This window comes from Leptolyngbya sp. Heron Island J (assembly GCF_000482245.1).
Classification (GTDB): Bacteria; Cyanobacteriota; Cyanobacteriia; order Phormidesmidales; family Phormidesmidaceae; genus Leptothoe.
The window spans coordinates 1-45041 of sequence record NZ_AWNH01000074.1 but is presented as its reverse complement, the minus strand read 5'-3'; the positions used below and the strand labels follow the sequence as shown (position 1 = coordinate 45041).

Here is a 45041-nt window from a genome sequence, read left to right as displayed (position 1 = left end):
TGTCCAGCTCACGAGTCTGACGTCGCTTTCCCTCAGCTCTAACCAGTTGAGTGAGTTGCCGCCGGAGATTGGCCAGCTCACGAGTCTGACGTCGCTTGACCTCCGCTCTAACCAGTTGAGTGAGTTGCCGCCAGAGATTGTCCAGCTCACGAGTCTGACGTCGCTTGACCTCTATCAAAACAAGATTTCTGACTTACCTTTAGAGTTGAAGCATTTACCTCTTACACAAATCGATCTCAGTGGGAATCCATTACCAATCCCCCCAGAGATTTTAGGAAGTCCTAATTCTTGGAGAAATCAGGAAGATTTAGAAGCTATATTTCAATTCTATGAAGCATCATCTGATGAAACTGGAGATTTCTTTCTTCAAGAGGCAAAATTGCTGATTGTTGGTGAGGGTGGTGCAGGTAAAACCTCTCTTGCCAAAAAGATTCAAGACCCTAATTACAAGTTAGATCCTAAGGAAGAATCTACCCATGGCATTAAGGTTATCCAGTGGAAGTTTTCTGTCGATGACGTTCAAGAATTTCGTGTCAACCTCTGGGACTTTGGTGGTCAGGAAATCTATCATCAAACCCATCAGTTTTTCCTGACTGAGCGTTCCCTCTATGCCCTGGTTGCCGATACCCGTAAGGAAAATACTGATTTCCCGTATTGGCTGAAATCTATTGAGCTATTTGGTGGTGATAGTCCCGTAATTCTAATCAAAAATGAAAAGGATGATAGACCTTGTAATGTTAATGAACGACAATTAAAGGGAGATTTTCAATATATTAAAGAATGCATCGCCACGAATTTAAGGGATGGCCGTGGGTTAGAAGATATCAAGGAAGCTATTCGTTACCACATTACCAAGTTGGATTTTGTGGGTACCCCACTGCCTAAAAAGTGGGCACGTGTCCGCTATGCTCTGGAAAACGATGCTCGAAATTACATTGATCAACGTGATTACTTTGCACTATGTGAACGTAGTGACATCATTGAGCGTACCGAAATGTTGCGCATTAGCAACTTTCTTCATAACCTAGGTATTTGCTTGCACTTTCAAAGAGATCGAGTACTAAAAAATATTGTCATCTTGCGGCCTGAATGGGCAACTAATGCTGTTTATGCTGTTACCACTCACAAAGAGGTAGCCAAGGCTAAAGGACGGTTCACTCGCGATCAGCTGGATGATATTTGGAGTGAAGATCAATATGTTAATATGGGGGATGAATTACTCCAGCTGATGGAGAATTTTAAGCTCTGTTACCCGATTCCTGGCTTAAAAGATAACTACATTTTCCCACAGCTTCTAGATTTCGATCCGCCTGACTACGATTGGGATGTCAGCAATAATCTGATGCTCCGTTATGAGTATGAGTTTATGCCCAAGGGTATTGCCACTCAGCTAATTGTTAGACTCTATCGCTGGATTGAGCAACAGCAGATTGTCTGGCGTAGTGGGGTAGTACTTAATAATGGTCGTGCTCGGACAGAAGTTATTGAGAACTATCGCCCCTACAAAGGGGAAATCAGTATTCGGGTTTCAGGTGTTCACAATAAAGAGCTACTGAGTATTGTGGCCAACGAAATTGATGAAATTAATGGCTCATTTGAAAAGATTAGAGTAGCGAAGATGGTTCCCTGTATTTGTGAGGAATGCCAGGCAGACAAACAACCCCACTTCTTTCGGATGCCAACGCTGGACCGCTATTTGGAGAAAAGACGTTATGAAATCACCTGTGATAAAAGCTGTATTGATGTGAATGTTCGCAGACTGACGGCAGTACTATCAGATTACGATCGCTTTGATGAGCTAGATAAGAAATCTGAACAAGATAAATATGAGCAGATGAAGCAGCAACACGTTGAGTATCACCCAGATGCTAATAAGCCACAAAAAGCAATAAGAGATAAGGTTTTTATCAGCTATAGCCACCAGAATAGTGAGTGGCTAACTAAGCTGCAAGAATTTCTGAAACCCTCGGTTCGTCAGGAATTAATTATTCCATGGGATGACACCCACATCCAACCCGGTGTTGAATGGCGCAAGGAAATAGATAATGCGTTAGCCTCTGCAAAAGTGGCTGTATTGTTAGTCAGTCAACCCTTCTTAGCGTCAGATTTTATCCATGAGAACGAACTACCACCGCTTTTAGAGGCTGCTGAGAATGAGGGACTAACAATTATCTGGGTGCCTGTGAGCTATAGCACCTATAAGGATAGCCCAATTGAAAAGTATCAGGCTGCCCACGAACCGCAGCATCCGCTTGACAGTCTTAGTTCTCCTGAACAAAACAAAGCCTTGGTTGCAATTTGTGAGGCGATTAAACAGGCCGTTGCTGGTGGTTAGAAACATTCGGGAAACCCACCCTGGAGCCCCCTCCCAACAGATTATGTTTATCCCTAAACATGCTCAATCAATTTTTCTTAAAGTAAAAAACTAAGCCAATAATCAAGCCAGGTAGTACAGCTAAAATCATACTGACTATCGTCACCCACATGACTACAGGCCCCATCACTGTACAGCCCCATCCCGCACAACCAAAAACGCTATGGGGAAACTGAGTATAAAAAACAATAGAGAACATCCCTTGAATGATGCTATTGAGTCCAGCGCATATCAGCTGAAGATACAATGGCCGATGGCGAATCAGCCAGCCGAAGATAATGCCGATGATCAGGGCCAGTAGCCAAGGGACAAATAAAAGGAAAGTCATATCGCTGCACCAGCTTAAATACAGTATAGGCGCAGTAAAATGCATACAGCATTATTTGAACATAAAGATGACTGAGGAGATGCTACATTCGTGAAAGCAAAATCGTCCTTTTCGCTTAAAGATCAGCTTTTTAACTCAGACAAAGTCAATTATCTGGTGACGTTGATTTCCCAGGCATTTCCTGATTTTGCCCAACAGTCATTTTATCAGGATGTGATTGCCGCCTTTCCCAAGCTTGAGCTCAAAGAACGTATTGCCCATATCACAGCCTGCTTACATCAACATTTGCCAGATGACTATCAGGAAGCCTTGACGATAATTCTACAATCGCTTCCTCCTGAACTGGACCCTCATAAAACAGATGATGATTTTGGAGACTTTATTTTTGCACCATTCTCTCTATTTGTTGCTCTCCATGGCTGTGAGCCAGAATATCTGAATATTTCTCTTGGTGCATTAAAGGAAATCACCAAACGATTTTCTGCTGAATATGCCATTCGTTATTTTATAAATACATTTCCTGACGAAACGTTTGTGTTTTTATTGGACTGTGCAAGTGATGATAACTATCATGTGCGTCGCTGGGCCAGTGAGGGAACAAGGTCAAAGCTGCCCTGGGCACAAAAGCTAAGCAGTGATTATAGAAAACCTCTGCCTATCTTAGAGATGCTTTATGCTGATAAGACTCGCTATGTGACACGCTCAGTTGCCAATCATCTTAACGATATCAGCAAAGTTGATCCGAGTTTGGTGCTTGAGATGCTACAAGAATGGAGCAAAAGCCAAAGACAAACGGAACAGGAGATGGCTTTTATTACCAAGCATGCTCTGCGAACGCTGATAAAACAAGGTAATCAAGACGCTCTGCAGTTAATCGGATTTGGCGTCAAACCAGATATTACTATTAAAGAATTCTCGACCAACACGCCTAAAGTCAGAGTCGGTGAAGCATTTGAATTTTCGTTGGATATTCGTTCAAATAAACCGCAAAAGCTTTTAGTGGACTATTTGATGCACTTTGCTAGCAATGGTACCAAGAAGACCCAAAAAGTTTTTAAGATCAAGCAGCTGGAACTTGCTGCAGGGGAGGTTGTTACCCTGAAAAAGAAACATCCTATGCGTCTCATGACGACAAGACGTCTGCTCCTTGGAGAGCACGAAATTGTTTTACAGATAAATGGCCAAGCGTTTGGCTCACTGAGTTTTGAGCTGATCGAAGAGTAGAGCCCAAGGTTTAGTAGCATTGCTGATCATCAGGATGGCTTTAGGCTCCCGCGCTTACATAATTTCCCGTTACCCTATCACTCATCCACCCCTACCGTTTACACATATCTCGGAAGTGAGCTCAAAATCCTGCATTACCCCCCTTGGTAAGCTACCGTGTATACATAAGTCGGAGAGTTGCCTCATTGTCGGAGGCCCTCATCCCCCAGCCCCTTCTCCCGCGGGGAGAAGGGGAGTCAGGTCAAAGTTCCTCTCCCTGCGGGAGAGGGATTTAGGGAGAGGGCCAATGCAGTACCTAGAGCGACTTTTCAGTCTAATCTTCTAGATATGTATACACGGTAGCCTTGGTAAGGGGGAGTTAGAGGGGGTGAGGCAACCGCAAACGCTAGGTTTCAGTACTTGTGTGTACACCGTAGCTCACCCACCCATCTCAGCCTCAACCTAGGACTTCATCTTTGGGCAATCCCCTGAGCTGTAAGAGACAGTCCAATAGAAAAAGATATCGATCAACTCATCCTCTAAATCAGCGATCGCAGTTTAGTTTGTAGTAAAGCAACAAAACTCCATTATCATAAACTTTTTTGTCGGTCAGCTCTAGGGCGGTTTGTTGAATCACGCCAGCAAAGAGTGGAATACCTGCACCCATTAAAAATGGATTGAGCTTCAAGATCAGTTGATCAATTAAACGATGGGTAAAAAGTGTTGTGGCTAAATTGGCACCACCGCAGAGCCAAATGCCCTTGCCTGGTTTTTGTTTGAGGTTATTAACCAACTCGATCACATTTTCTGAAACAAGTTCCACATTTTGGTCTGGGCTTTCCTTTATGCTGCGAGAAAAGAGATACTGTTTCAGATGGGAATAGGGACTGGTCACTCCTTCATTTAGGCCAATTTCATAGGTCTTACGCCCCATCAGCACGGTGTCAAACCATCTGTTTTCACCGTGAACACCCATGGCATCCCGCAGATGGGACGGCATAGTCTCAGGGAAAGTGGCAAATAAATCTGCAAAATAATCACCGTCCTGAGAAAACCCATCATGGGAGCCATCTGTATGGGCAATAAATCCATCAACGCTGCAGGCAACGTAATAAGTTAGTTCTCGCATATTATTTTGTGGGGGCGCTATGGTAGTTGTCGGTGGGGACCAATTTCACTTTAGCTATTTGTTCAAATAGTTCATGGTAATTGCGCTCTAGCCGTCTGCATCTATTGCCAGATCTTCATCTATTGTGATGAATTGATTCGGCTGGAAGCAGGATTTCATCGGTATAATCTACACCTTTGTTATATTGCCAGTTGCTTGTTGACTAAAAATGCAAAAGCTTACTATCACTCGACCCGACGATTGGCATCTGCATGTTCGTGACGGTGCAGTGCTAAAAGCGGTTTTGCCCCATACGGTGCGTCAGTTTGCCCGCGCTATCATTATGCCGAATTTGAAGCCTCCGGTACGGTCGGTGGCGGCGGCGGCGGCCTATCGCGATCGCATCCTGGCGGCTATTCCAGCGGGCCAGCAGTTTGAGCCACTGATGACGCTCTACCTCACTGACAACACTGACCCTGACGAAATTATCGCGGCCAAAGCCTCTCAATTTGTCAAAGCGGTCAAGTACTACCCAGCCGGGGCCACCACCAACTCAGACTCGGGGGTAACGGATATTCGTAAGTGCGATCGCGTCTTTGCCGCGATGCAGCAGGTGGACATGCCTCTGTTGCTCCATGGGGAAGTAACCGATCAAGCGATTGATGTCTTTGATCGCGAGAAAGAATTTATCGAGAAACATTTAATTCCCCTAAAACAGCGATTTCCCGCTCTACGCATAGTGCTTGAGCACATTACTACCGCAGACGCTGTCCAGTTTGTTCTAGCTAATAACAAGGTTGCGGCAACGATCACCCCACAACATCTACTGTTTAACCGCAACGCTCTATTTCAAGGAGGGATTCGACCCCATTTTTACTGCCTGCCAATTTTAAAACATGAGGAGCATCGTCGGGCAATTTTGCACGCCGCCACATCGGGGAGTCCTCAGTTTTTCCTAGGGACTGATAGTGCTCCCCATGCCCGCGATCGCAAAGAAACCTCCTGTGGCTGTGCGGGCTGTTATTCAGCCTTACACGCCCTGGAGCTGTATGCAGAAGCCTTTGAGAGCGTGGGTGCCCTCGACAAACTAGAAGCGTTTGCCAGCTTTTATGGACCCGACTTTTATCAGCTGCCCCGCAATACGGAGCAAATCACCCTGGTCAAAACAACCTGGCGGATTCCAGATGAAATGCCATTAATGGAATCTGGCCTGGTGCCGTTACGAGCCGGAGAGGAGATGACCTGGCAAATGGCCTGATGAGCGTTCCACGGGGTGTGTTCACCGACATTTAGTTAGTGTGACAGGACAGTTAGAGCCTTGAAATCCCAGGCCTCTTTCTCATACCTCTTTCTCATACCTCCGTCCTCATACCTCCGTCCTTCGCTATAGTGAGTTTGATCTGCTTGCTTGTTCCAACCATGACCACTGCTGCTCTTACCTGGCCTGAGTTAGAAGCCCTCGATACTATCCGAACCGACCGGGTAAATGGCCCCACCAATGCCCAGGCACGACTGCGGCTGTTCGGGAAAACCGAAGCCGATGTGCGGGTAACCCTATTTCGCGATAATCACGCCTGGTGTCCTTACTGCCAAAAGGTATGGCTGTGGTTAGAGGAAAAGCAAATTCCCTACCGCATCGAAAAGGTGACCATGTTTTGTTATGGCACCAAGGAAAAATGGTATAAGCAGCGAGTCCCTTCAGGCATGCTGCCTGCGGTGGAGCTAGATGGTCAGCTCATTACCGAAAGTGATGATATTCTGATTGCCCTAGAGCAGGCCTTTGGCCCATTAACGGTCAGCATGCTTGCTCCCACAGCAATTCCCCTACGACAGCTAGAACGGCTGCTATTCCGAGCCTGGTGTAGCTGGCTGTGTCAGCCGGTGCGCTCTGCTCGCCAGGAGCAGTTTAACCGCGAGCAGTTTGTTGAGGTGGTAGCCAAAGTGGAAGCTGCCCTGGCCGCCACCCCCGGTCCTTACTTCCTGGAAGAATTTAGTGTGGTGGACCTGGTGTTTACGCCCTATGTTGAGCGCATGAATGCCAGCCTCTTCTACTACAAGGGCTATTCCATGCGAGAGGAGAATCCTGGGTTTGCCGCCTGGTTTGATGGAATGGAAACTCGCCCCACCTATCGCGGTACCCAGAGTGATTTTCATACCCATGTGCACGATCTGCCGCCGCAGATGGGAGGCTGTTGGGAAAATGGTGAACCCCAGGCCAGAGCCAACCAACAACGAGTAGACCAGGGCCCCTGGCTAGGGTTACCGGATGTTGGCTATCCTGAACCTGAAACCTCTCGGGTGGAAGCCCTGCATCGGGTTTTAAAGCATCGCAACAACATTATTCGAGTCAATCCCACAGAAGATGCTGTCTTTGACCAAGCATTGCGCTGCGCGCTCACCCATTTGATCACTGGCGAAACCTGTTCCCCCCCGCAGGGTAGTGATAACGGTCTGCGCTATTTGCGAGACCGGGTTAATGTTCCTCGCGACATGTCGATCTATGCTGGTAAGCGATTGCGAGCCGCCCTGGAAGCAACGGCGGCTTTAGTCGATGATGCCCAGGGTCCAGCGATACCGACACGTAACCGCTATGATCAAAATCCGGTGGAGTTTTCGCCAGAGCGTGAGCCAGAAACGGAAAACCCACTACCCTTTGGGTTGAACTGGCTCAAGCGTTAAGGGATAGGGCTGTGCTCAGGCGGGCACCATCACGGGAAAAGCCTCCTGCACAGCGGGATGAACAATTTTGCCCCTGGCCACATTTAACCCCTGGGCCAAAGCGGCATCTTTGTTCAAGGCGTCCTCTCCCTGATCCGCCAGCTTTAGGACATAGGGTAGGGTGCTGTTGTTGAGTGCCTGGGTCGCTGTCCAGGGAGCGGCCCCCGGCATATTGGGCACACCAAAGTGAACAACCCCTGATTCCATATAGGTGGGCTGGGTGTGGGAGGTGGGACGTAAGGTTTCAATACAGCCACCCTGGTCTACGGCCACATCAATGATGACTGAACCGGGACGCATTTGGGCGACCAGGGCTTTGTTGACTAGCGTCGGTGCTTTGCGACCGGGGATGAGGACGGCCCCAATCAGTAAATCAGCCTCGGGAACAACCCGCTCGATTTGAGCGGATGTGCTGTAGAGCAGCTCAACGCGAGAGCCAAACAGAGTTTCTAAGTAGGAGAGACGATCGAGATTGATATCTAAGATTTGAACCTGAGCCCCCAGGCCGACGGCAATTCGTGCCGCTTCTGTCCCGACAATGCCGCCGCCTAAAATCACCACACGGCCTGGTTGTACACCCGGAACGCCGCCGAGAAGAACACCGCGTCCGCCTTGCTGCTTTTCTAGATAGCGAGCGCCAAACTGTACGGCTAAGCGACCGGCAATAATGCTCATGGGGGTGAGCAGTGGCAGTTTGCCATCGGCACTCATGACCGTCTCATAGGCGATCGCACTGACTCCACTGGCCATCAACGCCTCGGTCAATGCTGGTTCTGCGGCTAAGTGCAGGTAGGTAAACAGCAGTAAGTCATCGCGGAAATAGCCATACTCAGAGGACTGGGGTTCTTTTACCTTGACCACCATGTCCTGGGACCATGCGATCGCAGGATCTGACACCAGCGTTGCCCCGGCGGTGGCATAATCCCCATTGGTAAACCCAGCCCCGCGCCCTGCATTTTCCTCAACTACCACCTGATGCCCTCTTTGAGCAAGGGCTTGCACACTGGCAGGGGTTAAGCCCACTCGAAACTCTTGATCCTTAATCTCCTGAGGCAGTCCAATTCTCATAAAAAAATAATCTCCTATCAGTTAAGACAGTGTTCTGTTGTTGTTGTCGCCATGTTTTCTGAGGAACAAGATGGGTGTGTGGGGAAAGCCACCTGTTCTCATTCAATATTGATGAAATGAACGTTAGCACTAATTCTGATGATTAATCAATAGCTTTTGTAGGCTGTTGGTAACAAATGGTAAAAAACATCAAGTCAGTAGACTATGATACAAAAATCACAGTGACCCCTTGCTAGGGTTGCTACATTAAAGACTCGCTACATAGGCCCCAAAAGATGTCGGTGCTACCTATCTACTTTTCCTTTCTAAGTCCGAGTCATGAGCCCTCTAATTTGAACATCAAAGAGGGGCGGCTCCATAAGCATTTGCTCAAATGGAACGGCGTTGGTTCGCCCTATGCCGGGGTGCTTGTGTAAGCCGACATGACCTGAGATAGCCTTAGCGTCAAGGCCGCTGGTGGATAATGGGCCACCTGCAATTTTGAGCTAAGGGTATTCCTGACCAGAACTGCGAAAAGTTTGAGGTAGCTTTAGACAGTAAATTTTACCGAAGGAGAGCTGACTTAAAGTCAGTGCCTTAAAGGTTACCTGTTCTCATTGGTTGATAGTGTTCCTATGCCTGGATGATTTGTCTGGGGCTTAAGCTGATCAAGTCCGAACGTGTGGGGCGGATTAATCGGTTAAGTTCGGCTAATGCCAAGTATGCCTGGATGGGGAAATGCTTGGGGTTAGCCTGGGGAGCATTGCTTAGACCAGGCTATAGAACAATTTGAATCATCCCGGACAGGGTTTATTCCCAGGAGTGCCGGGCTGAGAGACTGTCTGCAAGGGATTGCATGTCGCTGGCCGTTGCTGATCCTCGGGATGATTTCATCTACAAGATGCAGGTGAATGGCCTTTCTGCCCGATCGGTGCATCCTCCAAATCAGCAACGGCGTTTCAGCTGCTTAAACCCACTGGCTAGAGCTGGTGGGTGCAGACCGATCCCAAGACCATCAGTTTTCTCGTCTTTTTGAGTCGACAATCCTCCATTTGATCAGACAAGGCTTGAAAGCCCGTCGTAGGTGTGAGATTAGGTGTGAAATTTAGTCCAACATTAGGAGTGTTTTTCTATGGCAACATCGTTAACCGATAAATGCATTCTCATTACTGGTGCTAGCAGTGGTATTGGTACCTCCTGTGCCCGATTTTTGGCCCAGGCTGGTGCTCGACTGATTCTGGCCGCCCGACGTAAAGAGAAGCTGCAAGCCCTAGCCGACGAATTGCAAACCAACTATCAGACCCGGACCTTGCTGCTGTGTGTAGATGTGCAAGATCGCCAGGCTGTGATGACCGCCATTGCAGGGCTACCTGCTGCCTGGAAAGCAATTGATGTGCTGATTAACAATGCTGGACTCAGTCGAGGGTTAGAAAAGCAGTATGAATCTTCTGTTCAAGATTGGGAGGAAATGATTGATACGAATATTAAAGGACTGTTGTATGTCACCCGTGCCGTGGTTCCCGGTATGGTAGCGCAAGGCCACGGCCATGTGGTGAATATTGGCTCAATTGCTGCCCGACAGACCTACGCCGGTGGCAGCGTCTACTGTGCCACTAAAGCGGCTGTCAAAGCATTGTCTGAAGGGTTAAAAATAGACCTCCTCGGCACCCCGGTGAGAGTCACGAATATCGAACCGGGTTTAGTGGAAACCGAGTTTAGTAATGTGCGATTTAGAGGGGATGACACCAAGGCCAAATCTGTCTACACAGGCATGACGCCGCTCACCCCTGATGACATTGCCGACACCATTTTGTTTGCGGTAACTCGACCCGCCCACGTCAATATTAGTGAAATTTTTGTCATGCCCACCGATCAGTCGTCTGTCGCCCATGTGCATCGGGGATCGGTATGATATTGATCATTGTTGTTACTACGTTTGCAGCCGCATTTGTCCAGGGGGCTACAGGGTTTGGATTTGCCCTGGTGGCAATGCCAATTTTGTCTGGGTTAACCAGTATTCAGACGGCAGCACCTCTGGTAGCGTTAACTACATTTACTAACAACCTGATCCTGTCTATTTACTACCGAAAGGCGTTTGACCGTAAAGTTGTCACTAGTTTGTTGCTAGGGGCAGTTTTAGGCATTCCCATCGGTTTTCTTGCCCTGGATTATTTGCCTACGGCCCTGATGCTGATTACCTTGGGGGCCATCATCGTTGCCTATGGCCTATATTCTTTAGTCAGTCCGGTGATACCTGTTTTGAAGTCCAGACGATGGATCTATGGTGCAGGCTTTCTCTCGGGTATTTTGCTGGGTAGCTTCAATCTTCCCGGTCCCCCTGTCATTCTATATGGTAGTAGTCAACGCTGGTCTCAGGAAACCTTTAAGGGTAACCTCACCAGTTTTTTTGGCATGAGTGTGGCCATTGTTGTTTTGGGACATGGTTTTCAGAATCGAATCTCGCCGGATATTATCCACCAATTCATGATGACAGTACCGGGGTTGCTCTTGGGCCTGTATGGGGGAGTTGTTTTAGCAAAGCGGTTTGATCCAAATATTTTTAGAAAAATCATCACTGTTTTATTGTCGATAATTGGAGTACGGCTGATTATTTCTGGAATTTATCTGTAAGTAGATAACTATTCTTACTCAAAGACAGCAAAGGTTTTGCCAAGAGGCTTTCAGTTTTGCTGTTCATTTTTGGTGTCATAAAATATTCATACTCCTGCATAATTTAGTCTGGGTTAGACTTGGCTTTTCTTAATAACTTTAATAACAAGATTTTATTGAATCGTGCGTAAATATACAGAAGAGAGCTTTTGATTGCTTTTATTGTGTTGGCAGCATTGGATAAATTCGCTTCACGATAAACAGATTAATTGGCCTCTTGCAAAATCCTCGTTCGCTTTAGGAATCATTGTTGATGTTTGCTAGTTTGAGTCCAGAAGAAACTAATTTAGGAAAGATGGATGCTGAATCACTGTGGCATCCGTTAGTCCAGCACAAACCATTTTCCCAAAAGCCCCCCAAGTGTATGACCCGAGGGGTGGGCTGTCATGTGACTGATGCCGACGGAGTCGAGTACTTTGATGGTATCTCGGGGTTATGGTGTGTCAATATTGGCTATGGTCGTCAGGAGCTGGCAGAAGTCGCCTATGAACAGATGGTTGATCTGGCCTACTTCCCGCTGACCATGAGTCATGAGCCGGGGATTCGTCTGGCCCATAAACTTTTAGAACTACTGGGCTATGAGGGGAAAGTGTTTTTCTCTACCAGTGGTTCAGAGGCGAATGAAACAGCCTTTAAGATTGCCCGTCAGTACCATGCTCAAACAGCACCAGCGGGCTCCGGTCCACGCTATAAAATTATCTCTCGCTATCGGGGGTATCATGGTCATACCATGGGGGCCTTAAGTGCCACGGCACAGGCTGAACGCAAACTTAAGTATGAGCCTTTGGTACCGGGATTTTTCCATGTGAGCCCGCCTTACTATTATCGGTTTGGCGATGGTCAGCCGGAGGATGTCTACAATGCCGCCTGTCTAAGAGAACTAGAACAGACCATTCTCTATGAAGGGGCTGAGTCTGTGGCTGCTGTAATTGTGGAGCCGATTATCTCAGGCGGTGGGGTGATTGTGCCACCGGAGGGGTATTTGCGCGGCGTTCGAGAGATTTGCGATCGCACTGGCATTCTCTTAATCTACGATGAAGTCGTCAATGGCTTTGGCCGCACCGGGCAGATGTTTGGCCATCAGCACTGGGGTGTGGAGCCCGACATTATCACCTTTGCCAAAGGGCTGACCAGTGGCTATATGCCCCTCTCCGCCACAGTTGTAAAACAGTCCATCTTCGAAGCCTTTTTAGATGAGCCTGGCAGCGACAGCCATTTTCGTCATATTACTACCTACGGCGGTAGCCCTGTCTGCACTGCTGTCGGTCTGAGAAGTATCGAAATTTTAGAACGAGAAAATCTGTGTGAGCGAGCCGCTGAGATGGGTGAGTATCTGCTGGGCAAGCTGCAGCGATTGCTGGACCATCCTAACGTGGGGGATGTCCGAGGCAAAGGTCTGTTGCTGGGTGTGGAGCTGGTAAAAGACAAGCTCAGCAAAGTTCCCCTGGAGAGCGATGCGGTTGCTTCAATCCCTCGCTACTGCATGGATAAGCAGGTGATCATTGGCCGCAACACCAATACGATTCCTGGGTTTACTAATGTGCTGATTCTGGCCCCACCGTTGGTGATGAGTCGTGAGGAGGCCGATGGCCTGGCCGACACACTCTGCGATGCCGTGTTGGCCTTACCGAGTTCCTGAAGTTGTCTAGAAAGTCTCTGAAGTCTCTATGGTCAGATTTTTGTCCCTAACCTTATCCATTTAGCTCGTAACTTATCCAAGGCGAGGTAGCACTATCTCGCCTTGGACTCAAATCACAAGACTAATCGAAACAAACCCACCTCAAGGTGGGTGAGAGATTTGCAAAAGTCCTATATTTAGGGCTTCATAGTTAAATTTTCGCTTTAGCAAATAGTTCTCGACAGCGCTGGGTGCCAAACCCAACGTCAGCTTGAGCTACCCAGTTGATTTTTAGGGCAAGATTTTACCCAAATAAATCGAACTCTCTTTTTTAAAAAGAGAAAAATCTGCAGCAATTCCATTATACCTGCAATCGGTCAAAGTTCTCACTGAACCTTTTTTAACCCAGGGGACATGACCATCAGTTTGCTCAACTATCTCTCTTATTAGGAGTCAATATCCATGAAAAAACCGCTGTTTCGATTGAAATATTATCTTTACGGTCTAGCCTTTTTGCTGGTTTTTCTACCCCAGGTTGCCTTTGCCCAGGACGCCGCCGCTCCTACAGGTTTCCTAGGGGCCATTGAAGCTGGTGTACAGAGCGTAGTAGATGTGCTCAATTTGATCTTCTACTTCAAAGTTGGCGGCGAAAATGGCATGCCGTTTATTGTGCTTTGGTTGGTAATTGGGGCGATCTTTTTTACCTTTCGTCTTAACTTTATCAACATTCGTGCCTTTAAACATGCCATTGATGTAGTGCAGGGCAAATATGACAGCGAAGAAGATGAGGGGGATGTGTCTCACTTTCAGGCACTGGCAGCAGCCCTGTCGGGCACGGTGGGAATTGGTAATATCGCCGGGGTTGCGATCGCAATCCGCTTAGGGGGGCCAGGGGCAGCCTTTTGGATGACCATGGCTGGCTTCTTAGGCATGTCCAGTAAATTTGCCGAATGTACCCTGGGACAAAAATATCGGGTGATCAAGCCGGATGGCACCGTGGGTGGTGGTCCCATGTATTATCTCTCGCGCGGTCTATCGGCCATGGGCATGGCCCCTGTGGGGAAAGCCTTGGCGGTCATTTTTGCGGTCTTTTGTGCCATCGGCAGCTTAGGGATTGGCAACATGTTCCAGGCCAATCAAGCATTTGCAGCGGTCTCCAATGTCTTGCCCGTCTTAAATGGCTTTAGCTGGCTGTTTGGTATTGTTCTCGCCTTGATTGTGGGCCTGGTGATTTTGGGTGGCATTGAGCGGATTGGGGCTGTTGCCGGTGTCCTGGTGCCCGCCATGGCTGTCATTTATGCCCTTGCCTGTTTCTGGGTGATGCTAGTAAAACTGCCGGAGGTGCCCAGTGCAATTGGCACCATCATTGTTACCGCTTTTAGTCCAGAAGCTGTCGCTGGAGGCGCGGTGGGGGCGCTAGTCATCGGCTTTCAGCGGGCCGCCTTCTCCAACGAAGCGGGTTTAGGGTCAGCCGCCATTGCCCATTCTGCTGCCAAAACAGATGAACCGATTCGAGAAGGGATTGTCGCCTTGTTAGAGCCCTTTATTGACACAATGTTCATTTGTAATCTCACGGCTCTGGTGATTGTTCTCACTGGGGTATATGCCGATCCCACCGCCGCCGACCTCAACGGAGCCCAGCTATCGGCAGCCTCCTTTGAAACTGTGATTAGCTGGTTTCCCTATGTAATTGCTGTTGCCGGATTTTTGTTTGCTCTATCGACTATGATTTCCTGGAGCTATTATGGACAACAATCCTGGGCCTTTTTGTTTGGCGATCGCACCGTTAACATCTATAAGGGTATTTTTCTGTTCTGTGTATTTGTAGGTGCGGTAGTGAACCTGGGGCCGATCCTGGATTTTAGCGATATCATGGCCCTGGCGATGTCCTTACCTAATCTCCTCGGGTGCTTTTTGATGTCTGGGCTGATTGCTAGAGAACTGACTAGCTATATGACTCGCCTGAAGTCAGGAGAGATGACGCCATCTCCTCAAGCGCTCCAAGAAACTGTCTTTAAGTAAGTGAAAAAAAGTGGAGGTAACTGCGATGAGCTGGCTTAAACGAAAATCTGTTCTTATCCCCATTGATTTTTCAGACCTTTCTTATCAGGCTTTGGAACCGGCTAAGGAACTAGTTGAAGACATTTCATCCCTAAAACTGATTCATGTGCTGGCCCCACTCCATCCGGCTGATCCAGCCGCTATGTGGGATACAGTCAGTGATGACGATCGCAAACAGAAGGTGCGACTTTTCACCCGCCATAAGCTTAACGAGCTAGGCTATGGCACCATTCACATTGAGGTCGTGATTGGGGATACCACATCAAAAATTGTGGACTATGCCCAGACAATTGATGCCGACTTAATTATTATGCCGTCCCATGGCCGCAAAGGTGTCAGCCGCTTTCTATTGGGGTCTGTCGCTGAGCAAGTAGTACGCTTGTCTCACTGCCCTGTGCTGATTCTTAAGTAAATGCAGCCATCGGGTTGACTAGGAGAATTTAGCACAATTAACTTAATGCATAGGGTCACTGTCCGGCTGGCCCTATGTATTTTTTTGAGGATTTAGGCTAAATAACCTCACTGACTCAAGAGCTATAGATTTTTGTGGGACTGATGGTCTCAACCTGGCCGCTTTTTTATCTGTCCACTGAACGAAGGGTGCCCTGGCCCAATTTTTTTAGTTTTACAGTTACGTTATATCGGCAAAAATGAAAGCACCTGGCTGGTTTCGGAATGTAGTACTGGGCTTAGGCAGTGCTATTCCCTTTGTACTCGGAACGTCTGTTCTAGCGGCAGACAGTGTCACTCTGTCTTATGGATTACTGGAGCTATCGGTTTCGGTGTCGTCTTTAGAAGACTACGCCTATGAGAATCAGATTGATGACGAGTTAGCGTTTTATCTTGATTTTCTCAATGATGATGAGCGTGATGATTTTCGAGAGATCTTGACCACTCCCCTAGATGTCAGTTCTGTGACCTTGTCTCAAATGCTATATGCTCCTTTGGGAGAACTCTGGCTGGAGAGATTGGGCGATGTCATCCAAACCCAGGCGCGACAAAATGGGGCGCGAGGGCTGCGGGGGGCGCTGATTTTGGCGGCAGCTGATGAGGAAGGTCTGACGTTGCTGAATGTGATGCGTCGCTTTCCAACGCCGACACTACGGATTAATTCAGTCAAAATCTTAGATGTGGTGGATACGGTGGTAGACCTGCTGGAGGAAACCGAGGCCGCGATCGCAACCCTACAAACCCAGGTACAGACTGAACTCGCTGCTGCTGAGCCGATTGATTTTAGCCAGCTGCCTAACCTCACCCAGCCCGGCACCCTATTCTGGCAGACCCAGGAGTTGGAGCTATACGACTCCGATCGCGATCGCCCATTGCCCGTAGATTTATATTTGCCCAAGAGTAGCGGCCCAAACCCTTTAGTCGTCATTTCCCACGGATTTGGCGGCAGCCGCACTAACTTTGTGGACATCGCCCAGCACCTGGCCAGCCATGGCATCGCCGTTGCCGCCATCGAACATCCCGGCAGCAATCTGCAGCAACTCAAAAATTTGGTAGCCGGTAATGCCTCCGCATCTATGGCCGCCAACGAATTTGTAGATCGTCCCCAGGATGTTTCCTATCTGCTTGACTACCTGGAAACCCATAATCAGGGTCAGCTGGCCAGCCGATTGGACCTCGACAAGATCGGCGTCATGGGGCATTCCTTTGGGGGATATACGGCCCTGGCCCTGACCGGGGCTCAACTCAACATCGAACAGTTAGAAACCCGCTGCGCCAATGAGCTCACCAATTCTGTAAACGTTTCAATCCCACTCCAGTGTCTGGCGCTACAAAGTCAGTTTGAACAGCCCCTGCAGGATGAGCGGATCAAAGCAGCCTTTGTATTTAATCCCTTTACTAGCCTGGTATTCGGTGAGACTGGGCTCAGTCAGGTGCGCACCCCGGTCTTTATGATTAGCGGTAGCGCCGACCCGATTGCCCCGGCCCTGACCGAACAAATCCAGCCCTTTGCCTGGCTCACCCCAGCGGAGACGTATCTAGGGCTGATCCAGGGAGGCAGCCACAATTACACAGCGTTTGCCGACTTAGCCAATGAACTATCGGGGCCAGATCCAACCCTGGCCCGCCAGTATCTAAAAGCTTTGGGCCTGGCGTTTATGCAAACCCATGTGGGACAACAGTCAGACTATGGCCAATTTTTGCAAGCTGGATACGCTCAACATCTCAGTCAAGCGTCATTACCGTTAAGCGTCATGCAAAACTTGACACCCCAGGGCCAAGCCGAGCCATAATCAATCTCCAGTTTTAAGTACTTATGCTGAAGCTGACTAGGGCCTCAAGCCAGCTTCAGCCTCATTTCCGCATTTTCTCTGATGGTAGTTTTTGTGAATCAACCTAGATTTTAAACAAATCAAACAAATTAGTTGTGTGTCTCACGTATCCCTATGTGTAAATCTCTCTGGCTACGTTCGTTGCTGATGGCTATCCTGGTGGGCGGGTTGTTCTCGATCCGCTCTGTCTATGGCACCGGGACCGGCTGTTTGCAGGCGGCCAGTTGTTCAATGTCTATCTTGAGGGCGGCTGCATCCTGTTCGGCAGACGATTTGGGGATGACCCTTGATAACTGTACTGATGATTTTGTTCTTCCAACTTCCTAAGAATGAGGATGCAATGAGGTTCTATCTTTTGCCCTACAGCCATTCCATGGAACGCCTCTGCAGACAACATTTTTGGAGCTTACATTTTGGGATCTGATAAAATTCTGAGCCCTAGCTTATGAGCAGACTGGGTACACCTCAGAGCAAGGATGGTTGATAATAGAAAGCGTTGTCAAAAACGTTAATCCATACTTATGCCTGTACCCACTAATCTAGCGACTCTGGATGGCAGCCCCCTGTCTCCTGATGCGATCGCAAATAAAGTTGTACTATTCGTTAACGTTGCCAGCGCCTGTGGTTTGACCCCTCAGTACGGCGGCTTGGTAGAGCTGGATAAGGCATATGGCGCTAAAGGGCTGGTCGTTGTCGGCGTGCCCTGCAACCAGTTTGGTTCCCAGGAGCCCGGCACCCCCGATGAAATTAAGGACTTCACCAAGACCAAGTACGATGTTGACTTTACCCTGCTAGAAAAGCAGGACGTCAACGGTCCCAGCCGGAGCCCCCTCTATCAGTTTCTAGTTGGCGACGGCGAAGACATTGCCTGGAACTTTGGTAAGTTTGTAGTCGGTCGTGATGGCGAAGTTGTGGCTCGCTTTGAGCCCCAGACCCCTCCTGATGACTCTGAACTCAAGGCTGCCATTGAGAAAGCCCTGGGCTAAGTTTGGGCATCAGACGCCCGTTGATCTCAACCTATCAAGGCTTGATGGCCCAGGTGTTTAAATCTTGAATTAGATTGTCAGCCCCTTTGTCCTGTAAAGGATAGAGGGGTTTTAAGTAGGTGTCGGCTGGCAAGCACTTGTCAGTAGGACGCACCTGGGGGTAAGAGCAAGCAGAAGGAGCCGGACTGTTTGGTATAAAATGTAGTCTCCATCACTGGGGACATTTATGATGAACAACAGTTTTCACTATGCATTTAAGGTGAAAGATCTCGATAGTACCAGAAGATTTTATGGAGATATTTTAGGCTGTCGAGAAGGTCGTTCAACCGATAGCTGGATTGATTTTGACTTTTTTGGTAATCAGCTGTCTGCCCACGTTGGCAAAGTGGATACCCACGTAGATTATTGTGGTGATGTAGACGGTATCTCAGTGCCTGTGCCTCACTTTGGCTGTTTGTTAAGTAAAGCCCAGTTTAAGTATGTACAACAGAAACTAGAAGCAGCCGGGATGGATTTTATTGTTAAGCCTCAAGACCGCTATACAGGCCAACCGGCTCAGCAGGCAACAATGTTTGTGCTCGACTTTAGCGGCAATCCCTTAGAATTTAAATCCTTCGAAGATAGTTCTAGGGTATACGACTCGTCGTCAGGGGTGGCCCTGAGTCGGTGAATACGACTGGTGCGGATAGTCTCAGCACTGCAATAGATGCATCGTCTCTATGATGGGTGGGTTTAGGCACAGCAGACTGTTGGTTTCTATCAAAACTGTCCCTTAGTTTTAACCTGCTCATAAAGGGTCTCCATGGCCTCAATAAATGAGTTATCTCTATCCCAGAAGGCTGGAAAGTCCCCTTGTGTCTTGACAGGGATGGCTGATACTGGATTATCTGGTGGGGCTTCAATGGTCTGAGGGAGCCGTTTTGCCCCCTGCCAAAACTCTCGTAGTTTGGTGGTTTTAGCAGATATCCTTTCTAGCTCCAGCGGTGCATAGTAAGACTCGACTGGTTGGGGAGGTTCTTGTTCTAACTGTAGTTCGGCTGACAGTGCTTGCCCTAATGGAGATTTGGCCAGCTCTTTTAACAGATCCTCCCGCGATAGTCCTCGTAGCTCAAATAACAAAAACGGGTCTTGATCCAGCTCTGCTGCTACTAGATAGTAGACCCCAGCAATATGCTTACAAGGATTGCTGTAGTCTGGGCAGGAGCAGCTAGTGATAAAGTCTTTCCGACTACCTGGCAACAAGTTGAGATTAAGTTGATGAAAGGTATCTTCAATGTTGTCGGGAATTTCATTGAGTAATAATCGAGAAATTAAACTTGCCTTTGATGAAATTAGGGCAATGGCTTCTGACCACTTCGCTTTACTCAGAGGCTTAAACTCAATCGTTGTCAAGTAGAGCGGTTCCTTATATACCCCAAAGTAAGGATTCACTGAACCCCGAACCTGGGCTGTGACCAGATTACCTTCGATGTCGAAGCTCTTGACTTTATTACCCCTGGCATAGGAGCGTCCTCGGCTGAGTCGCCCTGCATCGGTGAGCTTCTCGATGGCCTCAATAAATTTTTTGCCCCACCAGCTGCGGCTAAATTGACTCATAATGCTACCTCCTCACTCCATAATGGCGCTCTTATTCAATGAAATTAGCTGCTTAAATGCATTGTTATCTAACTCCGTTAACCACGATTCATCTGACCCAACAATCGACCCGGCTAGCTTTTTCTTATCCTCGATCATTTCGTCAATGCGTTCTTCCAGGGTGCCAATGGCTACAAACTTATGGACAAACACATTTTTCTTCTGGCCAATCCGGAAGGCACGATCGGTTGCTTGATCTTCTACGGATGGGTTCCACCAGCGGTCGAAGTGGAAAACATGGTTGGCTTTGGTCAGGGTAATGCCGACACCGCCAGCTTTGAGGGACAATATAAATACTGATGGCTCAGTTTCTGGGTCTTGAAACTCGGCGATCATGGTCTCGCGTTTTTTCCGCGATGTGCCGCCGTGGAGATAGTAGGTGTTGCAGTGAAATGTGTGACGGACATATTTTTCCAGGGCGGCTCCTAGTTCAGTAAATTGGGTAAACACTAGGAGACTGTCTCGTTCCGATCTGGCTTCTTCGATCATCTCTGTGAGCCGAGTCAGCTTGTGCGATCGCACCGCTGTAAAATCGCTATCATCCTGTAAAAATTGTCTGGGATGATTACACACCTGCTTGAGCTTGGTTAGGGTGGCCAAGATCAGGCCCTTACGCTGAATTCCTTCTGCTTCCTCCAGCTGATTTTCCACATCTTTGACCACGGCTTCATACAGTGATGCCTGCTCCTTGGTGAGATTACAAAACAGTTTTTGCTCCACCTTATCCGGCAGGTCTTTAATAATTGATTGGTCTGTTTTTACCCGGCGCAGAATGAACGGTTCCACCAGCTTTTTCAGCGTGGCCGACTGCCGCAGGCTGTTACTTTTCTGAATGGGTACCTCAAAACTCTTGCGAAACTGGGCCTGATTACCTAGATAGCCTGGATTTAAAAAGTTAAAGATAGACCAAAGATCTAGCAAGCGGTTTTCAATGGGGGTGCCAGTGAGGGCCAGGCGATGGGGCGCAGAGAACTTGCAAATGGCCTTAGTCAGCGCGGCTTTGGGGTTCTTGATATTCTGGGCTTCATCCAGCACAATCCGATGCCACTCAATGGTGTTAAACAGTTTGGCATCTTTACGGGCCAGAGCAAAAGATGTGATCAAGATGTCATGCTCCCGGCAGGCCTTTTTGAAGGTTTTGGCGTCCTTGGCACGATTGCTGCCATGGTGTACCGTTGCCTTGATCTGGGGAGCAAACTTGTGAATCTCGTGGAGCCAGTTGCCGACCACAGAGGTGGGGGCAATCAGCAGCGTTGGAGGCAGTTTGACTGCGTTTGTGGTTTTCTTTTTGCGGCCTTTTTTTGGAGCGGGTTCTCGCTCCTGCACCATGCGGGCAATCACCTGAACGGTTTTACCCAGACCCATGTCATCGGCCAGACAGCCATTGAGACCCAGCTGTTCTAGATACTGTAGCCAGGAAACCCCTCGTTTTTGGTATTCCCGCAGCTGTCCCTGGAAGGTATCTGGGTTGTCCACCGGCTGCAGCTGGCTTTTGTCGCCCAGCTTAGTCAGCATATCGGCCAGGGTGTCTTTGCGATCGCACTCCACCTCCACTTCCTCATTTCCCGCTGTCAGTTTCATAAAGTCCAGCAGCGACAGCTCCGGATTCTCTTCCTGATGAGTTTTCCAAAATTCCAGCATCTGCTGCATTTTGTCCTGGTCTAGCTCCATCCACTGACCACGAAACTTAACCAGCGGTGTCTTCGCATTAACCAACTGGTGCCATTCCTGTTCTGTTACCTTTTCTTCGCCAATGGCCAGCTCATATTGATACTCCACCAGACTAGTCAGAGAGAAATAGCGTTTAGATTTGTCGTCACCCCCCGCCAGCGACTTACCCCTGGCCCTTAACCTTACCTTGGTACGCTGTCGCCCTTTAGGGGTCCACCAGGCAGGCACAATCACCTTATAGCCTGCATTTTCTAGTACCCAGGCGGACTCTTTGAGAAAGGCAAATGCCGCATCTAGAGTGAGATGAATCCCAACGGGCTGGTCGGTTTCCATTCCCTGCCAGAGGGCAGGATAAATCCGGGCGGCGTAGCCCAGGTTGAGCAATAGGTTTTGTTCAAACTCTCCCCCCAGGTGCTCTTTGACCTGTTTTTGTTGCTTGGGTCGCATCTGCCAGTAGGCATCCAGGGGGACTTTGAGGGATGGATCATCTTTGGGAGCAACTTGAAACTGTAGCTGCCAGGGATCTTGTGGTTTGAACGGGTCCTGGAGATGAAAGTACAGGTAAAAAGGCTGCTCAGTTTGGGTACGGACGATGCGATCGCGCCAGGCTTGCCATTGCTGATACTGTTCCAATCCTTCAGCCTGGGGCCAAACATCCAGATATAGGCAGTCAGTGAGAACCGAGTCCGTAATAGTGTTTTCAAATGCTTTTGTAAACTGAGTATGGGCAACAACTTCAGTCAGCAAGCATTCAGAGAAGTGCCGCAGGAGAGATAATCGATCAAAGAACTCCGGTTTTGTGGCAGGTTCAGCAAATCCTGCTGCACACATGAGGGGCATATACTCCACATATTGCTTCAAGATAGACTCATACTCTTCACCAATAAACTCCCAGCCTCCATAGACCTCAAATTGGCTGGGTGACGGCTCGTTTCCTTGCGCTTTTGCTTTCGCTTTTGAAGACTTTTTAGCAGTCCCTCTGGGTTTAACCGGTTCCAGGGCTCGATATTTTAGAGCCGGAATATATTGATCTTTGAAGATTGTCCGTTTTAAGGTCTGGGTAAAGTGAAACCAAAACAACAGGTCTGCCCCCAGCTGGATCTCGCTCAAATTATGCAGCGTCAGAAAATGAAGCTCGTTTAGTAGGGGGATAACAGAATTGGGACCTGCCTTGCTTTTAACCGTGGCTGCACCTGGAATCGGACAACAATCGATTTGCCAGTACTCAAACTTAAAGACATCAGGCAGCTCTATCTCCAGGTAGCGCGATAGTTCCAGGGATGGCAGGGGCTGATTATCAACGGTTGGCAATAGGAAATAACAGGGCTCAATCCAGTCTTCTAACGGATATTGGTCAGTAGATTGCAGCTTAAACTCATTGGAGAGCAAGTTGGCCAAATCTGCCGCATCTAACTGTTGAGGGTGGCGTTGCTCGTCTTGCTGCGATGGTTTTGTTTCGGTGGTCTCGACCCACAGGTAAAATGAACCCGCTTGAATAAAGTCAGTCCCAGATTCAGGAATCCAGGTGCCGTGAAGAATCTGCATGGCAAGTCGCGGAATGTAGAGATAGCCCAAGTTAGCGCCTATCCTACCGTGTTTAGGTGTTGATAAGATTTGTCTCTGTTACAGTCTGTCACAGAGACAGCATGGACCCTTTGCTCCAGTGTAAGCGTGTTCGTTGCTACATAATTTTGATAGATGCCTAAGAAATACGTTCAAATCACAGCAGATATGCAAAAAAGTATCTTTAACAGTCCAAACACGCTATTATTGTAATAATTAGTAATAGCGTTATTCGTTAAACCTGAATTTTTGGTATGAGCATTTTCTTGCATTTAGTTTGAGTCACTAAAGCTGGGCAATATATCTGTGATTAATCTTCTGTTTTAAGAGCAATTCTGGCGAGATCTAGATTGTTAAAGAATGGTAGGTTTGCCAGTCTTTAAGGACATCAATCAGGTTTAATTCGATTTGCGACCAGGGCTTTAAATAGTTTGGATAGCAGGGTGTACGTTGATATTGACATTGTCTATATCAGCAGTTGGTAAACTTTGGTGATGTGTAAGCGTCCCCACCGACTTCGCTCAGGGGACGTCGGCTGGGAGTGTTGGCTGAGCAAAGTCGAAGCCAACGGTATCGGTGGGACAGTTACGGTGATGTCGATGACTTGTTCTGTAATGGTTTTGACCACTTTAAAGTAGTCTAGCCATGCTAAAGCGTTTGTTGGATTATTAGGTTTGTCTATCGGTAGGTCTAGCCTGCATTTTAATCAATGGATATTTCTCTCTATCGCTCAATTGCGGGGCAATACGATACTCTGCGGTTCACGCGCTCGGTTGAAATGATGAACGTTATCAGCCAGCAGATTGAAGATCAGATTCTGCAACACCAGCTAGCAGTTGATTTTTATGCAGGTTTTCAGCGCTTTTCAAACTTTCCTGAGCAGATGCGTCGCTACAGTCGCTTAGGAGCTATTTGTCGGCGTGTTTATGTCTTTGGGATTCCAGATTGTGAGCCGCCTTCAATTCAAGGGGTAGAGTTTATTGAACTGAGCCCGACGTCCGCCCTGGCGCAAGAATGGTTTTTGTTTGTTGATACTCCTGAATTTTGGGCTACCCTCGTCGCCCAAGAAGTGGAAGCGAAGTCCGCTGGTGGCGTCCGTAATTATGATGGTCTCTGGTCCTATGACGAGGCTGTGATTAATCGCATTGGGTTACTCATGTCCCAGGTGATGGAGTCCATGTATCGACCAGTGTCAGAACGTCGCTACAGTGAGCAGTATATGCATATTGCTGAAATTAACAGCCGCATGCTGGGGCTGATTGAGCAAACTGATAAAGTGAGTCAACGTCGTTGGCAACAGTTGCGGACACTCTACACGATTGCAGAGATGTCATCCAGCAGCCCGTCTAAGTTGTTGCAAAGCGCTGCTGTGTCCTTACAGTCGATGTTTGGAGCTGCGGGTGTGGCAATTTCATTTAAGCTCGACAACGAATCTTACACGGTGCCAGTACTGGTGGGAGAAGCCAATGGTAAAGGCCGAAAGATTTCATTAGGCCAGGGCATCAGCGGATATGCCATGTGTCAGAGTCGTTTGGTGCAGATTCGAGATACGAATCAGCGAGCTGAGGTGGATGTGCTGATGCCAACTGCCAAATCATTAATTGCGGCTCCGATTATATGCCGCAAAATTGTAGGTGCTGTTGCGGTGGGAGCCCCTGAGCCCAATCAGTGGAATGATGAGGATGCTAAGACGTTAATGGCCATTGCAAAAATCATTGCAGTTCAATTTGAGCAGATTCTGATTAAAACCCATAAGCCTAGCCAGAAAAATACTGGGGCTATGAACGGTAGGACGGTCACCGATGCAATGGAAATGGTCTAGCGCGTTTGTGAATAATATCCAGCCGGACTACTTGAGCCAGCCCTTTTGGGTGGCTTCGAATATGGCTTGAATCCGGGTGCGAACGCCTAGCTTTTCAAGCATATTCTTGGCGTGAAATTTGACGGTTCTCTCGCTGATATAGAGTTGTTCTGCAATGTCGCGATCGCGATGACCTTGAGCCAGCAATTGCATCACCTCCTGTTCACGTTCAGATAGCGGAGAGACGGTTTTCAGCGGCTGCGGTGCAGTCACCTGTTGGGGTAAACGCAGCCGTACCTGGGCCATATCTGGACCCGTATGGGTTTGAAATTCGGCATCTAACACCTGACCACTCACTAAAATATCGTGGAAAATTTCAGTGAGTGCCTGCTCACCCCAAGGCTGAGTCGGATCGGCGGCTAACATGGCTTCTAAAACAACCGTATCTGTGTCATAAACTAGACGACAATATTGGCAAGACAGTTCGACCAACTGATTAGCCATCTGTAGCAGGAGCTGAGTGACCGGTAGCGCCAATGGCTGTTCTGTTCCTAGCAAACTCAGTCGCTGTCTCCCCAAAAGAGCTGCCATCTGTTCTGACAAATGGGCCTGCTCTGGGGTTTGTAAGACAGCCTGATGATTGACCGCACTGGCCAATGCCCCTGCCACCGATAAACTGAGAATTTGCAGCACCTCTAAAAATTCAGGAGCCATAGGACGATGGCTAAAGATGGCCAACACGCCAATTGCCTGGTCATCGGCCATCAGCGGTAACCCGGCAAACCCCTGAATATTATTAGCAATGGCCCAATCGCGATCCTTAACCCAGTCTTCATCGGGTAGACAGTTGCTTAAAAATGGAATGCAGTGCTGGGCGATTTTGCCCACCTTAAAGGCCCCCATCGGTACCCTAGCAAAGTCGCCGTCTAATCTGGTGTAAAGCCCTGATGATGCCACAAGCCGCAGAGCCCGGCGGTCAGGCTCCACTAGCCAGATACGGGTAAAGGCACAGCCAAACTGTTCGATCAGACCGTTGGTAACGTAAGTTGCGATTACATCTGGGTCCAACCAGCCGGTAAATTTGCTCACCAACTCACCACACCGCTTGAGATCAAACAAAAGCCGTGAGACATCCAAATCATGGGATGCAAGATTAGGCAAAACAGTAGCCATAGTACCGACAGTTTTTAACTATATCTGAGGTTTGCCATCGCAATAGTAGCTTTAACCACAGATTGAACCAGAAGATAATAATCATTTCTGAAGGAATATCTGCTGACGCGAGATCGCCCTTTCAAGGCTTGAATTGACGAGACACTAAGCTAGAATGTGTTTTAAAATACATACCTTGTTTGACTCAAATCGCGCCAAACCGTTAGTGACGGGCACAGGCAAGAGGGCTTTTATGCAAATATCCAAGACAATTTTTAACCACAGGCAAGTACCGCGTTCCGTTACTATTTTGCTGTCACTGGACTTGTTGTTCTGTTTTGTGTATGTGGTCACTCATCTGCTCATCGCCTCATTTGTTGAGCCCTATTACCTTTGGAATCTTGACTCTGAGGGCAGTATTGCTTCCTGGTATTCAGTCTTCAAATACCTAGGGGTTGCTGTGTTGGCTGCGCTGTTTGTCTACAGAAGAATGGCTAAAGGTCAAATCTCCCTGGCTATTTTGGGATTGCCAACTGTTTTTCTAGCCATGGGCATTGATGAGGGAGCCCGGCTACATGAGCAGATGAGTAAATACATTGATATGTTCTTGCCGGGAGGCGATCGGGCCAACACCCCCTTTCATGAAACAGGTATATGGATGTTTGTTATCGGCATTCCTTTTATAATATTTTTTCTGTTGTGGATTTATAGATTGAGAAAAGAACTGATCAACTATCGTGCCAATCTGAGACTGCTGACTGTCGGCATGGGGATCTTGCTCACAGGGGCCGTTGGTTTTGAGAGTGTATCTAATTTTTTATATGGGACTGCCTGGTTGATAGAAGTGGCCTTTGAGGAAGGGTTTGAAATGGTAGGGGTGAGCGTTATCTGGTGGTCTATGTGCAATATGTTGAGGCAGCAGCGCTCCCTGGACCTATCTAGTAGCTACCAGAATTAATGGTCAGCTTTTCCCTAGGTAGGAGAGAGCTGTCGCGCCCCTAGCTTGCCATTCTGACATTCATCTGATGCAGCCGTTCTGCCATCATTTCCATCACGTCAAACGCAAAATTTGGTGTTTGTTCCACCAGAAATTGAAATCGTTTGCGCTCAATTGGTAACAGTTGGCAGGTTGTTTGGGCAACAGCACTGGCAAAGTGAGGGCGATTTTCTAAAATTGCCATTTCACCGATCAGATTACCCGCCGTGACTATAACCAGTTCCTGGTGATCTCGTTTGATAACAACTTTACCTTCTATCAAAACGTACATGGAGTCAGTGGCTTGACCCTGTTCAAAGATAGTGGTGCCAGCATCAACTGTAATGAAGTCAGCGGGATGGTTAAAGAGATTGATGGTTTTCATCATCTTGCTTTGATCGCAGTCCTCAACGGAATAGTTCCAGTGCATTTTACAGCCTGATGTTGATGGGTGGATGGGTGGATGAAATAGCTGCCAAATTTCTGCCATTGGGTACTAGAAAACGGCATTGCTGATTCTAAAGATGGCTTTGACTGTCAAGGGCTGTCAAATAGCAATGAAGATCGGCTCATCCTAAATAGACAGCCGAACGCTGGTTCCGACTCCGCTCAACCAGCGGTATTAGGGAAATGAGGGCTGAGGCTTCGGCGGTGAGGCTTCGACGGTGAGCTCAGCCGAATCGCTCAGTCGAACGCTCAGCCGAACCGCGGAGTCGTGCGCGGAGCGGTTCCTATGGAAATAGCCCGGATTAATGGATAGTTTTGTCTATTCACTTAATAAATCAGCAATTGCTAAAAAAACTATGGATTTCTGCGTCATTTCAAGGCTACTAACCATTCGCTATGATGGCTGATGGTAACCCTAAGGTATGGCTCTGCATATGCTGTCGGAACTGAAACTACCAGGCTGGCTTAAGTTTGGGCTCATCTTACCCCTGATTTTTATCGATGGTTGGTTGATAGTTCTGCTATTTGAATATTTCCAGCCGATTACTAGCATTGTGATCCTTGCCAGTCTACTTGCCTTTTTGCTGGAATTTCCTGTTGTTTTTCTAGAAAATAAAGGACTAGGCCGAGGCTGGGCAATTACGCTAGTGCTGGTATCAGCGCTGGTTGCCGTCAGTATCATTAGCTTGATTTTAGGTCCATTGATTTTTCAACAGCTGGTGGAGTTTGCTAATCGCTTGCCGGTTTGGCTCAACAAGATTGAAGAGCAGATTCAGTTTCTCGACAATCAGGGTGTGATGCAGAATCTACCAGTGGATTTAAGCGATCTCTCTGCTCAGCTCATCCAACAAACGTCCACGGCATTAAAGTCTTTAACGAGTCAGTTAATTAGTCTTACCGTGGAAACCATTAGCAGTACGGTAAACCTTCTGATTACGCTAATTCTGTGCATTTTGCTGGTGATTTTTGGCCCTGATTTGTGGCGGGGATTGCTGAGCTGGTTACCGACGGTGTGGCGCGATCGCATTCAGGCTGCATTGCAGCCCAGCTTACAAAATTATTTTGCGGGTCAGGCCATCATTGCATCATTGTTAGGAACTGTGCTGTCGGTGGCATTTACCCTGTTGCAGATTCCCTTTGGTTTGTTATTTGGTGTCGTCATCGGCCTCTTTAGCGTGATTCCCTTTGGGGGGACGGTCAGCATTGTGTTAGTGAGTGGATTACTAGCCTTTCAAAGCCTGTGGTTAGGTTTAAAGGTGTTGGTTGCAGCTATTATTCTGGGGCAAATCAATGAGAACGTAGTGGCTCCTCGTCTGATTGGCGGAATGACGGGGGTGAATCCAGCAGTGGTGCTGATTGCGGTATTAGTAGGCGCAAAAGTAGCTGGTTTTCTGGGGCTGCTGTTGGCAGTCCCCACGGCTAGCTTTATTAAGCGCATTGGCGACATGATGCGCAGCTCAGATGATACTGAGTCGTTAAGTCTTAGCCTGATGACTAAGGCTTGATTTTGTTGTTACTTGATTCTTGTTGGCGATACCAGTGATTTTCAAGTGTCCGCTGCATTTGCATTAATGAAACTATCCTTTCGGTCAATAAATCACCTGGACCCCTGGCTAGCGGTAAACTATTCGCTGGTATTTCCAGGGCTAGGACAGCTATACAGTGCTTTCTGGATCAAGGGCATTAGCCTGGTCCTGATCACAGTGGTGATGATTGGCTATGCTGCTTGGTCCATTTTTGGGGCAAATGGCCAAACTATGTGGGGATTCTGGACGATAGCATGTTTCCTGCTTGTGTATAGCTTTAGTATTTTGGATGCCTATCGCGGCACCCAACCGGGATACGCAACCCGGATTTCTGTACCTCAGGGCAGGTTCGATCCCTGGTATGCCGTTTTTTTATCGCAGCTGCTACCTGGATTAGGACATTTGTATTTACAGCAGGCCTTGGCTGGTGGGATATTTCTTGGCACAGGACTCTTGACAGCTTGGCTTGCGAATTCCATTCCCCAGTTGATTCCTATTCCACCGCTGATTTGGGCCCTGAGCTGTTATCACGTGTACGTCAGTTTTCCCCATCGAATCAGACCTAAATCGGATGCGATCGCACTGCTTGTTGTCGGTCTCTTGGTGGTTCGACTGTCCTTAAGTTTAACACCCGGTTGGATTCAGCAGGCCGTTGAGCAATGTATTGTGCCCAGTGATTCGATGGTCCCGACGTTACAGGTTGACGATCGCCTCTTTGTCCGGCGTAATCAGACCTATCGCCCGAGCACTGGCGACATTGTCGTATTTACCCCGCCTGCTGTAGCCCTGCGTGACCTGCCTGAAAAAGAGAAGACCAAAGATCTGTTATATGTGAAGCGTGTAATCGGCTTGCCAGGTCAACAGATTACCGTTAGAGAGGGGCGTGTTTATGTCGACGATCGTCCGCTTACAGAAACTTATACTCAAGCAACACCTGCCTATGAGTGGGGGCCTGAAACAGTGCCTGCAAACAGTTATTTTGTGTTAGGTGATAACCGCAACAACAGCTATGATTCCCATATTTGGGGGGCTGTTCCTGACGCCAACATTCTAGGTGCAGCCTACAAAATCTACTGGCCACCCGAGCGGGTGCAGCCACTGGAATAGATTGGCGAGAAGGCCCTGATTCAAGACTGAATAGATGAATCTCCCCATTGCCCAAATTAACCTTTTGCGACCTGCATAACACTACTCAATCTTACTCCCCTTTACGGCTGGTCCTACCAAATCAATGCGATCAGTCCAAATGCCCCCTGAATAGTCCTCGGGGAGATCTCGAATGCGTTTAAGATCATCAAGTCCTTGCGAAAATCCTTCTCCCTGATAATTAGCCAGCAAAAATACATTGGTGTCGACTGTGGCCATTCGCTGCAGGAATCGATTTGGCCATCCCCATAGCCAAGATGTGTAGTTACTTGGAATCATTAACATGCTTTGCTTACAGGTAGCAGGAACATATCCCAGCCAGCCAAAGGCAGCATATCGAACAAAGCATTGTTTAAGTCGACGTATCCAGAGTGTTTGAATGAGGGGCAGACGCTCTCGAATAACGCTGACAGGATGTTCCCCGCCATAAACCATGATTTTCTTTTGATGCTCTGGAGAAAGTAGAGCTAATCGTTCAGCCAAAAGCTCACCTTCTTGTGGATCGTTACTTTTGATATTAATGATTAGATTGCGAGTTGGAAACATGGTCAGTACCTCATCCAAAGATGGCATTAAACCGACTCCTTTGCCACGAAATGGGTAGGTCTTGCCACCATCAGCGGTATAGCCGTAACCGATATCTAGAGATTGCAGACTTGCAAGTGTTTGCTCTCGGGTAACACCCGTTCCGTTGGTGCGGCAATCTACTGTCCAGTCATGGAAGACAGCAAAGTGTCCATCGGTCGTCGGGTGAACATCGAACTCGACAAAATCTGCTCCGTAGGCGAATGCTGCTTGCATCGAAGCAATCGTATTTTCCAGATAGTCATGGGACGTTGGCAACATACGAGCAGCCGTACAGGTTTCATTTGTCAAGCCCGTGGGATCAAAGTCTTGCGCCAACCCACGATGCGCCACTAAAACAGGCTGAGAACCAATCGGAGGGGCTAAAAAAGATGCGTTACTCAAATATAAGGTGAGTACTATACCGAGGATAACAAGCATTGACCGTTTGACAATTTTGGCATACTTCATACCTTGTTATCCTCTGAACAATCATGTTTCCATTGCGATCGGTATGTTTGGTTTTGTTATATAGCGATCGCAGGTGGTTTGTCAGCCAAACCTAGATCAGACGGTAGCGCAACATAGATAACATGATCCACCCACTCCTCATTTTCGTAGTAAAAACCTCGCCGCACACATTCTCTCCGTAAGCCAACACTCTGAGCCAGCGCAATGGAAGGAGCGTTATCAAGATTGATAGCCGCTTCGATGCGATGATATCCAAGATGCTCAAACCCAGCAATCAGCAATGCTTTCACTGCTTCACTGCCAAATCCTTGCTTCCAATGCTGATTATGGATACCGTAGCCTAAATTTGCCCACTGCTTTTCTGCACGATAAATCGTCGATAAATCAACGTAACCAAGATGTTGGGCAGTTTGCTTCAAAAAAACACCAAAGATGTAAGCATAATCACTCAATGCTTGTTCTTGATGGCGATCGCATAAATTGACAAACCAAGCAGAGTCATACCCCTTCAAGCTAACTTGCCCTTCATCATACTTAGATTGTTGCGGCAAACGACTTGAAAAACCAGCATACCAGGCTTCATAATCGCTAGAATTTTGAGGTCGAAGGATAAGACGCTCAGTTTCAATGGTTAGCGTCCAAGCTACTTTACTCATCACAGATTATCAACAATAGAATTAATTGCATGGAGCCGAACGTTGAGTATTGAAGCAATCAGCCTACTCCATCACATCATGGTTGTTTAATCCAGCAGTTATTCAACTGATTATCTGGATTCGCTGGCTGTTTTCAAGCGTGCATCGGTTTCTTGCCAAGGGAATTTATTCATCCTATTGTGGTCGAGACCAGAATCCGGTAATCCCTCATGATGCTTGGGCTAGATAGTTGTAGGTCATGTGTTAGGGAGCTAGAGACAGTAGGTGAGCTGCACACCCGACCTCTAATTTAATTAGCTAGGCAAATTAATTCACAATGCTCGATACACTTTCATGAAGAAATTATGAAAAAGCCATAAGGATGAAACGTCATATATATCTATAACTTAATATCAGGTGTATTGGTAACTGCCTCACCGATACCGTTGGCTGAGCGAAGTCGTTCGCGAAGCGTCTCCAACGGAGTTAGCCAACACTCCCAGCCAGCATCCCCCTAGCAATTTCCAAGAAATATTAATCTGTTCTAACTAAGCAAACATTTATTTAACCTAGCAAAATAGGGTCTTGATTCATGAGAAAAAAAGTGTCGTCTAAAAATTTTCTTCGACCTAGTATTAAAGCATTACCTTGGGGACAACTTTTCCTATCCTCTCTTTTGACAATAACTATGGCCATAGTTATTGTTATCAGCTTTGTGTTTCTAGTAAATGCATTATCATCTATTCTTTTCGAGAACCCCAGTATCTTTTCTGACAGATATCCGTTTTTCGCCAGGACGTTAGGAATTTCTATCTTAGTTGGGTACGGTGCCCTAGGCGTGTATCTATTTGAGTGTCTTTATCCTAAAACCAGGCTAACTAAAAATATTCTATGGGCTATGCTGGCTTGTCTGACGTTCAGCGGCTGGTTAGGAATATCCTTGACTACTCAGAAACCCTTCCCACTACCTGCATGTACAGCACCTTTTGTCCTAATTGCAGCAGGTGTTTTTGTGAAAGGTCGTTCATATTGGCGATAGTGAAGCCATGTAGGAGTTGTTGCACCGCACCACCTACAGCCGAACCCTCTCGAAAGCTACCGAATCCTATTAACGCTTGCAATCACCGGCGCGAGCACGAGCTAAAAACGAGGGTGATTACCGGCACGAAAGAGAGCTAAAAAGATACGCTTAAGCCTGATTGTCCAGTGCGGTGCGGGCTTTACTTGCTTTAGTGGTGGATTTTGCCATGTGCCATTAATCGCCTCTTGTTGTGGCAAATAAAGCCGCAAGGATATGAAGAAGCCCTTATCCGGTGCAGGGAGCCAATTCTTCTTCTTTTTTTCTTCAGTTGGTTGAGCATGCTGGATATAAAGCGTCAGTCCCCCATCTTCGTCAAGAACGAGTTCGTTGTTGTCTAACATCGTTGAATTAATAAGATAGCGCTCGATTTTGTTCTCGACGAGGAGCTGCTCGGGGAGATTATACATCGTTGCCGACCAGAAAGCATCAGCTGGTGGTAATCCACCTGGCTCAAAGCGTAGCGTATAACAGACGTCGCCTGATGCATTTAATTCGTTACCGTCTGAATCGTTATAGTAGGAGGGATACATAGCCTCCTCAATGGAATTGCCCCAGATGCCAAGAATCGCGCCAGCCATACGGTACAGGTAAATGTTACCTGTTTCCGTCAAGTGCTCACGTGTGCCGAATAGGTCGGCGGCGGTGACTTCTTGAGTGACAAGTTTATTCTTCTTCAGCTCCAGATAAGTCTCCCAACCGTCTTTTATGCCTTGCTCGATGGCCTGTTTCAATTCCTCAGAGAGTTCTGTCGGGTTAAAGGTCAGGCCCGGTCCGATGTTTAACTTGGCGAAGCGCGCCATCAATTCTGTTTCCGATGCATGTGTTGAACAAAACGTCGTGAGCAGGAAGTTCAACAGACTAAATATTCTGGGTGAAGTTTCACCCTCGTCCAGTCTTACGGGTCTCGGGTATTTCACCGTTGGCATTTCTACTGGCGGCTCCATATTTGTAAACTTACTCAGCGGCTCAACCTTATAACCGTTCTCAATGATGTCTGCGACATTCTCTAAGTCATCTGAGTCAAAAAGCTGGGTGCGGTACAAGGCTAGGGCAAGACTGGTTTCGCTACGGATAACGGCGGTGATTTCAGCCGGTGTCTCCCCCGTCCAGTCAGGGCCAGCCAGCAAGTACTTGCCTGTGCCATTGCCTGTCGTCCGAGTGCCAACGTATTCAAAATTGTGAGTATAAGCATCAATGAGTTGGATAGAGTAGTATCGTTGAGGCTCGATAGTGGGGACCGTCAAAACTAAAGGTTCCGCACGCAGATCTGCACCAACCACACAGTAAGGTGTATCCGCGTTCGGTGTCTGAATTGCTTTGTCCGATGGCGTGAACAGTCGTGCTTCGCCAAGCAATTTATTCAAGGGGCCCTTGTATTCAGCATTATTAGGCCAAAGAAAGTAGGCAAAAAGAATCCGATAACTGTCTACCATCGGATACGCGTAAATGAACGCATCTTTCGCGATCAATCGGGCTGCTTGTGGAGTCAGTGTAGATGAATCAGTCATTCTCAATTTTCCTTCATACATAATGTGCTACCCAATAAACACAGAAAACTAATGGTGAAGCTGAGCGGCCACCAGTGTTCTCTATTTCATATCCAGACTATTAAAATCGTCCGCTCCTGCGAAGTGTCAGACGTAATACGCAGTTAGGAGGATTTGCATGCACCAGCAATTACTTTGTGCATAAAAGGTAAATACCTTTTAACCTGAAGTTGTCGACGTTGCTATAACCAAAGCCTGTAAGGTCACCAACGTCCAATTCACCGACAAGTAAATTGCTAGCTTTATCAAAGGTTTTAGAGGACTTGAGGTCATATTCGAAGAAGATGCCATGGCTATCGTCATAACCTATCTCAGCCAAATAAGTACCCGTAGCTCCTCTGTAGTTCAGACTATCTTCACCCGGAGAGAACAATTCTGTAGCTACAAAGATCATCATAAATCTGAGCCTATTGTTCTATGTATGTTCGAGCTTTCACTGGACGTTGACAGAAGATGCCTCAAACAAACCGCCGTGCATTTCTCGATTAGCCTTGCTGAAAAGCCAAGACGAATCGAACGAAATCGATAAAGAAGTGATACCCTACTGCTTGTTCAAAACCATACTTGACGAATAATAGGCCCATCGGTATGCCTCACAGGAGTGTCTTCACGCTGAGCGGCAACAACATCTCTCACTGCTGCTACGATAGCCTCTGGAGCATCCAAGGGGATATAGTGCGATGCTCCTTCAATGACGCGCCAGTCTGTATTTGTAGATAACCCTGTGAGTTCGGCCTGTAATCTAGGCCATATATCTGACCACACATCTTGTAATCTAGCTGTTGTTGCCGCATCAATCTGATAGGGGTGCTGTTCTAGAAATTGGCCAGCCGTAAGAACCACTATGGGTAGATCGCCAAACGGCCCAGTGTGTTGTGCCTGAGAAAAAATGTCGTCCATTGCTTCGATTACGTCAGTTATGCCTATCATGCTCTGTGGTAGATGAGCGCGAATTGTCTCACCAACCTCTTGGGGAAGACCACCTGGGGATGCTGGAGACTCAAGGCGAAGGACACCAAATGCAGAGATAGCCCTAAGCAGCAGTGGCGATGGAAATGCCATGATGTCTAGTATGTCTGCAGGAAAGCGTTTATTCTGCTCTGGATGAGATGAATCGACAAAAACAAAACCAACGACTTCGTCACTGAAATGATCGGCAAAGACTCTGATCATTAACCCACCGAGCGAGTGACCCACCATTACATAGGGTGGGGACTCACCCGCAGCAGTCAATAGAGCATGTAGGTCTTCTACAATGTGTTCTGCGTCTCTTGGTCGCTCTCGACGTTCGCTCCACATGATTCCGGCCTGATCGTATGCGCACACGCGGCTCAAGGGGGCAATGGCTGGGCGCACCATTTCCCAAGTCTGCGATCCCCCCTCGTTAATGCCAGCCTCTAGGATTACTGTCGGACTTCCTTCCCCGCTGCAATAAAGGTGAGATAGCTTGTCGTCAACCTCAACAAGTATGCCAGGGGGCGGAAATGCTCGATCGACGCTTCGTCGGCCCCACTGTTCGTAGACAAAACCCGTTAGTAAAGCTAAAAGGAGTATTGCAGTAGCAACCAGCGCGAGACGCTTTATCCATTTGAGCACGAGAACCTCTTGATGCGTAAGTATCTGCCAACAAAGATAGCCGGTTAGAGTGCTATCGACCAGGATCATCGCTGAAGCCGGAGTATCGTGATTTCGGATCGGATAACGCGGTCAGCAGTAAACGTGACCGAGCGAAGCGAGCCAGCCGGCCTACTCCGGCTCACATTCATCTGTTGGTTAGGCCACAGAACGCGATCTGAACATGTAGATCGCCCAACCAAGCGTATCGCGCCCCCAACGTAGGTATGCCGCCCTCGCCTTGCTCACGCGATCAACCATCTCTGCCAAGTCCGGATCATCTGGATGGGTGCGAGCGTACTCGGCTGTCGCGAACCATTGGAGACCCTCATACCTGTCCCAGTCGTCCTTGCTGCTCACGATGGTGTGAACGAGCTCTGCTCCTCGCGGCTCTCCGGCTTCTGCATTCGAGAAGTGGCTCCCAAAATCCTCTCTCTGGCACCCGGATGCCTCTAGGTAATCCCCTGATGGTTCCTGCTGCCAGTATGGCTCTCCCACGATCACCCAGCCGCCGGGCTTCACCATGCTGAGCAGCGCTTCGAGAGTATTAGCATGCCCCCCGAAGACCCAACTGGCACCGATACATGACGCCAGATCTAAGCTGTGCGGCTCGTCTGGCTTGAAATCCACACCATTCATCCGAGTGAAGGTGATGCCCGCAGTCGATGCCCGCGCCTTGAGTCGTCTCTCTGCATCGGCAATGAAGAAAGGAGAAATGTCGACGCCTATACCATGAGCGCCATAGGTGTCTGTCAACCGCATCAGGAACTCGCCCTTACCACAGGCAATATCAACCACCTGCGTGTTAGTCGGGAGACGCAGAAGTTCCACGAGACGCGTCAGTTTTTCCTCGCTCGTGGGATTGCACACCACATGTTCGCGGTGAGTGATATGGTAGAACTTCCATGTGTCCATAATTTTCAATCTTTCGAAGACCTAACGTGCAAAGGTGCTCATACGTTAACAGTAAGATTGGGAATGAAATTTGCATTGGGCTCGTCTGGGTAGCCTCTAGGGTTACAAACTACTCTAGTATCACCAATCATGTAGTCTTGCTGTGAATGTATATGACCATGCACCCAAAGAGCAACAGCAGCCTCCTCTACAAAATCATCAAGATGTGAAGCATAAGCAGCACTCAATATGTCATCTTGAGTACACTCTGATACTGATCGCTTACTCGGTGCATGATGTGTGATCACAACAACGTTCTCTCGATTATCTCTCAGATTAGTTATTTGCTGACGCAACCACTCCAATGACTTCTTGTGAATGATGGCAGTATCTAGTGACCGAAGCTTGCGATATTGTGGACTGACACGAATTTTTCGATAGTCTGTCATTATTTGTGTCGCTTGATAACCGGCAATCCGAGGATCACCAAACAATTCAAAGTTCGTCCACAGTGTGCAACCTAAAAAGGTAATACCATCAATGACTAAGCTATCGTTCTCCAAAACATGAATATTTGTGCCTTCTGCTAATTGCTTAAGGTCGTCAATATGCTTTGGGAATGCTCTGCCATAGTATTCATGATTGCCAAGCACATAAATTACAGGCTTATCTGGAAAGCTAGTTTTAGCCCAATCAATACCTCTTTTACCAACATGAATATCTCCCGCAAGAATGACTAAATCTGCCTCTATTTGAGGAGGATTAAATAAGTCAAACTCATTGTGCAAGTCACTAAGGATATGTAACTTCATCTCAGCTAAATGGGAAGACCCATAACGTCTAAAATCACCTGTCGCGGAAGGTGATTGTCCATTGATTCCATCCGGCTTCGCGACTCCGGTGCATTTTTTGGTTATCCGCCGTCTTGTTTTAGCAGGTTGGTTTGATTGTTTGATTCTGCTGGTTCACCGCAAGCGACACAGTAAGATGCACGCTTGGTACGTAGCGGCTTTCCAAGACACCTAAAGAATCTATGCAAGCCGTGTGAGAGTAAAGAAGCCAAACTATCCCCTTTTAGACTTGGAGAAAAGCTATGAAAATTTTAGCGATTGACCTGGGAAAATTCAACATGCCGCACAGGAGTGTCTTCACGCTGAGCGGCAACAACATCTCCCACGACTACTATGAGGGCCTCTGGAGCATCCAGGGGGATATTGTGCGATACGTCTGTGTAACGTTCCCGCTCATCAGACACAAATAGTCCCTATTGACCCTGTTGGCCTCAGATACTGTGTTATCTGGCTGTTAGAGTGACGCAGTTGATTTCTGTTGTCTACGCAATAGCAGATGATTCACCTTGGCAATTTATAGCAGTTCACCTTGCTCGAGCATTAATCCCAACCAAATAAACTGTGGAATCCAATGGGAGATAAGCTCGAAACTACCTTTCCATTGGTCAGGCTGTGACAAGATTCTTCCCAAACCCTTAAAAAATATACTGTCGCAACCATTAACCGGCTTCTCAAGAGCGTAAGGCCACAATCGAACGACATTCATTCCCGCCTGGTGACAGTTCTTAAAACTAAGGTTTTGATTGAATTGTGGCGTTATATCATCGTAGTAGCAAAAACCTTTTTCCCTCGATTCCTTCGTTTGATCAATTAAATATAAAATCGCTGGAAGATAGAAGAAGTCAGATTCTTCTGGTTGTGTGGTCGTGATAGTTGCCCTAGTATTTTCAATTTGGGAGCGTAACGCCTCAAGCCTGTGGAGAATTTCGAGGTTAGGCTGACTGAATTGGAGTAAAAGAAAAATAAAAAGCCAGGGTTGATAACCGCCATTCAAAATAACTTCATTCGATGCGCTGTTTTGCTCCAGCCAAAACGTCAGTTGCTGTTCTAATTCTTTTCGAAAAGAATTTAGGAGTAAGTCATTATTCTCGTCATGTTTAGACAACTCAGCAAGCATAAGCAACAACCAGGCTCTGCCGTAAGGCATCTCAAATTCAACATTTTCTGCATTGTTGAGAAATGTTCGCTCCGCTTCAAGATTTTCGGGTGTCAAGCGAGACAGAAGTTTACTTTGAAGCAGCGCATCATCAGTGAGACGCGCCATTGACAAAAGTGCCCAGTGCGCGTGAACACTCGAATGCCAATCAAAGCTTCCTGTAAAAACCGCTCCTGCTCCTACGTCTGTAAAACAGTGGGGCTCCACACGCACTAAATCAGCATAAATGATGCGTTTCAGTTCATCAACAATCCTATTTCTATCCATGAGTGTGAGTATTACGCCAATTTACCTGCGCGCAGCAAGATATCGTTTCAAATCAGCGGCAGTAGATAGCCTCAAACTCCACACCAACGACTCTCAACCGTCCGCTGCATTTGAGTAGTTATACGGCGATCGAAAAACTCCATTTTACCTTAAGACTCTGGTTTAAGAGACATGACCAGCCATTTCCACTAACCAATCTATAAACTTCAGAATCAGCACTTCTTTCGGGTGATTTTCTAGATACACCGCTGAATAGTTAAACCCGTCTAGCGTTACATTGAGGGGTTGCACAAGAAAACCTAACGCTACATCATCTGCAACATGAACAGTGCTGCATAATGCTATACCTTGACCTGCGATCGCTGCTTGAATGGCTAAACTTTCTTCGTTAAATTTCAGTCCGTGGTCGGGGGCAACAGTGTTCAATCCCGTAGCGCTAAACCAGTTTTTCCAATCAGGAGCATCGATTCCAAAGTGAATCCACTCAAAATGCAGCAGGGGATAATGCACGACATCATCCGGTTTTCTAATTGGATGGTTGTTCTCCAACAAACGTGGACTACAAATGGGCACGAACCTATCAGACATCAGCGGGCGAACTGCTAGTCCTGGATAATTTCCTTTGCCATAGCGAATGGCTAAATCGACTGTTTGCCGCTGTAGATTTACCACATCGTTTGAGGTTTGTAGTCGTAGATCAATTTCAGGATGCGTCCGTTGAAACTCAGCTAAACGAGGAACTAGCCACTTAGCTGCAAACACCGTTGTCACGCTTACCGTTAACGTCGTGGATATTGGAACTTGCTTTAATTGGGTAATCGCCTCAGCAATTGAATCCAAGCTTTCACGTACAACCGGATATAAAAGTTGACCTGCTTCTGTCAGCGACAGAGGGCGAGGACGACGGCGAAACAAAGAAACTTCCAGGTAATCTTCTAGTAATTTGATTTGATGGCTAACTGCCGTTGAGGTGACATCCAGTTCTTCAGCCGCTTGCTGAAAACTCAGATGCCGCGCTGCCACTTCAAAGGTATGCAAAGCGTTAAGTGGGGGAAGCGATCGCATCGGCTTGTGGGTGAATTTCTTTCATCCTAAGCCTGAATATATTGAATTTGCAATATTCCTCTATTCCTTGTTATTCTTCAAATTAAGGGAATAAAACAGGTTTTCAATCGCTCAAGACCTGCATAAAACTCATCTAAAGCTACGTATCTAAGCAAACTTCTTGGGTGTGTCCCAACTAAACAATCGCGTTTGTGTGTGCAGTGAACATTGTGCTCAGCGAAGTCTGTTGGATTTTGGAGCATTGAAAACAGGTCACTCTTCCTATTTCAAGGAACTTTTACAGCTTATCAAGAGGACTATCATGTCTGACACTCTATCCATTGGTGGAACAGCCAATATTCGCGCGATCGATGCGACGAATTTTTCTGTTGCAATGACTGGAGTTTTTGATGGTGGTGTTTATGCCAAAACTACCTCAGCCACTGACTCTCCAGATGACAAAAAGCACCACCATCACTGAATCGATCGTAACAATGATGGAAGCCAACTTAGCCCCCATTCAAGCACTTACGGCATCCTCACTCTCCAACACTTTCTACCGGAACCCGAAGCCTGGTTCCCTCCCCCTTCTTAGAAACTTACAATCATGGCTACTATTCTAAAAATTGACGCCAGCGCGCGTGTCACTCGTTCCCTGAGCCGGGGATTAACGACGGCTTTTACACAACAATGGTTGAAGTCTCGACCTAATGATACTGTCATTACACGCGATGTAGGACTTAATCCCCCACCAGTCGTGAGCGAAGCCTGGATCGCCGCCGCCTTCACTGCACCTGAGAAGCGTGCGCCTGAACAAATAGAAGTGCTTAAGATTTCTGATCAACTGATTGATGAACTGGAGGCTGCTGCTGTCATTGTGATCGGTACACCGATGTACAACTACGGTATGCCAGCATCTCTGAAAGCCTGGATCGACCAGGTGATTCGGATTGGACGTACCTTTTCCTTTGATTTGGCGCGTGGTGAACAGCCAATCGAACCTATTTTGATTGGCAAGACTTTAGTGATTCTATCTGCATCAGGAGAAGGTGGATTTAAACTTGGCGGTGCTAATGCGGCAATAAACCACCTTGATCCTCACATTGTGGTTGCCTCAAGACTGTTTGGAGTTAGCAAACACCACGTTATTCGAATTGAATACCAGGAATTTGGGGACGATCGCCATCAGAAATCGATTCAATCGGCCTATGGGGCAATTCCAGACTTGGTGCAACAGATCACACAAAAGATAAAAGATTAAATCGATGATGACAACTCAGCCAGATGACAAATCTGCCATCCAAGCGTTTATTAATTCACAGTTTGCTAGCTTGAACTGGTCAGCCGACCAGACAGCTCACTGGGCAGCCTTTGAAACAGGGTTTGTGCCAGAAGCTCAGTTATTTCCTGTCTGTAGGACTTTGAATACGGGTCTCATAAGCTAATCAGCATTTAAATTTCCAGACCGATTCATGGCCTGACTGGGTTTCAGCGCACAAATCCTGCAACTTGAATGTACATCAGCTTAAAAGCAGGCCATATATCGTTGGAGTTCAACGGCGGAGTAACTTTGAATTCTGCTCAACTGCTTATGCTCCGCCGTTGCAACGCAGTGTTAGCTTGCCTTTATTCAGTTTTAGTTGCTTCCTCAAGTATTTGCTGGGGATGCACAATCGAAATGCCTGGAACTCCTGAAAAATCATTTGGGTTTAGCGTTAGGATGTGACTCATACCAGAGGTCAGCATTACAGCCATAACACGGGCATCATGAGTCCGTTTACCTTTGATTTGGTTATCAGTAACAAGAGCGAACCAACTTGGGAAAATCTGAGAGGTTTCATCTGCCATGGGAAAACGGTTCAACAGTTGCTCAATAACATCATGCGTTTGTTCAACCGACCATCCCAATCCGTTCACATCTACTGGACGTGTTGCGACAACCCACAGCTCAATCAAAACTTGTGCTGTTAGATAGCACTCGTTGCCCTGGAACAATAAAGTAGCTACAGCTTCAGTGGCTAGATCATGTTGAGAATCGGATGGATTACTGAACCGCAGAACAACATTGGTGTCTAGCAAATATTTAGTCATTATTCGTAAATATTGCCACGGTCAAACGCTTTATCTGATAGTGTGACGCTTGTTTTAGGTAATTGAGCTACCCATCTACGAAAATTATCGGCGCGTTCGACAGGCGTTGCACGTTGCCAAAATGGCATTGACTGTGCAAGTTGCTGAGCCTGAGCTTTGACGGAATTGATAAAGTCAGCGATTTTCCTCAGTTGGCTGTCATTGAGCTTATCAATTTCCTGCTTAAGGTTTTCCCGCAGCATGATGTTAGATCTAGATACCATAACTGTAAAGATCATAGCTGATCTGAGCTTTCACTGTTTAAATAAGTAAAAATACTCTAGGAGCTACACGAACCGATGTTCCCTTAAAAAGACTGTATACCCAAGCTTCAATGGGCTGCTGCATGGTTTTCACCAAACAACAATAGATTTATGGTCAAACAACTCTTCTACAGACCCATTGTGCTCCGGAGTGAGAATACATTTGCTATTTAACGTTCCCTCTCTAATCTGTTCAGTAAAAGCCACGATCCTTTCCTAGGTAGTGATATGTTGCTCATCGGATACTGTCTTCGGGAAATGTAGGTTATTCCAGAACACCATTTCGACATCATGTGACTGGTTTTGTCCATCCACCCAAATGTAAAAGCACATATCGCCTGCTTTCATAAATGAACCGCGTATTGCATGTTGGATAAGGTTATCTGGATCGACACTGAGCTTTTCCAGCGCAACTGAAGTTAGAGGCACAGGTGTTTCAATGTGCTCATTGGCAATACAAATAATCTCAGGGTTATTTACAAAATTTTGAATTACTTCTATGGAATGGTGTAGGGAGTCATTGTTAAGTGAAGTGATAAACATCTCTGTCGCTGATCCGTCCCATGGCAGCAGGATAAACTTCGCTTTCGGCCATAATTGCTTGGCTAGTTCTACGTGTCGCATTGTGCGCTTTGGATGCCAGCTAACTCTTTATTAGAGGGAAACTTTCCACCTATCTACCCCATATGGGTGATTAGGTGGAAATATTTCTGCCTAAGATCCCTATACAGGTGATTAGGTGGAAATACGTCAGCCTAAGATCCCTATACAGGTGATTAGGTGGAAAGTTTCAGTATAATCATCCCTCCTATATCGGACTAATGCTACTTAGGATTTATTTATCGTCCAGGTCTCTATCTTGATTCCATGTCACCGCCTGAGCCCCGCCCCAAGAAATTGCTCGACCAGGTACGTGATGCTATTCGGCTTAAGCATTATTCTTATCGAACTGAGGAAACCTACGTTCAGTGGATTCGTCGCTACATCCTTTTTCATAACAAGCGCCATCCAAAGGACATGGGGGTAGCGGAGATTGAAGGGTTTCTAACCCACTTAGCAGTTAATGAGCACGTTGCCGCCGCGACCCAAAATCAAGCACTCAGTGCTTTGCTATTTCTATATCGTCAGGTTTTGTGTCAGCCCTTGGATGAAAGAATTGGAGCCATCCGGGCTAAGAAATCACGAAAATTACCAACGGTGTTAACGCCGGAAGAGGTAAGGGCAGTGATTCAATCCATGTCAGGAGTTTATCGTTTAATTGTGCAAATACTCTATGGCAGTGGGTTGCGCTTACGAGAGGCAATGCAGTTACGGATTAAAGATCTAGACTTCTCACAACAACAAATCATTGTCAGGGATGCAAAAGGAAACGATGGTCGGGTCACTATGTTGCCTACACGTTTGGTGGAGCCACTAACAGAACATTTGCAAGGGGTTAAACGCCTTTACCATCAGGATTTAGAGCAGGGCTATGGAGCGGTTATACTCCCCTTTGCCATGGCCAAGAAATATCCCAATGCCAATCGTCAATGGATCTGGCAATTTGTTTTTCCATCCTCTAAACGCTGTCGTGATCCGCGTAGTGGAGCCATTGTTCGTTACCATCTCCATGAAAGTGGCTTACAAAAAGCTATCAAGCGAGCTGTTAGAAGTGCAGGCTTGCAGAAGCGTGTTGGCTGTCATACCTTTCGCCATAGCTTTGCGACTCATTTGTTACAGAATGGCTATGATATTCGCACTATTCAAGAATTGTTGGGTCATAAAGACGTCAAGACTACAATGATTTACACCCATGTACTTAATCGGGGCGGACGTGGAGTGAGGAGTCCATTGGATGCTTAATCAACTGCAACATGGCAATCTGCTGAATACATTCAGCAGATTGCGCCGCACATAGCCGTTGCTATCTAGGGTGTTTAGGGATCACCTCTGTTGTGAACTATGTGCGCAAAGCTATATCTATGGCTTGACGTGAGAAATGTCTTAGCGGTACTTTAGTTCTCACGCCCTTATGGGCATGACTACAAAGCTCAATATTTAGCACTGGCGGCAGGTGTTTCCACCACCGCACCGCCAGCTAACCCCCGACTGAGTACAGCAGTCCGGTCGGGTAAGGAGGAGCCATCGCTGACTCCCCCTCCCCTAAGAACCGTGCGTGCGACTTACACCGCACACGGCTCAAGCCACTCGCGCTTAGGGAGACATCGCGTGC

The 45041-nt window shown here is 47.4% G+C and carries 41 protein-coding genes; 21 read left to right on the top strand and 20 right to left on the bottom strand.

What is annotated here, in order from left to right; all coding sequences use genetic code 11:
• On the top strand, nt 1-2335 hold a 2335-nt coding region (locus tag N836_RS60730; protein ID WP_023074611.1), incomplete at its 5' end, for a COR domain-containing protein.
• A 67-nt stretch (nt 2336-2402) separates the two neighbouring features.
• On the opposite strand, the gene N836_RS60725 is transcribed toward N836_RS60730, so the two are convergent.
• On the bottom strand, nt 2403-2702 hold the full coding sequence (locus N836_RS60725) for a hypothetical protein (protein WP_023074610.1): 300 nt from the start codon (nt 2700-2702) through the stop codon (nt 2403-2405).
• 90 nt (nt 2703-2792) lie between these two features.
• On the opposite strand from N836_RS60725, the gene N836_RS60720 reads away from it, so the two are divergent.
• Complete coding sequence (locus N836_RS60720; protein WP_023074609.1) at nt 2793-3926, top strand: heat domain containing protein; 1134 nt, start codon at nt 2793-2795, stop codon at nt 3924-3926.
• A 523-nt stretch (nt 3927-4449) separates the two neighbouring features.
• Here N836_RS60720 and N836_RS60715 read toward each other — a convergent pair.
• Entirely contained in the window at nt 4450-5034 is a 585-nt protein-coding gene (locus N836_RS60715) for a dihydrofolate reductase family protein (protein ID WP_023074608.1), read from the bottom strand.
• A gap of 208 nt (nt 5035-5242) precedes the next feature.
• On the opposite strand from N836_RS60715, the gene pyrC reads away from it, so the two are divergent.
• Entirely contained in the window at nt 5243-6271 is a 1029-nt protein-coding gene (pyrC, locus tag N836_RS60710) for a dihydroorotase (RefSeq protein ID WP_023074607.1), read from the top strand.
• 161 nt (nt 6272-6432) lie between these two features.
• Nucleotides 6433-7692, top strand: a complete 1260-nt coding sequence (locus N836_RS60705; protein WP_023074606.1) for a glutathione S-transferase family protein — start codon at nt 6433-6435, stop codon at nt 7690-7692.
• A 15-nt stretch (nt 7693-7707) separates the two neighbouring features.
• Here N836_RS60705 and ald read toward each other — a convergent pair whose 3' ends face one another.
• Nucleotides 7708-8799: an alanine dehydrogenase gene (gene ald / locus N836_RS60700; protein ID WP_023074605.1), complete on the bottom strand. Its 1092-nt coding sequence runs from the start codon at nt 8797-8799 to the stop codon at nt 7708-7710.
• A 1111-nt stretch (nt 8800-9910) separates the two neighbouring features.
• On the opposite strand from ald, the gene N836_RS60695 reads away from it, so the two are divergent.
• From N836_RS60695 to N836_RS60660, 9 genes are all read left to right on the top strand, one after another.
• A complete protein-coding gene (locus tag N836_RS60695) occupies nt 9911-10690 on the top strand; it encodes an SDR family oxidoreductase (protein ID WP_023074604.1) in 780 nt (259 codons plus the stop codon).
• Nucleotides 10687-11409, top strand: a complete 723-nt coding sequence (locus N836_RS60690) for a sulfite exporter TauE/SafE family protein (protein ID WP_023074603.1) — start codon at nt 10687-10689, stop codon at nt 11407-11409. The genes N836_RS60695 and N836_RS60690 overlap by 4 nt, the downstream gene beginning before the upstream one ends.
• A gap of 292 nt (nt 11410-11701) precedes the next feature.
• Complete coding sequence (locus N836_RS60685; protein ID WP_023074602.1) at nt 11702-13087, top strand: aminotransferase; 1386 nt, start codon at nt 11702-11704, stop codon at nt 13085-13087.
• A 441-nt stretch (nt 13088-13528) separates the two neighbouring features.
• The gene (locus tag N836_RS60680; protein ID WP_023074601.1) at nt 13529-15088 is read left to right on the top strand and encodes an alanine/glycine:cation symporter family protein; all 1560 of its coding nucleotides are present in this window, start codon (nt 13529-13531) and stop codon (nt 15086-15088) included.
• A gap of 25 nt (nt 15089-15113) precedes the next feature.
• Complete coding sequence (locus N836_RS60675) at nt 15114-15539, top strand: universal stress protein (RefSeq protein ID WP_023074600.1); 426 nt, start codon at nt 15114-15116, stop codon at nt 15537-15539.
• 238 nt (nt 15540-15777) lie between these two features.
• Entirely contained in the window at nt 15778-17370 is a 1593-nt protein-coding gene (locus N836_RS60670; RefSeq protein ID WP_023074599.1) for an alpha/beta hydrolase, read from the top strand.
• Between the two features lie 153 nt (nt 17371-17523).
• On the top strand, nt 17524-17736 hold the full coding sequence (locus N836_RS76045; protein WP_152532222.1) for a hypothetical protein: 213 nt from the start codon (nt 17524-17526) through the stop codon (nt 17734-17736).
• A gap of 194 nt (nt 17737-17930) precedes the next feature.
• Complete coding sequence (locus N836_RS60665; RefSeq protein ID WP_023074598.1) at nt 17931-18395, top strand: glutathione peroxidase; 465 nt, start codon at nt 17931-17933, stop codon at nt 18393-18395.
• A gap of 226 nt (nt 18396-18621) precedes the next feature.
• Nucleotides 18622-19065 carry a VOC family protein gene (locus tag N836_RS60660; RefSeq protein ID WP_235071137.1) on the top strand — a complete coding sequence of 148 codons (444 nt, stop codon included), beginning with the start codon at nt 18622-18624 and terminating at the stop codon, nt 19063-19065.
• A gap of 89 nt (nt 19066-19154) precedes the next feature.
• On the opposite strand, the gene N836_RS60655 is transcribed toward N836_RS60660, so the two are convergent.
• Nucleotides 19155-19991 (bottom strand): SWIM zinc finger family protein, encoded by an 837-nt coding sequence (locus N836_RS60655; protein ID WP_023074595.1) that lies wholly within the window; start codon nt 19989-19991, stop codon nt 19155-19157.
• 12 nt (nt 19992-20003) lie between these two features.
• Nucleotides 20004-23246 (bottom strand): DEAD/DEAH box helicase, encoded by a 3243-nt coding sequence (locus N836_RS60650; RefSeq protein ID WP_031293495.1) that lies wholly within the window; start codon nt 23244-23246, stop codon nt 20004-20006.
• A gap of 727 nt (nt 23247-23973) precedes the next feature.
• Here N836_RS60650 and N836_RS60645 point away from each other — a divergent pair.
• A complete protein-coding gene (locus N836_RS60645; protein WP_023074593.1) occupies nt 23974-25086 on the top strand; it encodes a DICT sensory domain-containing protein in 1113 nt (370 codons plus the stop codon).
• Nucleotides 25087-25113: 27 nt separating this feature from the next.
• On the opposite strand, the gene N836_RS60640 is transcribed toward N836_RS60645, so the two are convergent.
• On the bottom strand, nt 25114-26238 hold the full coding sequence (locus N836_RS60640; RefSeq protein WP_023074592.1) for a LuxR C-terminal-related transcriptional regulator: 1125 nt from the start codon (nt 26236-26238) through the stop codon (nt 25114-25116).
• Between the two features lie 232 nt (nt 26239-26470).
• Here N836_RS60640 and N836_RS60635 point away from each other — a divergent pair, with 232 nt between their 5' ends.
• Nucleotides 26471-27175, top strand: coding sequence for a hypothetical protein (locus tag N836_RS60635; protein WP_152532221.1), 705 nt, complete (start codon nt 26471-26473; stop codon nt 27173-27175).
• 40 nt (nt 27176-27215) lie between these two features.
• Here N836_RS60635 and N836_RS0138820 read toward each other — a convergent pair whose 3' ends face one another.
• A complete protein-coding gene (locus tag N836_RS0138820) occupies nt 27216-27683 on the bottom strand; it encodes a Crp/Fnr family transcriptional regulator (protein WP_023074590.1) in 468 nt (155 codons plus the stop codon).
• A gap of 379 nt (nt 27684-28062) precedes the next feature.
• On the opposite strand from N836_RS0138820, the gene N836_RS60630 reads away from it, so the two are divergent.
• Both N836_RS60630 and lepB read left to right on the top strand, forming a co-directional pair.
• A complete protein-coding gene (locus N836_RS60630) occupies nt 28063-29145 on the top strand; it encodes an AI-2E family transporter (protein ID WP_023074589.1) in 1083 nt (360 codons plus the stop codon).
• A gap of 66 nt (nt 29146-29211) precedes the next feature.
• Nucleotides 29212-30273: a signal peptidase I gene (gene lepB, locus N836_RS60625; protein WP_023074588.1), complete on the top strand. Its 1062-nt coding sequence runs from the start codon at nt 29212-29214 to the stop codon at nt 30271-30273.
• 81 nt (nt 30274-30354) lie between these two features.
• Here the strand turns inward: lepB and N836_RS60620 are convergent, their stop codons facing one another.
• The 10 genes from N836_RS60620 to gcvA form a co-directional block, all read right to left on the bottom strand.
• Entirely contained in the window at nt 30355-31347 is a 993-nt protein-coding gene (locus N836_RS60620) for a glycerophosphodiester phosphodiesterase family protein (protein WP_023074587.1), read from the bottom strand.
• A 56-nt stretch (nt 31348-31403) separates the two neighbouring features.
• Nucleotides 31404-32003, bottom strand: coding sequence for a GNAT family N-acetyltransferase (locus N836_RS60615; RefSeq protein ID WP_023074586.1), 600 nt, complete (start codon nt 32001-32003; stop codon nt 31404-31406).
• A 1119-nt stretch (nt 32004-33122) separates the two neighbouring features.
• The gene (locus N836_RS60610) at nt 33123-34571 is read right to left on the bottom strand and encodes a DUF1254 domain-containing protein (protein WP_031293484.1); all 1449 of its coding nucleotides are present in this window, start codon (nt 34569-34571) and stop codon (nt 33123-33125) included.
• Between the two features lie 169 nt (nt 34572-34740).
• Nucleotides 34741-35007: a hypothetical protein gene (locus tag N836_RS60605; RefSeq protein WP_023074584.1), complete on the bottom strand. Its 267-nt coding sequence runs from the start codon at nt 35005-35007 to the stop codon at nt 34741-34743.
• Nucleotides 35008-35162: 155 nt separating this feature from the next.
• Nucleotides 35163-36206 (bottom strand): alpha/beta fold hydrolase, encoded by a 1044-nt coding sequence (locus N836_RS60600; RefSeq protein WP_161635006.1) that lies wholly within the window; start codon nt 36204-36206, stop codon nt 35163-35165.
• Between the two features lie 177 nt (nt 36207-36383).
• Nucleotides 36384-37139 carry an SAM-dependent methyltransferase gene (locus N836_RS60595; protein WP_023074582.1) on the bottom strand — a complete coding sequence of 252 codons (756 nt, stop codon included), beginning with the start codon at nt 37137-37139 and terminating at the stop codon, nt 36384-36386.
• Between the two features lie 38 nt (nt 37140-37177).
• Nucleotides 37178-37930 carry a metallophosphoesterase gene (locus N836_RS60590; protein WP_023074581.1) on the bottom strand — a complete coding sequence of 251 codons (753 nt, stop codon included), beginning with the start codon at nt 37928-37930 and terminating at the stop codon, nt 37178-37180.
• Nucleotides 37931-38220: 290 nt separating this feature from the next.
• The gene (locus tag N836_RS76680; RefSeq protein ID WP_023074580.1) at nt 38221-38373 is read right to left on the bottom strand and encodes a hypothetical protein; all 153 of its coding nucleotides are present in this window, start codon (nt 38371-38373) and stop codon (nt 38221-38223) included.
• Nucleotides 38374-38483: 110 nt separating this feature from the next.
• Entirely contained in the window at nt 38484-39392 is a 909-nt protein-coding gene (locus N836_RS60585) for a DUF2891 family protein (protein ID WP_023074579.1), read from the bottom strand.
• Nucleotides 39393-39554: 162 nt separating this feature from the next.
• Nucleotides 39555-40457: a transcriptional regulator GcvA gene (gene gcvA, locus N836_RS60580; RefSeq protein WP_023074578.1), complete on the bottom strand. Its 903-nt coding sequence runs from the start codon at nt 40455-40457 to the stop codon at nt 39555-39557.
• Nucleotides 40458-40758: 301 nt separating this feature from the next.
• On the opposite strand from gcvA, the gene N836_RS76675 reads away from it, so the two are divergent.
• The 3 genes from N836_RS76675 (at nt 40759) to N836_RS76040 (ending at nt 41881) form a co-directional block, all read left to right on the top strand.
• Entirely contained in the window at nt 40759-40917 is a 159-nt protein-coding gene (locus N836_RS76675; RefSeq protein ID WP_023074577.1) for a hypothetical protein, read from the top strand.
• 126 nt (nt 40918-41043) lie between these two features.
• Complete coding sequence (locus tag N836_RS60575) at nt 41044-41697, top strand: FMN-dependent NADH-azoreductase (protein ID WP_023074576.1); 654 nt, start codon at nt 41044-41046, stop codon at nt 41695-41697.
• Between the two features lie 4 nt (nt 41698-41701).
• Nucleotides 41702-41881: a hypothetical protein gene (locus N836_RS76040; RefSeq protein ID WP_023074575.1), complete on the top strand. Its 180-nt coding sequence runs from the start codon at nt 41702-41704 to the stop codon at nt 41879-41881.
• A gap of 181 nt (nt 41882-42062) precedes the next feature.
• Here the strand turns inward: N836_RS76040 and N836_RS60570 are convergent, their stop codons facing one another.
• The 3 genes from N836_RS60570 to N836_RS60560 all read right to left on the bottom strand — a co-directional run bounded on the left by N836_RS60570 (nt 42063) and on the right by N836_RS60560 (nt 43453).
• Nucleotides 42063-42527, bottom strand: a complete 465-nt coding sequence (locus N836_RS60570) for a type II toxin-antitoxin system VapC family toxin (protein ID WP_023074574.1) — start codon at nt 42525-42527, stop codon at nt 42063-42065.
• Nucleotides 42527-42769 carry a hypothetical protein gene (locus tag N836_RS60565; RefSeq protein ID WP_031293479.1) on the bottom strand — a complete coding sequence of 81 codons (243 nt, stop codon included), beginning with the start codon at nt 42767-42769 and terminating at the stop codon, nt 42527-42529. The genes N836_RS60570 and N836_RS60565 overlap by 1 nt, the downstream gene beginning before the upstream one ends.
• Nucleotides 42770-43045: 276 nt before the next feature.
• Nucleotides 43046-43453 carry a hypothetical protein gene (locus tag N836_RS60560; RefSeq protein WP_023074572.1) on the bottom strand — a complete coding sequence of 136 codons (408 nt, stop codon included), beginning with the start codon at nt 43451-43453 and terminating at the stop codon, nt 43046-43048.
• A 243-nt stretch (nt 43454-43696) separates the two neighbouring features.
• On the opposite strand from N836_RS60560, the gene N836_RS60555 reads away from it, so the two are divergent.
• Nucleotides 43697-44671 carry an integron integrase gene (locus N836_RS60555; RefSeq protein WP_023074571.1) on the top strand — a complete coding sequence of 325 codons (975 nt, stop codon included), beginning with the start codon at nt 43697-43699 and terminating at the stop codon, nt 44669-44671.
• Nucleotides 44672-45041 lie beyond the last annotated feature (370 nt).

What these genes read in the sequence shown, in the direction of transcription:
- N836_RS60675 (WP_023074600.1), top strand. Translation starts at nt 15,114, where the DNA reads ATGAGCTGGCTTAAACGAAAATCTGTTCTTATCCCCATTGATTTTTCA.
- N836_RS60565 (WP_031293479.1), bottom strand. Translation starts at nt 42,769, where the DNA reads ATGCTGCGGGAAAACCTTAAGCAGGAAATTGATAAGCTCAATGACAGC.
- N836_RS60640 (WP_023074592.1), bottom strand. Translation starts at nt 26,238, where the DNA reads ATGGCTACTGTTTTGCCTAATCTTGCATCCCATGATTTGGATGTCTCA.
- N836_RS60655 (WP_023074595.1), bottom strand. Translation starts at nt 19,991, where the DNA reads ATGAGTCAATTTAGCCGCAGCTGGTGGGGCAAAAAATTTATTGAGGCC.
- N836_RS60560 (WP_023074572.1), bottom strand. Translation starts at nt 43,453, where the DNA reads ATGCGACACGTAGAACTAGCCAAGCAATTATGGCCGAAAGCGAAGTTT.
- N836_RS60610 (WP_031293484.1), bottom strand. Translation starts at nt 34,571, where the DNA reads ATGACTGATTCATCTACACTGACTCCACAAGCAGCCCGATTGATCGCG.
- N836_RS60585 (WP_023074579.1), bottom strand. Translation starts at nt 39,392, where the DNA reads ATGGATAGAAATAGGATTGTTGATGAACTGAAACGCATCATTTATGCT.
- N836_RS60670 (WP_023074599.1), top strand. Translation starts at nt 15,778, where the DNA reads ATGAAAGCACCTGGCTGGTTTCGGAATGTAGTACTGGGCTTAGGCAGT.
- N836_RS60685 (WP_023074602.1), top strand. Translation starts at nt 11,702, where the DNA reads ATGTTTGCTAGTTTGAGTCCAGAAGAAACTAATTTAGGAAAGATGGAT.
- N836_RS60590 (WP_023074581.1), bottom strand. Translation starts at nt 37,930, where the DNA reads ATGAAGTTACATATCCTTAGTGACTTGCACAATGAGTTTGACTTATTT.
- N836_RS60555 (WP_023074571.1), top strand. Translation starts at nt 43,697, where the DNA reads ATGTCACCGCCTGAGCCCCGCCCCAAGAAATTGCTCGACCAGGTACGT.
- N836_RS60645 (WP_023074593.1), top strand. Translation starts at nt 23,974, where the DNA reads ATGGATATTTCTCTCTATCGCTCAATTGCGGGGCAATACGATACTCTG.
- N836_RS60620 (WP_023074587.1), bottom strand. Translation starts at nt 31,347, where the DNA reads ATGAAGTATGCCAAAATTGTCAAACGGTCAATGCTTGTTATCCTCGGT.
- gcvA (WP_023074578.1), bottom strand. Translation starts at nt 40,457, where the DNA reads ATGCGATCGCTTCCCCCACTTAACGCTTTGCATACCTTTGAAGTGGCA.
- ald (WP_023074605.1), bottom strand. Translation starts at nt 8,799, where the DNA reads ATGAGAATTGGACTGCCTCAGGAGATTAAGGATCAAGAGTTTCGAGTG.
- N836_RS60725 (WP_023074610.1), bottom strand. Translation starts at nt 2,702, where the DNA reads ATGACTTTCCTTTTATTTGTCCCTTGGCTACTGGCCCTGATCATCGGC.
- N836_RS60650 (WP_031293495.1), bottom strand. Translation starts at nt 23,246, where the DNA reads ATGCAGATTCTTCACGGCACCTGGATTCCTGAATCTGGGACTGACTTT.
- N836_RS60660 (WP_235071137.1), top strand. Translation starts at nt 18,622, where the DNA reads ATGATGAACAACAGTTTTCACTATGCATTTAAGGTGAAAGATCTCGAT.
- lepB (WP_023074588.1), top strand. Translation starts at nt 29,212, where the DNA reads ATGAAACTATCCTTTCGGTCAATAAATCACCTGGACCCCTGGCTAGCG.
- N836_RS60575 (WP_023074576.1), top strand. Translation starts at nt 41,044, where the DNA reads ATGGCTACTATTCTAAAAATTGACGCCAGCGCGCGTGTCACTCGTTCC.
- N836_RS60665 (WP_023074598.1), top strand. Translation starts at nt 17,931, where the DNA reads ATGCCTGTACCCACTAATCTAGCGACTCTGGATGGCAGCCCCCTGTCT.
- N836_RS60635 (WP_152532221.1), top strand. Translation starts at nt 26,471, where the DNA reads ATGCAAATATCCAAGACAATTTTTAACCACAGGCAAGTACCGCGTTCC.
- N836_RS60595 (WP_023074582.1), bottom strand. Translation starts at nt 37,139, where the DNA reads ATGGACACATGGAAGTTCTACCATATCACTCACCGCGAACATGTGGTG.
- pyrC (WP_023074607.1), top strand. Translation starts at nt 5,243, where the DNA reads ATGCAAAAGCTTACTATCACTCGACCCGACGATTGGCATCTGCATGTT.
- N836_RS76040 (WP_023074575.1), top strand. Translation starts at nt 41,702, where the DNA reads ATGATGACAACTCAGCCAGATGACAAATCTGCCATCCAAGCGTTTATT.
- N836_RS60690 (WP_023074603.1), top strand. Translation starts at nt 10,687, where the DNA reads ATGATATTGATCATTGTTGTTACTACGTTTGCAGCCGCATTTGTCCAG.
- N836_RS76045 (WP_152532222.1), top strand. Translation starts at nt 17,524, where the DNA reads ATGTGTAAATCTCTCTGGCTACGTTCGTTGCTGATGGCTATCCTGGTG.
- N836_RS60715 (WP_023074608.1), bottom strand. Translation starts at nt 5,034, where the DNA reads ATGCGAGAACTAACTTATTACGTTGCCTGCAGCGTTGATGGATTTATT.
- N836_RS0138820 (WP_023074590.1), bottom strand. Translation starts at nt 27,683, where the DNA reads ATGGCAGAAATTTGGCAGCTATTTCATCCACCCATCCACCCATCAACA.
- N836_RS60630 (WP_023074589.1), top strand. Translation starts at nt 28,063, where the DNA reads ATGGCTCTGCATATGCTGTCGGAACTGAAACTACCAGGCTGGCTTAAG.
- N836_RS60680 (WP_023074601.1), top strand. Translation starts at nt 13,529, where the DNA reads ATGAAAAAACCGCTGTTTCGATTGAAATATTATCTTTACGGTCTAGCC.
- N836_RS60570 (WP_023074574.1), bottom strand. Translation starts at nt 42,527, where the DNA reads ATGACTAAATATTTGCTAGACACCAATGTTGTTCTGCGGTTCAGTAAT.
- N836_RS60605 (WP_023074584.1), bottom strand. Translation starts at nt 35,007, where the DNA reads ATGATGATCTTTGTAGCTACAGAATTGTTCTCTCCGGGTGAAGATAGT.
- N836_RS60695 (WP_023074604.1), top strand. Translation starts at nt 9,911, where the DNA reads ATGGCAACATCGTTAACCGATAAATGCATTCTCATTACTGGTGCTAGC.
- N836_RS60615 (WP_023074586.1), bottom strand. Translation starts at nt 32,003, where the DNA reads ATGAGTAAAGTAGCTTGGACGCTAACCATTGAAACTGAGCGTCTTATC.
- N836_RS60705 (WP_023074606.1), top strand. Translation starts at nt 6,433, where the DNA reads ATGACCACTGCTGCTCTTACCTGGCCTGAGTTAGAAGCCCTCGATACT.
- N836_RS76675 (WP_023074577.1), top strand. Translation starts at nt 40,759, where the DNA reads ATGTCTGACACTCTATCCATTGGTGGAACAGCCAATATTCGCGCGATC.